Annotated in this window: 56 protein-coding genes and 1 pseudogene (1 of these 57 only partly in view); 25 read left to right on the plus strand and 32 right to left on the minus strand. The window is 72.2% G+C overall.

Going from position 1 to position 55278, the window contains the following annotated elements; genetic code table 11:
• Together ACZ56E_RS37135 and ACZ56E_RS37140 are read right to left on the minus strand one after the other, a co-directional pair.
• The coding region (locus tag ACZ56E_RS37135; protein WP_471221252.1) for an alpha-1,4-glucan--maltose-1-phosphate maltosyltransferase at positions 1–1993 on the minus strand (1993 nt) is incomplete at its 3' end.
• Positions 1994–2053: 60 nt separating this feature from the next.
• A complete protein-coding gene (locus ACZ56E_RS37140) occupies positions 2054–2296 on the minus strand; it encodes a DUF5133 domain-containing protein (RefSeq protein ID WP_471221526.1) in 243 nt (80 codons plus the stop codon).
• Between the two features lie 244 nt (positions 2297–2540).
• Between ACZ56E_RS37140 and ACZ56E_RS37145 the strand changes: the two genes are divergently transcribed.
• Positions 2541–3143, plus strand: coding sequence for a pep a2 (locus tag ACZ56E_RS37145; protein ID WP_471221254.1), 603 nt, complete (start codon positions 2541–2543; stop codon positions 3141–3143).
• Between the two features lie 119 nt (positions 3144–3262).
• The gene (gene glgX, locus ACZ56E_RS37150) at positions 3263–5398 is read left to right on the plus strand and encodes a glycogen debranching protein GlgX (RefSeq protein WP_471221256.1); all 2136 of its coding nucleotides are present in this window, start codon (positions 3263–3265) and stop codon (positions 5396–5398) included.
• On the opposite strand, the gene ACZ56E_RS37155 is transcribed toward glgX, so the two are convergent.
• Both ACZ56E_RS37155 and ACZ56E_RS37160 read right to left on the minus strand, forming a co-directional pair.
• Positions 5388–6542, minus strand: coding sequence for an endonuclease/exonuclease/phosphatase family protein (locus ACZ56E_RS37155; protein WP_471221258.1), 1155 nt, complete (start codon positions 6540–6542; stop codon positions 5388–5390). The two genes, glgX and ACZ56E_RS37155, sit on opposite strands and share 11 nt — an antisense overlap.
• Positions 6539–7147, minus strand: coding sequence for a M15 family metallopeptidase (locus ACZ56E_RS37160; protein WP_471221260.1), 609 nt, complete (start codon positions 7145–7147; stop codon positions 6539–6541). Before ACZ56E_RS37160 ends, ACZ56E_RS37155 begins: the two co-directional genes overlap by 4 nt.
• A gap of 86 nt (positions 7148–7233) precedes the next feature.
• Between ACZ56E_RS37160 and ACZ56E_RS37165 the strand changes: the two genes are divergently transcribed.
• From ACZ56E_RS37165 to ACZ56E_RS37175, 3 genes are all read left to right on the plus strand, one after another.
• A complete protein-coding gene (locus ACZ56E_RS37165; RefSeq protein WP_471221262.1) occupies positions 7234–7926 on the plus strand; it encodes a response regulator transcription factor in 693 nt (230 codons plus the stop codon).
• A 74-nt stretch (positions 7927–8000) separates the two neighbouring features.
• Entirely contained in the window at positions 8001–9095 is a 1095-nt protein-coding gene (locus tag ACZ56E_RS37170; RefSeq protein WP_471221528.1) for a sensor histidine kinase, read from the plus strand.
• 172 nt (positions 9096–9267) lie between these two features.
• Positions 9268–10761, plus strand: coding sequence for an FUSC family protein (locus ACZ56E_RS37175; RefSeq protein WP_471221264.1), 1494 nt, complete (start codon positions 9268–9270; stop codon positions 10759–10761).
• Positions 10762–10792: 31 nt separating this feature from the next.
• Here the strand turns inward: ACZ56E_RS37175 and ACZ56E_RS37180 are convergent, their stop codons facing one another.
• Positions 10793–11791 (minus strand): alpha/beta hydrolase family protein, encoded by a 999-nt coding sequence (locus ACZ56E_RS37180; RefSeq protein ID WP_471221266.1) that lies wholly within the window; start codon positions 11789–11791, stop codon positions 10793–10795.
• A 193-nt stretch (positions 11792–11984) separates the two neighbouring features.
• On the opposite strand from ACZ56E_RS37180, the gene ACZ56E_RS37185 reads away from it, so the two are divergent.
• Positions 11985–12629 (plus strand): TetR/AcrR family transcriptional regulator, encoded by a 645-nt coding sequence (locus ACZ56E_RS37185; protein ID WP_471221268.1) that lies wholly within the window; start codon positions 11985–11987, stop codon positions 12627–12629.
• Between the two features lie 27 nt (positions 12630–12656).
• The gene (locus tag ACZ56E_RS37190) at positions 12657–13514 is read left to right on the plus strand and encodes an endonuclease/exonuclease/phosphatase family protein (protein WP_471221270.1); all 858 of its coding nucleotides are present in this window, start codon (positions 12657–12659) and stop codon (positions 13512–13514) included.
• 32 nt (positions 13515–13546) lie between these two features.
• Here ACZ56E_RS37190 and ACZ56E_RS37195 read toward each other — a convergent pair whose 3' ends face one another.
• Together ACZ56E_RS37195 and ACZ56E_RS37200 are read right to left on the minus strand one after the other, a co-directional pair.
• Complete coding sequence (locus tag ACZ56E_RS37195; protein WP_471221272.1) at positions 13547–14053, minus strand: hypothetical protein; 507 nt, start codon at positions 14051–14053, stop codon at positions 13547–13549.
• The gene (locus ACZ56E_RS37200; protein WP_471221274.1) at positions 14050–14862 is read right to left on the minus strand and encodes an alpha/beta fold hydrolase; all 813 of its coding nucleotides are present in this window, start codon (positions 14860–14862) and stop codon (positions 14050–14052) included. The genes ACZ56E_RS37195 and ACZ56E_RS37200 overlap by 4 nt, the downstream gene beginning before the upstream one ends.
• Before the next feature lie 354 nt (positions 14863–15216).
• On the opposite strand from ACZ56E_RS37200, the gene ACZ56E_RS37205 reads away from it, so the two are divergent.
• On the plus strand, positions 15217–16257 hold the full coding sequence (locus ACZ56E_RS37205; RefSeq protein WP_471221276.1) for a lactonase family protein: 1041 nt from the start codon (positions 15217–15219) through the stop codon (positions 16255–16257).
• Between the two features lie 113 nt (positions 16258–16370).
• On the opposite strand, the gene ACZ56E_RS37210 is transcribed toward ACZ56E_RS37205, so the two are convergent.
• The 9 genes from ACZ56E_RS37210 to ACZ56E_RS37250 form a co-directional block, all read right to left on the minus strand.
• Entirely contained in the window at positions 16371–17324 is a 954-nt protein-coding gene (locus tag ACZ56E_RS37210) for a sirohydrochlorin chelatase (protein WP_468605794.1), read from the minus strand.
• Positions 17325–17429: 105 nt separating this feature from the next.
• Positions 17430–18491: an N-acetylglucosamine kinase gene (locus tag ACZ56E_RS37215; RefSeq protein ID WP_471221278.1), complete on the minus strand. Its 1062-nt coding sequence runs from the start codon at positions 18489–18491 to the stop codon at positions 17430–17432.
• Positions 18488–19165 carry a uracil-DNA glycosylase gene (locus ACZ56E_RS37220; RefSeq protein WP_471221280.1) on the minus strand — a complete coding sequence of 226 codons (678 nt, stop codon included), beginning with the start codon at positions 19163–19165 and terminating at the stop codon, positions 18488–18490. The genes ACZ56E_RS37215 and ACZ56E_RS37220 overlap by 4 nt, the downstream gene beginning before the upstream one ends.
• 33 nt (positions 19166–19198) lie before the next feature.
• Complete coding sequence (locus ACZ56E_RS37225) at positions 19199–20284, minus strand: WD40/YVTN/BNR-like repeat-containing protein (RefSeq protein WP_471221282.1); 1086 nt, start codon at positions 20282–20284, stop codon at positions 19199–19201.
• Positions 20285–20395: 111 nt separating this feature from the next.
• Positions 20396–21295, minus strand: a complete 900-nt coding sequence (gene mmuM / locus ACZ56E_RS37230) for a homocysteine S-methyltransferase (RefSeq protein ID WP_471221284.1) — start codon at positions 21293–21295, stop codon at positions 20396–20398.
• A complete protein-coding gene (locus tag ACZ56E_RS37235; protein ID WP_471221286.1) occupies positions 21292–23337 on the minus strand; it encodes an ABC transporter ATP-binding protein in 2046 nt (681 codons plus the stop codon). The genes mmuM and ACZ56E_RS37235 overlap by 4 nt, the downstream gene beginning before the upstream one ends.
• A 14-nt stretch (positions 23338–23351) precedes the next feature.
• The gene (locus tag ACZ56E_RS37240) at positions 23352–24257 is read right to left on the minus strand and encodes an ABC transporter permease (RefSeq protein WP_471221288.1); all 906 of its coding nucleotides are present in this window, start codon (positions 24255–24257) and stop codon (positions 23352–23354) included.
• Positions 24254–25231, minus strand: a complete 978-nt coding sequence (locus tag ACZ56E_RS37245; protein ID WP_471221291.1) for an ABC transporter permease — start codon at positions 25229–25231, stop codon at positions 24254–24256. The genes ACZ56E_RS37240 and ACZ56E_RS37245 overlap by 4 nt, the downstream gene beginning before the upstream one ends.
• Entirely contained in the window at positions 25228–27078 is a 1851-nt protein-coding gene (locus tag ACZ56E_RS37250; RefSeq protein WP_471221293.1) for a peptide ABC transporter substrate-binding protein, read from the minus strand. Before ACZ56E_RS37250 ends, ACZ56E_RS37245 begins: the two co-directional genes overlap by 4 nt.
• 205 nt (positions 27079–27283) lie before the next feature.
• On the opposite strand from ACZ56E_RS37250, the gene ACZ56E_RS37255 reads away from it, so the two are divergent.
• The 4 genes from ACZ56E_RS37255 to ACZ56E_RS37270 are packed head-to-tail and all read left to right on the plus strand — an operon-like array spanning position 27284 to position 31332.
• Positions 27284–28474, plus strand: a complete 1191-nt coding sequence (locus tag ACZ56E_RS37255) for an ROK family protein (protein ID WP_471221295.1) — start codon at positions 27284–27286, stop codon at positions 28472–28474.
• Positions 28471–30045: a M81 family metallopeptidase gene (locus ACZ56E_RS37260; protein WP_471221297.1), complete on the plus strand. Its 1575-nt coding sequence runs from the start codon at positions 28471–28473 to the stop codon at positions 30043–30045. Before ACZ56E_RS37255 ends, ACZ56E_RS37260 begins: the two co-directional genes overlap by 4 nt.
• Positions 30046–30078: 33 nt before the next feature.
• Positions 30079–30906, plus strand: coding sequence for a transporter substrate-binding domain-containing protein (locus ACZ56E_RS37265; RefSeq protein WP_471221299.1), 828 nt, complete (start codon positions 30079–30081; stop codon positions 30904–30906).
• A gap of 57 nt (positions 30907–30963) precedes the next feature.
• A complete protein-coding gene (locus ACZ56E_RS37270) occupies positions 30964–31332 on the plus strand; it encodes a DUF6479 family protein (RefSeq protein ID WP_471221302.1) in 369 nt (122 codons plus the stop codon).
• Positions 31333–31363: 31 nt separating this feature from the next.
• Here ACZ56E_RS37270 and ACZ56E_RS37275 read toward each other — a convergent pair whose 3' ends face one another.
• Together ACZ56E_RS37275 and ACZ56E_RS37280 are read right to left on the minus strand one after the other, a co-directional pair.
• Positions 31364–31489 (minus strand): hypothetical protein, encoded by a 126-nt coding sequence (locus ACZ56E_RS37275; protein WP_471221549.1) that lies wholly within the window; start codon positions 31487–31489, stop codon positions 31364–31366.
• Positions 31490–31515: 26 nt separating this feature from the next.
• A pseudogene (locus tag ACZ56E_RS37280) lies at positions 31516–31728 on the minus strand (WhiB family transcriptional regulator); the annotation flags it as partial.
• A 77-nt stretch (positions 31729–31805) separates the two neighbouring features.
• Between ACZ56E_RS37280 and ACZ56E_RS37285 the strand changes: the two are divergent.
• Positions 31806–32189 (plus strand): VOC family protein, encoded by a 384-nt coding sequence (locus ACZ56E_RS37285; protein WP_471221304.1) that lies wholly within the window; start codon positions 31806–31808, stop codon positions 32187–32189.
• 140 nt (positions 32190–32329) lie between these two features.
• Positions 32330–32593: a GlsB/YeaQ/YmgE family stress response membrane protein gene (locus ACZ56E_RS37290; RefSeq protein ID WP_468331379.1), complete on the plus strand. Its 264-nt coding sequence runs from the start codon at positions 32330–32332 to the stop codon at positions 32591–32593.
• Between the two features lie 19 nt (positions 32594–32612).
• Here ACZ56E_RS37290 and ACZ56E_RS37295 read toward each other — a convergent pair whose 3' ends face one another.
• The gene (locus ACZ56E_RS37295; protein ID WP_471221306.1) at positions 32613–32915 is read right to left on the minus strand and encodes a DUF3040 domain-containing protein; all 303 of its coding nucleotides are present in this window, start codon (positions 32913–32915) and stop codon (positions 32613–32615) included.
• Positions 32916–33053: 138 nt separating this feature from the next.
• On the opposite strand from ACZ56E_RS37295, the gene ACZ56E_RS37300 reads away from it, so the two are divergent.
• Together ACZ56E_RS37300 and ACZ56E_RS37305 are read left to right on the plus strand one after the other, a co-directional pair.
• Positions 33054–33755 (plus strand): hypothetical protein, encoded by a 702-nt coding sequence (locus ACZ56E_RS37300; RefSeq protein ID WP_471221307.1) that lies wholly within the window; start codon positions 33054–33056, stop codon positions 33753–33755.
• A 24-nt stretch (positions 33756–33779) separates the two neighbouring features.
• Positions 33780–34775, plus strand: coding sequence for a transporter substrate-binding domain-containing protein (locus tag ACZ56E_RS37305; protein ID WP_471221309.1), 996 nt, complete (start codon positions 33780–33782; stop codon positions 34773–34775).
• 34 nt (positions 34776–34809) lie between these two features.
• On the opposite strand, the gene ACZ56E_RS37310 is transcribed toward ACZ56E_RS37305, so the two are convergent.
• On the minus strand, positions 34810–35889 hold the full coding sequence (locus ACZ56E_RS37310; RefSeq protein ID WP_471221311.1) for an NADH:flavin oxidoreductase/NADH oxidase: 1080 nt from the start codon (positions 35887–35889) through the stop codon (positions 34810–34812).
• A gap of 152 nt (positions 35890–36041) precedes the next feature.
• Here ACZ56E_RS37310 and ACZ56E_RS37315 point away from each other — a divergent pair, with 152 nt between their 5' ends.
• Positions 36042–36416, plus strand: coding sequence for an ArsR/SmtB family transcription factor (locus ACZ56E_RS37315; protein ID WP_471221312.1), 375 nt, complete (start codon positions 36042–36044; stop codon positions 36414–36416).
• 55 nt (positions 36417–36471) lie between these two features.
• Here ACZ56E_RS37315 and ACZ56E_RS37320 read toward each other — a convergent pair whose 3' ends face one another.
• Positions 36472–37848, minus strand: coding sequence for an FAD-dependent oxidoreductase (locus ACZ56E_RS37320; protein ID WP_471221314.1), 1377 nt, complete (start codon positions 37846–37848; stop codon positions 36472–36474).
• Positions 37849–38061: 213 nt separating this feature from the next.
• Here ACZ56E_RS37320 and ACZ56E_RS37325 point away from each other — a divergent pair, with 213 nt between their 5' ends.
• From ACZ56E_RS37325 to ACZ56E_RS37335, 3 genes are read left to right on the plus strand one after another with little or no spacing between them, the layout of a single operon-like run.
• Positions 38062–38238, plus strand: a complete 177-nt coding sequence (locus ACZ56E_RS37325) for a hypothetical protein (protein ID WP_468605752.1) — start codon at positions 38062–38064, stop codon at positions 38236–38238.
• Positions 38239–38265: 27 nt separating this feature from the next.
• Positions 38266–39381, plus strand: coding sequence for a radical SAM protein (locus tag ACZ56E_RS37330; RefSeq protein WP_471221316.1), 1116 nt, complete (start codon positions 38266–38268; stop codon positions 39379–39381).
• Positions 39378–40589: a hypothetical protein gene (locus ACZ56E_RS37335; protein WP_471221318.1), complete on the plus strand. Its 1212-nt coding sequence runs from the start codon at positions 39378–39380 to the stop codon at positions 40587–40589. The genes ACZ56E_RS37330 and ACZ56E_RS37335 overlap by 4 nt, the downstream gene beginning before the upstream one ends.
• A gap of 17 nt (positions 40590–40606) precedes the next feature.
• Here the strand turns inward: ACZ56E_RS37335 and ACZ56E_RS37340 are convergent, their stop codons facing one another.
• A complete protein-coding gene (locus ACZ56E_RS37340; RefSeq protein ID WP_471221530.1) occupies positions 40607–41230 on the minus strand; it encodes a DUF305 domain-containing protein in 624 nt (207 codons plus the stop codon).
• Positions 41231–41403: 173 nt separating this feature from the next.
• On the opposite strand from ACZ56E_RS37340, the gene ACZ56E_RS37345 reads away from it, so the two are divergent.
• On the plus strand, positions 41404–42906 hold the full coding sequence (locus ACZ56E_RS37345; protein WP_471221320.1) for an LVIVD repeat-containing protein: 1503 nt from the start codon (positions 41404–41406) through the stop codon (positions 42904–42906).
• Here ACZ56E_RS37345 and ACZ56E_RS37350 read toward each other — a convergent pair.
• The 4 genes from ACZ56E_RS37350 to ACZ56E_RS37365 form a co-directional block, all read right to left on the minus strand.
• Complete coding sequence (locus ACZ56E_RS37350; protein WP_471221321.1) at positions 42903–43562, minus strand: TetR/AcrR family transcriptional regulator; 660 nt, start codon at positions 43560–43562, stop codon at positions 42903–42905. The two genes, ACZ56E_RS37345 and ACZ56E_RS37350, sit on opposite strands and share 4 nt — an antisense overlap.
• Positions 43563–43720: 158 nt before the next feature.
• A complete protein-coding gene (locus tag ACZ56E_RS37355; RefSeq protein WP_471221323.1) occupies positions 43721–44416 on the minus strand; it encodes an HAD family hydrolase in 696 nt (231 codons plus the stop codon).
• A gap of 52 nt (positions 44417–44468) precedes the next feature.
• The gene (locus ACZ56E_RS37360; protein ID WP_471221325.1) at positions 44469–45185 is read right to left on the minus strand and encodes a phosphatase PAP2 family protein; all 717 of its coding nucleotides are present in this window, start codon (positions 45183–45185) and stop codon (positions 44469–44471) included.
• Positions 45186–45266: 81 nt separating this feature from the next.
• On the minus strand, positions 45267–46202 hold the full coding sequence (locus tag ACZ56E_RS37365; RefSeq protein ID WP_471221327.1) for a M56 family metallopeptidase: 936 nt from the start codon (positions 46200–46202) through the stop codon (positions 45267–45269).
• A 144-nt stretch (positions 46203–46346) separates the two neighbouring features.
• On the opposite strand from ACZ56E_RS37365, the gene ACZ56E_RS37370 reads away from it, so the two are divergent.
• The gene (locus ACZ56E_RS37370; protein WP_468606074.1) at positions 46347–46985 is read left to right on the plus strand and encodes an HAD family hydrolase; all 639 of its coding nucleotides are present in this window, start codon (positions 46347–46349) and stop codon (positions 46983–46985) included.
• Positions 46986–47073: 88 nt separating this feature from the next.
• On the opposite strand, the gene ACZ56E_RS37375 is transcribed toward ACZ56E_RS37370, so the two are convergent.
• Positions 47074–47628: a DUF5134 domain-containing protein gene (locus ACZ56E_RS37375; protein ID WP_471221329.1), complete on the minus strand. Its 555-nt coding sequence runs from the start codon at positions 47626–47628 to the stop codon at positions 47074–47076.
• 199 nt (positions 47629–47827) lie between these two features.
• Between ACZ56E_RS37375 and ACZ56E_RS37380 the strand changes: the two genes are divergently transcribed.
• Both ACZ56E_RS37380 and ACZ56E_RS37385 read left to right on the plus strand, forming a co-directional pair.
• Positions 47828–49585 carry an FUSC family protein gene (locus ACZ56E_RS37380; RefSeq protein ID WP_471221331.1) on the plus strand — a complete coding sequence of 586 codons (1758 nt, stop codon included), beginning with the start codon at positions 47828–47830 and terminating at the stop codon, positions 49583–49585.
• On the plus strand, positions 49582–50118 hold the full coding sequence (locus ACZ56E_RS37385) for a MarR family winged helix-turn-helix transcriptional regulator (protein ID WP_471221333.1): 537 nt from the start codon (positions 49582–49584) through the stop codon (positions 50116–50118). The genes ACZ56E_RS37380 and ACZ56E_RS37385 overlap by 4 nt, the downstream gene beginning before the upstream one ends.
• Positions 50119–50154: 36 nt before the next feature.
• On the opposite strand, the gene ACZ56E_RS37390 is transcribed toward ACZ56E_RS37385, so the two are convergent.
• Positions 50155–51498, minus strand: coding sequence for an NAD(P)/FAD-dependent oxidoreductase (locus tag ACZ56E_RS37390; RefSeq protein WP_468605730.1), 1344 nt, complete (start codon positions 51496–51498; stop codon positions 50155–50157).
• 202 nt (positions 51499–51700) lie between these two features.
• The gene (locus ACZ56E_RS37395; RefSeq protein WP_471221335.1) at positions 51701–52093 is read right to left on the minus strand and encodes a VOC family protein; all 393 of its coding nucleotides are present in this window, start codon (positions 52091–52093) and stop codon (positions 51701–51703) included.
• Between the two features lie 83 nt (positions 52094–52176).
• Here ACZ56E_RS37395 and ACZ56E_RS37400 point away from each other — a divergent pair, with 83 nt between their 5' ends.
• Positions 52177–52728, plus strand: coding sequence for a GNAT family N-acetyltransferase (locus ACZ56E_RS37400; RefSeq protein ID WP_471221337.1), 552 nt, complete (start codon positions 52177–52179; stop codon positions 52726–52728).
• A 59-nt stretch (positions 52729–52787) separates the two neighbouring features.
• Here ACZ56E_RS37400 and ACZ56E_RS37405 read toward each other — a convergent pair whose 3' ends face one another.
• The 3 genes from ACZ56E_RS37405 to ACZ56E_RS37415 all read right to left on the minus strand — a co-directional run.
• Positions 52788–53471 (minus strand): glycerophosphodiester phosphodiesterase, encoded by a 684-nt coding sequence (locus ACZ56E_RS37405; RefSeq protein ID WP_471221339.1) that lies wholly within the window; start codon positions 53469–53471, stop codon positions 52788–52790.
• Positions 53472–53835: 364 nt separating this feature from the next.
• A complete protein-coding gene (locus ACZ56E_RS37410) occupies positions 53836–54420 on the minus strand; it encodes a helix-turn-helix transcriptional regulator (RefSeq protein ID WP_471221532.1) in 585 nt (194 codons plus the stop codon).
• 508 nt (positions 54421–54928) lie between these two features.
• On the minus strand, positions 54929–55278 hold the 3' portion of the coding sequence (locus tag ACZ56E_RS37415) for a phosphatase PAP2 family protein (RefSeq protein ID WP_471221341.1). Its footprint extends 1201 nt past the window's final position; the window shows 350 of its 1551 coding nt (coding positions 1202–1551); its start codon lies beyond the right edge, outside the window — the gene reads right to left on this strand; its stop codon occupies positions 54929–54931.

Raw genomic sequence — 55278 nt, forward strand, 5'->3', positions numbered from 1 at the left:
CCGTGAGGATGTGCGCGGGGGCGCGGCCCGGTTCGAGGCGCACGTAGTTGGCCCTGCCCCAGTGGTAGGTCTCGCCGGTGAGCTCGTCGCGCACCTGCACCGACCCGTCCGTTTCGAGGCCGAGTTGCGGCAGGTCCAGCGTGACCGTGGCCTCCTGGGTGTGGTGAGGGTCGAGGTTCACGACCACCAGAACGGTGTCCTGACCTGCACGCTTGCTGTAGACGAGCACCGCGTCGTTGTCGGCCTGGTGGAAACGCAGGTTCCGCAGCTGCCGCAGCGCGGGGTGTGCGCGCCTGATCCGGTTGAGCCGCGTGATCAGGGGCGCGATGGAGCGGCCCTCGCGGTCGGCCGCCGCCCAGTCGCGCGGGCGCAGTTCGTACTTCTCCGAGTGCAGGTAGTCCTCGCAGCCCGGCCGCGCCGGAGTGTTCTCGCACAGCTCGTACCCGGCGTACATGCCCCAGCTCGGCGAGAGCGTGGCGGCCAGCGCCGCCCGCACCTCGAAGGCGGGACGGCCGCCCTCCTGGAGATATCCCGGCAGGATGTCCGGGGTGTTCACGAAGAAATTCGGGCGCAGGAAGTGCCCGGTCTCGCCGGAGAGTTCGGTGAGGTAGTCGGTGAGCTCCTGCTTGGTGTTGCGCCAGGTGAAGTAGGTGTACGACTGCTGGAAGCCGATGGCGGCGAGGGTCCGCAGCATCGCGGGCCGGGTGAAGGCCTCGGCGAGGAAGACGACGTCCGGGTCGGTGGCGTTGACCTCGGCGAGCACCCGCTCCCAGAAGACGACGGGTTTGGTGTGCGGGTTGTCGACGCGGAAGATGCGGACGCCGTGGGCCATCCAGAACCGCAGCAGCCGCACGGTCTCGGCGATCAGCCCCGGCATGTCCTTGTCGAAGGCGATCGGGTAGATGTCCTGGTACTTCTTCGGCGGATTCTCGGCGTACGCGATGGAGCCGTCGGGCCGGTGCGCGAACCACTCGGGGTGTTTCTCCACCCATGGATGGTCCGGCGAGCACTGGAGCGCGAAGTCCAGGGCGACTTCGAGGCCGAGCTCGCCTGCCCTGCGTACGAACGCGTCGAAGTCGTCGAGCGTCCCGAGGTCCGGGTGGACGGCGTCGTGACCACCCTCCGGGGAGCCGATCGCCCAGGGCACGCCGACGTCGTCCGGGCCGGAGGACAGGGAGTTGTCGGGGCCCTTGCGGAAGGTGGAGCCGATGGGGTGGATCGGCGGGAGGTAGACGACGTCGAAGCCCATCTCGGCGACGGCGGGCAGCCGTTCGGCCGCGGTACGGAACGTCCCGGAGACGGGCGGGGCGCCCTCCTTGACGATGGCACCCTCCGAGCGCGGGAAGAACTCGTACCAGGACCCGAAGAGAGCCCGCTCCCGCTCCACCAGCAGAGGGAGGTCGTGCGAGCGGGAGACCCGCTCACGCAAGGGGTGACGTGCGAGGACCGCTTCCACCTCCGGGGCGAGCGCGGCCGCCAGACGGGCGGCCGGTGACCGTGCTTCGTCCTGCAGCGCGTCGGCCGCGGCCAGCAGGACCCGCTGTTCGGGACCCGCCGGAACCCCGGTCGCCGCACGCTCGTACAGCAGCGCGCCCTCTTCGAGCATCAGCCCGGCGTCGATACCGGCCGGGACCTTGATCTCGGCGGAGTGCCGCCAGTCCCGCACGGGATCCGTCCAGGCCTCCACGTGGTACGTCCAGTGCCCCTCGGCGTCCGGAGTGACGTCCGCGCCCCACCGGTCGCTGCCCGGGGACAGCTCCCGCATCGGCGTCCAGGGCCCGCGGCGACCGCCGGGTCCGAGCAGCACCACATTGGCGCCGACCGCTCCGTGGCCCTCGCCGAAGACAGTCGCCGTGACCTGGAAGGTCTCGCCGGGAACCGCCTTCGCGGGGCGCCGGCCGCAGTCGACGACCGGGTGGACGTCCAGGACGGGCACGCCGGGCGACATGGGCACAGGGGCGGAGACAGGGGTCGTCCGTGGAGCTGACGTCATCGGTCCCTCCTCCGCCGGGCTTGCGTGCAGTCGGTCTGTCCCGCAGGTGCCGCGCGTTCGTCACAGGCCCCGGGGAGCCGGGGGCGGCTTCGGCCTGCGCGTGGCGCGTGGACGCAGAAAGAGCTCGGCGGCGTCCGCGGCGACCCGCGCCTTGGACTCACCCATCAGCACACACAGCGTGTACGCCGTGTCCTCGAAGCGCATGCGCACGGCCAGGTCGGCGGGGTGGGCGAGCAACCGCCGCTCCCACGACCGGTACTGACGCAGATGCCGAGCGACCTCGGCTCTGGCAGGCAGCAGCATCACGCTCGTCACCTTCTTTCAAATCTTCTGACTCATGGTGCACGTACGAGCACAAAGCGTCCTGTTGGCCATTCAACTATCCGGTTCCGGGGCGTCTCGTGTTCCGTCTCGTGTTGCGCGGATGGAGTAGTGCTCTCACTCTGAGACTGACTCAGAAGCGATCAGTGCTCACGCTTCGTGTTCGGGGCTCGGTCGGACAGACCGGGGCGGGGCGATAAAGCTTCGCCGAGAGGAGCCAAGAGCAATGAAATCCGCGATCCCCTGCTACTACCACCTCGATGTCGAGGTCAGCCCGGAGAGGATCGACCAGGTCAGACGCATTCTGACCGCGCATCTCCGGCACTGGGGGCTGGAAGTTCTCGTCGAATCCGTCTGCCACTGCACCGGAGTGCTGCTCCGGGAGATCGATGAGTACGGAGCCGACAAGAAGACCGTCGTGGAGATGTGGTGGAGCGGCCAGCACCTCATCACCGCCGTGTCGGACAACAACCGCGACCTGGCCGAGCGGCACTACGGGCCGCAGGGCTGTCTCACGCAGATCGCCGCCCTGAGCGACGGCTGGGGCAGTTTCCCCGCGACCAACGGCAAGATCATCTGGTTCTCCCGCCGCGCCCGGGCGCCCGAACGCGCCCCGCTGGCCCCCGCGGCACCCGCCCCCAGCCTGCGCGAGGCGCTGGAACTGCCGCGCGAGGTACGCCACGCCGTCCTCGCGAACCCGAACGAAGCGGAGGCTCCGGTCCCGGCCGCCGTGGCCACATCGGCCGCCGCGAGCGCCCACGGACCGCGTCACGCGCTGCGGCCGGACGCATTCCGGACAAGGATGGCGGAGAAGGAACCCGCGGTGTGAACGCCGGACACGCGTGAACGCCGTATCCGTGGAGACGCGACGCGCCGGCCGCGGCCGCCCCAGTGAGCGGCCGCGGCCACGCGCTCCCGTCCGACCCCCTTCCGTACGGAGGCAGTTGCGTGCGCACCTGGACCGGCGCCCCCTTTCCCCTCGGAGCCACCTACGACGGCGAAGGCACCAACTTCGCCCTCTTCAGCGAGACAGCCGACCGGGTCGACCTCGTCCTCATCGACGACGACGGCACCCACCGGACCATCACCCTCACCGAAGTCGACGGCTTCGTCTGGCACTGCTACCTGCCGGGGATCGGCCCCGGCCGGCGCTACGGCTACCGGGTGCACGGCCCCTGGGACCCCGCCGCGGGCCACCGCTGCAACCCCGCCAAGCTGCTCCTCGACCCCTACGCCAGGGCCATCGAGGGGCAGACGGACAACCACCCGGCCCTCTTCGAGCGCGCGGCCGAGGGCCCGGACCCCGCCGACAGCGCCGGGCACACCCCGCTCTCGGTGGTCACCGACCCGTCCTTCTCCTGGGAGGACGACAGGCCACCCCGGCGCTCGTACGCCGAGACGGTCGTGTACGAGACGCATGTGCGCGGCCTCACCCGCACGCACCCCGAGGTCCCCGCCGAGCTGCGCGGCACCTACGCGGGCCTCGCCACCGACCCGGTCATCGACCACCTCACGTCCCTGGGCGTCACCGCGGTCGAGCTCATGCCGGTCCACCAGTACGTCCAGGACGGCTTCCTGCGCGACCGGGGCCTGTCCAACTACTGGGGCTACACCTCCATCGGCTTCTTCGCCCCGCACAACGCCTACGCGGCGCACGGCTCGCGCGGCGAGCAGGTCACCGAGTTCAAGTCCATGGTCAAGGCGCTCCACCGGGCCGGGCTCGAAGTGATCCTGGACGTGGTCTACAACCACACCGCGGAGGGCAACGAGAACGGCCCCACGCTCGCCTTCCGCGGCATCGACAACGCCTCGTACTACCGCCTGGCGGAAGACGATCCCGCGCACTACTTCGACACCACGGGCACCGGCAACAGCCTGCTGATGCGGCACCCCAACGTCCTGCAGCTCATCATGGACTCGCTGCGGTACTGGGTCACCGAGATGCACGTCGACGGATTCCGTTTCGACCTGGCGGCCACGCTGGCCCGGCAGTTCCACGACGTGGACCGTCTTTCGGCCTTCTTCGACCTGGTCCAGCAGGACCCCGTGGTCAGCCGCGTGAAACTCATCGCCGAGCCCTGGGACGTCGGCGACGGCGGCTACCAGGTCGGCAACTTCCCGCCCCTCTGGTCGGAGTGGAACGGCAAGTACCGCGACTCCGTACGGGACTTCTGGCGCGGCGCCGACCACTCGCTCGCCGAGTTCGCCTCCCGGCTCACCGGCTCCTCCGACCTGTACCAGCACGACCGCCGCCGCCCGCGCGCCAGCGTCAACTTCGTCACCGCGCACGACGGCTTCACCCTGCGCGACCTGGTGTCGTACGACGAGAAGCACAACGAGGCCAATCAGGAGGGCAACCAGGACGGTGAGAGCGTGAACCGCTCGTGGAACTGCGGGGTCGAGGGACCCACCACCGACGAGGCGGTCCTCGAACTCCGCGCGCGCCAGCAGCGCAACTTCCTGGCCACGCTCATGCTTTCGCAGGGCATACCGATGCTCGCCCACGGCGACGAACTCGGCCGCACCCAGCAGGGCAACAACAACGCCTACTGCCAGGACAGCGAGATCTCCTGGATCGACTGGGACCTCACCGACGCGCAGCGCGACCTGATCGGCTTCACCAGCCGCGCCATCCACCTGCGCCTGGCCCACCCCGTGCTGCGCAGGCGCCGCTTCTTCCGGGGCGACACCGCCACCCACGAGGACCAGCCGCTGCCGGACCTGGTGTGGCTGCGGCCCGACGCGCGCGAGATGACGGACAAGGACTGGCAGTGGCCCGACGCGCACGCCGTCGGCGTCTTCCTCAACGGCGACGCCATCGCGGAGCCCGACGCCCAGGGAAGGCCCGTCGTCGACGACTCCTTCCTCCTCCTGCTGAACAGCCACCGGGAGCCGATCCTCTTCCGGCTGCCGGACGCCACGTACGGCGAGCGCTGGACGACCCGCATCGACACCACCGACCCCGAGGGGATCGCGGACGAGGTCGAACACAAGGCGGGCGGGGAGATCTCCATGGGCCCCCACAGCCTGCTCCTGCTCTCCCGGCCCGCGCGCAGGCGCCCCGAACGAGTGGTCACCAGTTGATCCCGGCGGCCACCGGCAGATGGTCGCTGCCGGTGGCCGGCAACACCCACGAGCTCGCAGGATCCACACCCCGCACCAGGATCTGGTCGATCCGCACCACCGGGAACGCCGCGGGCCAGCTGAAGCCGAAGCCGCTCCCGACCGCGTCCTGGACGGGGCGCAGCTGTGCGGTGAGACCGTCGAACGCACGGTCGTCCATGGTGCCGTTCAGGTCGCCGACCAGCACCATCCGCTTGTTCCGTTCGGCGGCGACGGCCTTGCCGAGTGCCTGCGCGCCCCGGTCCCGGTCGGCCGTCCCGAAGCCCCCCCGGGGAGTGACCCGTACGGACCCCAGGTGGGCGACGTACACGGCGAGCGGCCCGTGGTCCGTGGCCACCGTGGTGCGCAGCGCCCGGGTGTCGGCCAGCCTCGCCGCGATCGGCTTGGTCTTCGCCAGCGGCCCGTAGTCCGTCGCGGTGTCGACCGGCCGGGTGCCGGTCAGCGGCAGCTTGCTCCACAGTCCGACCGTGCCCCGCACCACGTGGTGCGGATACGCCTTCGCCAGCTCCTTCTCGTACGTGCCCCGCGCCTGCGGGGTCAGTTCGAGCAGCGCCAGCAGGTCCGCATCGGAGGCGGCCAGGTCGCGTGCGGTGCCGGCCGGGTCGGGGTTGTCGGCGCCGACGTTGTGGCTGACGACGGTGAGATCACCGGCAGGCCGGGACGCGTCACCGAACAGCCCGCCCACCAGTCCGCCGAGCGGTCCGCCGAAGAGACTCAGCCACACCGTGACCGGCAGCAGCAGCGCGACCGCGGCGGAGGCCGAACGGCGCCACAGCGTCCCGGCCAGCAGCACCGGGACGAAGAGGCCGAACCACGGCAGGAAGGTCTCCAGCAGGCTGCCGAGGTTCCCGATCCGGTTGGGGACTTGCTCGTGCAGCAGCATGAGAAGGCCCAGCAGCAGCGCGAGCGCCGCGAGGACCGGGCCGCGCCTCCACGGCCCAGGCCGGGAGCTGACCTGGGGCTCCGGCCGGGAGCTGACCCGGGCGTCCGGCCGGGAGGTGGCCTGGGGCTCCGGCTCGGAGGTGATTTGGGGCCCAGGCCGGGAGCTGACCTGGGGCACCGGTCGGGAGGTGACCTGGGCGTCCGCCGCCCGCTGCCCGGTCACCGCCGCATCCTCGGGTCCTCGGTGGGGTCGGCGTACATCCGCGGGCACCGGGATCCGACCGCCTCGGTGCGCAGTTCGTAGTGCCAGGGTTCATTGCGGTAGATCTGGCACAGCCCGTACGCGGCGCCGTGCTCCGACAGCCATGCCGTCGCGTCGGAGCGCCCGAGGTCGACCGCGTCGCCCGACACATGAGGAGACGTCGCCGCGGTCGCCACCCAGCGGGCGGCCTCCTCCTCGGACCCGTACTCGGCGACCGCCTCGCGGAAGAGCCGGTCCTGCTCCTCCGGCGAACGCCGGCCGCTGTTGACGTGGAAGCGGACTCCGTCGTCCGCGGCGGCCGACGCGGCCCGGCGGAGGGCGTCACGCAGCTCCGGATCGAGCTCGGCCGGCGCCGGGCCCTTGAGGTCGAAGTCCGCCACGCCGGAGGGTGGCCCGGAGGAGAGCAAGGAACGCGAGGACTGTGACCCCGGGTGTCCGGTGCCTGCGATACGCACTGCCGTGACGACCAGTGCCGTGAGGGTGATGACGACCAGCAGGCCCACGCCGAGGAGCCGGCGCACTCCGCGGGGCGTTGTCGTCCGTGCCGAAGGCGGGGTTCGATTCATGCCGCCAGTCAAGGCAGCGCGGTGTTGCCGAGGCGTATGCGGTTTTCGATACGCCGACGATATGCGCGGGCTCGTAGCCTCGGACCATGCGTGTACTGATCGTGGAGGACGAGCCCTATCTGGCGGAGGCGATCCGCGACGGCCTCCGCCTCGAAGCGATCGCGGCCGACATCGCCGGGGACGGCGGCACCGCCCTGGAGCTGCTGAGCGTCAACACCTACGACATCGCCGTCCTCGACCGGGACATCCCCGGCCCCTCCGGCGACGAGGTCGCCACACGCATCGTCGCCTCCGGCAGCGGCATGCCGATCCTCATGCTCACCGCCGCCGACCGGCTCGACGACAAGGCGACCGGCTTCGGACTCGGCGCCGACGACTACCTCACGAAACCCTTCGAACTGCGGGAACTCGTGCTCAGACTCAGAGCACTCGACCGCAGGCGCGCGCACAGTAGACCGCCCGTGCGAGAGATCGCGGGCCTGCGCCTGGACCCGTTCCGTCGCGAGGTCCACCGGGACGGCCGCTATGTCGCCCTCACCCGGAAGCAGTTCGCCGTCCTCGAAGTCCTCGTCGCCGCGGAGGGTGGTGTCGTCAGCGCCGAAGCGCTCCTGGAGCGGGCGTGGGACGACAACGCCGACCCGTTCACCAACGCCGTACGCATCACCGTCTCGGCACTGCGCAAGCGGCTCGGCGAGCCCTGGGTCATCGCCACCGTGCCCGGGGTCGGCTACCGCATCGACGCGCGGCCGGAGACCGACCGGGAAAGGGGAACCCCGTGAGTACCGGAAAGGGGAACCCCGTGGTCAGCGGGAAGGGGAATCCCGTGGCTAGCGGCGCCAGGCGGCCGCCCGGGCTGAGCGTCCGCCTCAAACTCACCCTCAGCTACGCCGGTTTCACCATGCTCGCGGGAGCTTTGCTGCTCGCCGCCGTGTGGGTGTTCCTCCTGCAGTACGTGCCCGACGACTGGGACCGGCGCATGCTCCACGAGAATCCCAACCGGCAGCTCCTCGTGTACACCTTCGCCCCTGCGGCGGCCGTGGCGATGGCTTTGCTGCTGGTGTTCGGGCTCGTGGGAGGCTGGATCCTCGCCGGCCGCGTCCTCGCCCCGCTGACCCGCATCACCCACGCCACCCGCCTGGCCGCCGACGGATCACTCGCCCACCGCATCCGGCTGGAAGGCCGCCAGGACGAGTTCCGTGAACTCTCCGACGCCTTCGACGGCATGCTGGAACGACTCGAAGCGCACGTCGCCGAACAGCAGAGGTTCGCGGCCAACGCCTCGCACGAGCTGCGCACCCCGCTGGCGATCTCGAAGGCGCTGCTCGACGTGGCCCGCACCGATCCGCACCACGACACCGGCGAACTCGTCGGCCGCCTCCACGCCGTCAACACCCGGGCCATCGACCTCACCGAGGCACTGCTGCTGCTCAGCCGCGCCAACCAGCGGTCCTTCACCCGAGAACACGTCGACCTGTCCCTCATCGCTGAAGAGGCCACCGAGACACTGCTCCCGCTCGCGGAGAACCACGGCGTCACCATCGAGACGTCCGGCGACATCGCCCCCACGACCGGATCGCCGGAGCTCCTGCTGCAGCTGACCACGAACCTCGTGCAGAACGCGATCGTCCACAACCTGCCCGGCCGGGGCACCGTCCGGGTCCACACCGGCGTCCGCCCCACGACGGTGGTGCTCACCGTCGAGAACACCGGCGAGCAGCTCACCCCCCGGCTGGTCTCGACCTTCACGGAACCCTTCCAGCGCGGCACCGAGCGCACCCACAGCGACCACGCGGGCGTCGGCCTCGGCCTGGCCATCGTCAGCACCATCACCCGGGCACACGACGGAACCCTCACCCTCACCCCGCGCCCTACGGGCGGACTCCGCATCACGGTGGAGCTGCCCACGACAGCACCGGCGGCCTCACAGGTGGCCGCCCCCGCGGGGTGACCCGTTGGCCCGCCTCCGGCGCGACGGAGAGCGCCGAGACTAGGCCATTGGCCCACTCATGCCGGTTCCGGTTGAGCCGGAGGGCGACAAGATGGTCTGATGGTCATGTCGATGGCGCTGCGGACTCCGTGGCGCCTTCTTTGTGTCTGTTTGCCGAGAGGGGCGGGAAGCTGTGCTGAAGAGGGTGTTCGTGGCTCCGGATCCGGGGCGGCTGCGCTTGCGCAGCGCCACACGCGCGGTCATCGGCATCTCCCTGGCCGTGGCCGTGTGCGGGCTGGCCGGACACTCCCTCTCCGCGGCCATCGTCGGAGGGCTCGCGGCGCTGCTCGCGCTCTTCACCGTGACCGACCCGACCGTGCGCGGCCAGACGGTGACGACCGCCCTGCTGCCCGTGGTGGGCCTCCCCGTCCTCGCCGTGGCCGCCGGACTGCACAGCTACCCCCTCGCGAGGGACGCGGCCTTCCTCGCCGTGGTCGGCGCGGGCGTCTACGCGCGGCGCTGGGGACCCCGCGGCCACTCCCTCGGGGTCTTCGCCTTCATGACCTTCTTCGCGGCCCAGTTCCTGCACACGGTCCCGGCCCAGCTCCCCGAGCTGTACGCGGCGGTACTCCTCTCCTTGTGCGCCTCTTCGGCGGTGCGGTTCGGCCTGTGGTGTTACGAGCGGGGCGGCGTGCCGGCGGCCGTGCCCGCGCTGTCGCAGGCGCGAGGCCTCGCCCGGGTGACCACACGGCAGGCCGTGCAGGCCGTCGCGGGCGTGGCGTTCGCGCTCGGGGTAGGACAGGCATTGTCCGACCAGCGGTGGTACTGGGCGGTGGGCGCCACGTGGTGGGTGTTCGTGAACACCGTGTCGCGCGGCGAGACCCTGGTGCGGGGCTTCCGCCGGGTCCTCGGCACGGTCCTGGGCATCGTGGTCGGCTTCGTCGTCGCCCTGCCGGTGCAGGGGGCGGCCGTGCCGACCGCCCTGGTCGTGGCGGTGAGCATCTTCGGGATCTTCTACACGGCGGCCGTCTCCTACAGCTGGATGATGTTCTTCGTGACCGCGATGGCCTCCATGTTGTACGGGCTGCTCGGCGTCCTCGACGCGTCGCTGCTGGTGCTGCGCGTCGCGGAGACCGCCGTCGGCGCGCTCGGAGCCGTGCTCGCCGTCCTGCTCGTGCTGCCGGTGACCACCCACGCGGTCACCGACGAGTGGATCCGCCGCGCTCTGCGCTGTGTGCACGCCTGCGCGGCCGAGACCGCCGCCCGCCTCGCCGGAACCCCGGACGCGGACCCCGGGCCGCGCGTGGCCGAGCTGGAGGTGCTGCTCGCCCGCGTGCGTCTCGCGGTTTCCCCGCTGGTGCATCCGCTGCACTTCAGCAGGGAGAGGAAGGCGCGGGCCCGCGAGGTGCTTGCGCTGCTCGACACCTGCGCGCAGGAGGTACGTTCGCTCGCCGCGGCGGCCTCGGACCCCGTCGCCTCCCACGACGACCGTCTCTCGGCCGCGTGCTGGCGAGTCGAAGTGGCCGTGGAAGCGCTGACGTCCCCCACCGGCTCCCGCCGGGCGGGCGAGCCCCAGCCGCCCCTCGCGCAGGCCGCGGGCCACCATCCGGCCCTCACCCACCTGCACGGCCTGGAGCGGGCCCTCGCGGCGATGGCTGTACCGCTGCAGCGGCAGGAACCGGCGTAGCGGACCGCAGGGGTTACCCGGACCGCCGGGGCTACTTGGATTCGATGCGTCCCACCGGGTCGGGGCTGGTCGTCAGTGCCTCGACCGCGGTCTGCCAGGCATCGCTGCCGGAGTGAAGGCGGGTGTGGAGGTAGGCCGCGGTGAGCCGGGCGAGTGCGGCCACTCGCTCGGGGTTCTCGTCGGTGGTCTCGGCGGCGTCGTATCCGGCCACCCCGCCGAGTCCGTGCTCCGCGCCGAACAGGGTGAGCAGGGTCTTGGGGCCGGGGGAGAGGGTGTAGGGCTCGGCGTGCCAGTCCGGCCCCGTGTCCGTGAAGTGCGAGGGGTCGTCCTTGTCGCCGGCGACGACCAGCGTGGGTGTGGTCATGGTGGAGAAGTCGACGGCCCCGATGACCGGCCACTGCTCCGCCATGGGGCCGTTGAAGGAGTCGCCGCCCCCGCCGGGCGCCGCGAGCAGCACGCCCGCCTTGAACCGGGGCTCGACGAGGTGCACCACCTTGCCCGTGTCGGGGTCCGTGAGCCCCGCGCCGAGCAGGAGCGCGGCGGTGAAGCCGCCGAATGAGTGCCCTGCGATGGCGGCCTTGCTGGGGTCGATCCGTCCCGCGAGCTGCGGCACGGCGCTCTCGATCACGTCGAGCCGGTCGAGGATGTGCGTCATGTCCTCGGCACGGGACCGCCAGAAGTCGGGTGCGCCCGGGGCGTCGGCGACCAGGTGGCTCAGTGTCCTGGACGTGAGGTGGGTGGGCTGGATGACGACGAAACCGTGGGCCGCCCAGAAGTCGGCGAGCGGCGCGTAGCCGTTGAGGGAGGAGAGATGGTGGGAGGGGCCGTGGCCGTGGGAGAGGAGGACGACGGGGAGGCCGGTTCCGGTTCCCGTTCCGGCGCTCGTCCCGGCGGCGGGGGCGGAGACGCGCACCTGGAGGTCCACGGGGCGCCCGGGCACGGGCAGGGTGACGGGGCTGAAGGACAGGACGGGGGCGGGTGTGGGCGTAAGTGTGGATGTGGAGGCGGCTGTGGCTGTGGCTGTGCTCACGGTGTGGGTTCCCCTTCGGTGGCACCTGGTGTCCGTCGTCTCGGGTGATCGACGGACGAACAGGCTGATGAGGAGCGGCCCGCTTCGGCTAACCTGAAGCGGAACACTGCTCCATTTACTATCCGGATCACTGATCCGTTTTGTCAACCGGTTCGAACCACCGGTGTCGAACCGTCGGTCGAAGGAGAACGTGATGCCCACCGAGCAACCTGCCGACCACAGCGCCGACCGCCCCGCCGGGGAGCCGCCTTCCCGAAGCACCGGGGAGCCCCCCTCCCGAAGCAAGCGGGCCGACGCCCAGCGCAACCGGCAGACGCTGCTCACCGCCGCCGCCGAGGTCTTCGCCACCTCCGGCGTCGACGCGCCCATCCGTCAGATCGCGGCCCGGGCGGGCGTCGGGATGGCCACGATCTACCGCCACTTCCCGACCCGCGCCGACCTCGTCACCGCCGTCTACCGCCACCAGATCGAGGCATGCGCCGAGGCCGGTCCGCAGCTGCTCGCCAGTGCCGACTCACCGCTCGACGCGCTGCGGCAATGGATCGACCTCTTCGTCGACTTCCTGGTCACCAAGCACGGACTCGCCGACGCCCTGCAGTCCGACAGCGACCGATTCGCCGCTCTGCACGCCTACTTCCTCGACCGGCTGCTGCCCGTCTGCGCCCAACTGCTCGACGCCGCGGTCGAGGCCGGTGAGATCAGGCCCGGCACGCAGCCCTACGAGTTGATGCGCGGCATCGGCAATCTCTGCGTCGGACGCGACAACGACCCCCGCTACGACCCCCGACGCCTGATCGCCCTCCTCCTCCAGGGACTTCAGCAGCGGCCCCAGAAGTAGGGTGCGGATCACACGTCCTACGTACGCATGCACGACGAGGAGGCGATGGTGCTCGGAAAGGGCACGTGGTTGCTCGTGGCCGCGATGAGCGTGGCCTGTCTGGTGTTCGTCGGTCCCAGCGCGCCGAGAGGTGTTCCCTTCGGCAGGCCGCTGCCCGTGCACGCCGTCAAGGACATCGTGCCGAACCGGGTCATGACGTGGAACATCTGCAATCCCTGCGAGGAGAGCAACGTCGACCGGGCCGCGGAGATCGCCACGTACGCGCCCCAGGTCATCGGCCTGCAAGAAGCGTGCACGCGTGACGTCGAACAGATCCGGGACTACCTGAAGCGCTTCTACGGGCTGGTCTACCACGTGAAGTACGGCATGGTTCTCCGGGACTGGGGCCGCTGCGGGGGAGTGCCGTGGAGCCCGGGCGCCTTCGGTCAGGCGCTGCTCTCGGCGGCGCCGATGGCGGACGCCGTCAGCGTGGAGTACCCGGACGGCGGTTCGGAGGACCGCGGATACATGGCCGTCACCACGATGGTGGGCGGCCGGCCCGTCCGGGTCTTCAACACCCACCTCGCCCAACGCCGTCAGGAAGAGGTCAGGGCGAAACAGGTCGGCGTACTCGCCGGAGCCGTCGCCCGGCACGACCACGCCATCGCGCTCGGCGACTTCAACGCCGTCCCGGACGCGCCCGAACTCGCCCGGATGTGGTCACTGGCCGACGGCACGGGCTCCCGCTGCCGTCCCTCGACCGCCGCCACCTGCGAGCCGACCACCGACTGGCTCAGCAAGTTCGACTACGTCTTCCTGCGGGGCGTCGCCCCCATCACCCACGACGTCCGCCCCAGCCCGCACTCCGACCACCACATGCTGTACGCCGACGTGGACCCCGGTTAGGAAAAGGCAGCCGCCGCCCGTGCGCGCGGGCGTCAGCCGCTGTCGTCGTCCGGATCGTTCTTCGAGGCGCGCCGCCCCCGCGTGACCGCGAGGACGCTGCCGGCGACGGCGATGACGGCGATGGCCAGGGCGATGCTGACCCCGCCCTCCGTGTCCCAGTACACGTCTTCCAGGCTGATCAGGAGCGCCGCCTCGTCGACGACGAGGGCCAGCCCCACACCGTAGGCGAGACCCATCCACGCGCGTGCCCGCGCCGAGCGTTCGGCCAGGCCCGCCGCGCCCACCACCACGAGCAGCAGGATCCCCCACACGTAGTGGTGGATGTGCACCCCGCCGGCCTGCATGTCACCGATGCCTGCCACGTCGATGTGGATGAGCCAGGTGAGCAGCCGCATACCGCCGAAGGTGAGGGCGAAACCCCACCAGGCCAGGACGAAGCCCCGGCGTTTCGGGGAGATGCCGGGCAGCAGACGCAGCCAGGGGGAGGGGCGTTCCTGATGTCCGGACGGTGCGTGGTCGGACTTCTCCGAGGACTTCATCCGCGTTCTCCCACCTCTCCCGTCCCTCCCGCCACAGTCGCTCCCGTCACTCCCGCCTCTACAGACACTCCCGTCGCTCCCGCCGTGAACTTCCCGATCAGTGCGGCCATCGCGTCCGGCGCGCTGTAATGGACCGCGTGCGCCGCGCCGGGAAGGTCCGCCGCGCGCCCGTCGGCGACCAGCTCCGCCACGCGCCGGGTCCATGCGCCGGAGGCGATGGTGTCACCCGCTCCCCGTACGACGAGCGTGGGCGCGCGCACCCGGGACAGGTTCACCTCGAATGACTCTGCCGCGTCCCGCAGCGCGTGCCGGAAGGACGCGGCGCAGCGCAGCGGACCGGTCACCAGATAGTCGAACGCGGCCAGCGACAGCAGGCCCAGCGGCTCCCTGGGGGCATCCGCGACGAGCCGCCCGAACTGGCGCGCGCCGGAGACCCCCGGTTCGAGCGCAGGACCGATCAGCACCAGATGGCTCACCAGATGGGGGTGGCGGGCGGCCAGGGCGGCGGCGACCTGGCAGCCGACCGAGTTGGCCACGAGCGGCCCCGGGGCCGAGGACAGCCGCTGGTACTGGCGGGCCAGCGCGTCGGCCTGCCGTCCGACATCGGGTGCGCGGCGTACGGCGGCCCGCGAGCGGGCGTTGCCCGGCAGGTCCGGCACCAGCACGGTCGCCCCGCCCGCGGCCAGCCGCCGCGCCAGCGGCACGAAGTACCGCCCCGAGAGCCCGAGTCCGTGCACGAGCACCGTGGCCGGCCGGTCCTCGCGCGGCGGAGGCCCGTAGCCGCGGACGTGAAAGCCGAGGTCAGTCATGTGATCCACCTGCCCACCATCGCCTCCTGCATGACCCGCGGCCAGCCCGGCGCGGCCGCCGGCCGCCGAGGCCGCGACGTCTCGCGGCCGGATCGAGCATGTGCATCGGGCACATACACGGTGGATCAGCCTGTCCGCGGGGTAACCCCGCGGGCAACGGGCGCGGGCCGTGCGGGAGCGGTCCGCGCCCCGTCCACGACTGCCCTTGCCGAGGCCCCCGCCGAGGTCCCCGCCGGGGTTCCAGGGGGAGGCTCCGGCAGGACCTCCGGTCGCCATCTGGTCCAGACCTGCTGCTAGCGTCGGCCGCACGAGCGGCGCCTCGGATGCGGCGCCCCGGCGAGAGGGGAACTGGCAGTGGTCGTCGGCAGGCAGGCGGAGCGGGCGTACATCGGATCTTTCACCGGGGCCGGGGGGCCAGGCGTAGTCACCGCGGCCGTCGCCCCTGACACCGGCGCGCTGACCGTCCTCGGCGCCACGGACGCGGTCGCCGACCCTTCCTATCTGGCCCTGTCCCCGTCCGGCGACACGCTCTACGCGGTCAGCGAGACCCCGGACGGCGCCCTCGCGGCCTTCAGGACCGGGCAGGACACGGCCGAGCTCGCGGGGCCGCCCGTGCCCGTCGGTTCGGCGCCCACCCACCTGGCCCTGTACGACGGGCACGTACTCGCCGCCAACTACGGCTCCGGCAGCGTCACCGCCGTGCCGTTGAGCGGCGACGGAACCCTCGCCGCCGCCGCGGTGGGCGAACTCCGGCACACTGGCTCCGGTCCGCACCCGCAGCGCCAGCAGGGCCCGCACGCCCACCAGGTCCTCGCGGACCCGAGCGGCCGCTGGGCGGTCAGTGTCGACCTCGGCACGGACTCCGTGCGCGTCTGCGCGTTCGGGGACGACGGTCTCGCCCTGCACCGCGAGGTCGCGCTGCGCCCGGGCTCAGGGCCGCGGCACCTCGTCTTCCATCCGCGCGGCGACCGCGCGTACGTCCTGAACGAGCTCAGCCCCACCCTCACCGTCTGCACGTGGGACGCCGCCGACGGCGTGCTCGCGCCGCTCGGTGAGCTGCCCGTCCTCGCGGAGAACCCGGAAGGGGACGCGTATCCCTCGGAGGTCGTCGTCGCTCCCGACGGGCGGTTCCTGTGGACCGCCACGCGCGGCACGGACGTCATCTCGGTCATCGCGCTGGACGAGGAGGGCGACGCGCCGCGGCTGACGGCGACCGTGCCGTGCGGCGGGCACTGGCCGCGCGACCTCGCCGTCGACCCGACGGGACGACACCTCTACGCGGCGAACGAGCGCTCCGGAGACGTCACCTGGTTCACCATCGACCAGGAGACGGGCATCCCGAGCCGGGCGGGCTCCGTCGAGGTGCCAGCCGCCTCCTGCGTGATCTTCGGCTGAGGCGGGTACACACGCGGCCGACGTACGTCGATACACGACCGACGTACGTCGATGTACGCCGATGGGCCCGCCCCCACATCGGGGCGGGCCCATCGGCGTACAGGTGCAACGGCTCAGTGCACGGGCGCGCCCGAAGGCTGCTGCGGCGTGATGCCGAGCGTCGTCGTGTACTTGGCGAGCGCCAGCTTGCCGATCGCCGGGTAGGCGCCGACCGGCTCGGCGACGGAGCAGCCCGCCTCCTTCGCGGCCGCGTCGAGCAGTGCGCCGTCGAGCTCGGGGCCGATCAGATACGGCGCGAGCGCCAGCTGGGCGGAGCCCGAGCCGCGCAGCTGCTCGGCGGTCGCCGCGATGGCGCCCTCCTCGTCGAGCGCGGCGGCCATCACCGGCACCGCGAGGCGCGCGGCGAGCAGCATGCCGGTGATCCCGGCGGCCTGCACGGCCTCCTCGCCGCCGACCGTGGCAAGGACGATGCCGTCCGCGGCGGTCGCCACGGTGAACAGGCGGGCGCGGTCGGCGCGGGCGAGGCCGGCCTCCGACAGCCGTACGTGCAGCGCCTCGGCGAGCAGCGGGTGGGGGCCGAGGACATCCGTCAGCTCGGCCGGGGCACGGCTGTCCATGACGGCCTGCCGGATGCGGCGCATCAGCGCGCTGTCGGGGCCGGCGAGCAGCGGGACGACGACCGCGACGGGCCCGTCCGCCTGGGCGGCCTCGGCCACCTCGGCACCGGCCTCGCGCGCGCGCTCGAGGCGGGCGGCGCGCTCGGCGGCCGCGCGCGCGAGCACGGACTGCAGCGAGGGGAACTCGGGGAAGGAGGTGACGGTGGCGTCTTCCTCACCGTCGACGTAACCGATTCTGGCGTCGAGACCGGGCAGCTCGGAGCGGGCGATGCTCACGACTTCCTCGGCGAGGCTGCGCGTGGACGTGCTGGGGGCGCCCGGCACGGCGAGAACAAGTGCGGGCGCGCCCTCAGGAGCCGCGACGGGCTCCGGACGGCGGTGCCGGCCCGGCTGACGGGGGCGCGGCATTCGTACAGGCAGGCCGGATGCGGGCCCAGTGGGGGAGCTCATGCGCCCGCATGCTACTGGCTTGCGGGCCATCCCTGTTCGGGGAGGGTGCAGGTGGGCGGTATAAGTCCGTTTTTGTCTGATGAATTACGTAGAGGTCAACAGAGGTCAACTGTCGTCTTCGTTGTGGACGGTGAGCATGCGCGCGTCGCGCGGCAGTCGCAGCCGGTCCGCGGCGATATCGGCCGCTATGCGAAGGGCCCCGTCCAGCGGGTCACCGGCCGCGGGAACGTGCCGCGCGTGCGGCAGTTGGTCCGCCAGTTCGTCGCGCAGAGGTGCGAGCAGTGGCTCGCCCAGCTTGAACAGGCCGCCGGTGAGGGCGACTTTGCTCTCCCCGGGAGCCGACCCGGAAGGCGCCCCGGGGTTCATCTCGGGACACGGGCAGACGGCCGCCGCCGCCTCGGCGATATGGCGGGCCGCGGCCCGCAGGATGCCGCCCGCCACCGGGTCGTCCGCCGCGCAGTCGGCCACCTCGGGCGCGAAGGAGGCGAGCATCGCGGGCCGGTCGGTACGGGGATAGAGCAGGGCCGGCAACTCGGCGGCCGGGCCGAACATCTCTTCGGCGCGAGCGAGCAGCGCCTTCGAACCGCCGCGTCTGCCGTCGTGCGCCCGCAGCGCCGCGTCGAGTCCGGCGCGGCCGATCCAGGCACCACCGCCGCAGTCGCCGAGCAGATGCCCCCAGCCGTCGGCGCGGTGCCAGGCGGTCAGGTCCGTGCCGATCGCGACCAGGCCGGTGCCCGCCGCGACCACCGCGCCGGGGCGGTCGCCGAGCGCGCCCGCGTACGCCGTGACGGCGTCCGCGGCGAGCGCCGTGCGGCGTACCCCCAGGGCCTGTCCGAGCGCCGACGGCAGTTCGGCGCGGAGGTCGTCACCGAGGCTCGCCATGCCTGCCGCGCCGATGGCGACGGCCGCGATCCGCCCGCCGCCCGCCCGCTCCAGCAAGCCCCGCGCCATGGGCAGGAGCTGCTCCATGAGGTGCCCGGCGTCGATACCGCGCGGTCCGGTGCGCACGGGTTCCGCCGAACGCACCGGGCCCCAGAGGGACGAGTCGGAGAGGGACGGGCCGGAGAGGCGGGGGCCGCCCCGCGGCACGTACAGGGCGGCCCGCAGGCCGGAGCCGCCCGAATCCACGCCGAGTACGCAGTACTCGGCGGGATGCTCGTCCGTCATGGCAGCCGCCAGTCCACCGGCTGCGCCCCCTGCTGGACCAGCAGGTCGTTGGCCCGGCTGAAGGGGCGTGAGCCGAAGAAGCCGCGGTCCGCCGACATGGGGGACGGGTGCGCGGACTCCACCGAGGGCAACTGCCCGAGCAGCGGCCGCAGATTGCGCGCGTCCCGCCCCCACAGGATCGACACCAGCGGCTTCCCGCGCGCGGCCAGTGCTCGTATCGCCTGCTCGGTGACCTCTTCCCAGCCCTTGCCGCGGTGGGCCGCAGGCTTGCGCGGGGCGGTGGTGAGCGCCCTGTTGAGCAGCAGGACTCCCTGCTGGGTCCAGGGTGTGAGGTCGCCGTTCGACGGTGGGGGCAGGCCCAGGTCGCTGTTCATCTCGCGGTAGATGTTGATGAGACTGCCCGGCAGCGGCCGCACCTCGGGGGCGACCGAGAACGACAGGCCCACCGCGTGACCGGGCGTGGGGTAGGGGTCCTGGCCGACGATCAGGACGCGGACGTCGTCGAAGGGCTGCTGGAAGGCGCGCAGGACGTTCGCCCCCGAGGGGAGATAGGTGCGTCCCGCGGCGATCTCCGCGCGCAGGAAGTCCCCCATGGAGGCGATCCGTTCGGCCACCGGCTCCAGGGCCTTGGCCCAGCCGGACTCGACGATTTCATGCAAGGGTCGTGGTGCCACGGCGTCACCCTACTGCCGTAACGGCGGGGTCGATCAACCGATGGCCGCGGCCCGTACACAGAGCACGTCCGGCAGGTGCGAGGCGAGCTGCCGCCAGCTGTCGCCGTCGTCCGCCGACGCGAACACCTCTCCGTTGCGATTGCCGAAGTAGAGGCCCGCCGGGTCGCAGTCGTCGCTGGACATGGCGTCGCGCAGCACGGTGCCGTAGTGGTCCTCCTCGGGGAGGCCCGCGCTCAGCGGCTCCCAGGTGCTGCCCGCGTCCGCCGTGCGGTAGACGCGACATCGGTGGTCGGCGGGGACGCGGTCGCTGTCCGCGGTGATCGGGAAGACGTACGCCGTGCCGCCGCGGTGCGGGTGGGCGACGACCGCGAAGCCGAAGGTGGACGGGAGCCCTGCGCCGATGTCCGTCCAGTGCGCGCCCGCGTCGTCGCTGCGGTACACACCCCAGTGGTTCTGCAGATACAGCCGGTCCGGGTCGGCCGCGTCCCGCGCGACCTTGTGCACGCACTGGCCGAACTCCGGGTTCGGCTCGGGCAGGAACACCGCGGACACGCCGCTGTTCGACGGGGCCCAGCTCGCGCCGCCGTCCAGGGTGCGGAACACCCCGGCGGTCGACACCGCGACGGTCACCGCGGCGGCGTCTCGGGCGTCGGTCAGCACGGTGTGCAGGCCCTCCCCGCCGCCGCCCGGCACCCACTTGGAGCGGGTGGGGTGCTCCCACAGCGGACGGACGAGCGAGAAGGACTCGCCGCGGTCCTCCGAGCGGTACAGCGCTGCGGGCTCCGTGCCCGCGAACACCACGTCCGGCTCGGCGGCCGACGGGTGCAGCTGCCAGACCCGCTCCAGCGAGGCCCCGGTGTCCTTGGGGAACTTCACGGCGGGCTTGGCAGGCTCGGTCCAGGTGCGGCCGAGGTCGTCGGAGTGGAAGACGGAGGGGCCCCAGTGCGCGCTGTCACCGCCGACGAGGAGCCGGGGGGTGGAGCCGCGGGTGTCGATGGCGACGGAGTACACCGCCTGCGCGTTGAAGTACGGGCTGTCGTCGAACTCCCAGACGCCCTGGCGCCTGCGGCCGATGAAGAGGCCCTTGCGTGTGCCTACGGTCAGAAGTACATCGGCCATCGTGGCCACCTCCGCGACGTCGTTGTCTCAGGTATCCGTCAGTCTGCACCCCACCACTGACAGTCACCCTCCGACGCCACGTTCCCGCAGGTCAACGCCGTGTCCTCAGCCCTATGACCCCGCCCCCGCGAGCGCCTCCGCCACCTCCGCGATCGCCGCGGGCCCCACCCGGCAGCACCCGCCGACCAGCCGCGCCCCCGCCGACCGCCACCCCGCGACCTGCCCGGCCGCGAACCGGGCCGGACCCCGCCAGGCCCTGGCCTCCGCGTCCCACGTCTCACCGCTGTTCGGATAGACGACCACCGGTTTCCCGGTGACCCGCGCGGCGAGCGCCACCGCGGCGTCGGCGTCCCGCGGATCGCAGCAGTTCACGCCGACCGCGACCACCTCGTCCACGTCGGCGGCGAGCGCGAAGGCCTCCTCCAGGGGCTGCCCCGCACGCGTGCGCGTGCCCGCGACGCTGTACGACAGCCAGGCCGGTACCCCGAGGCCGCGGACCGCCCGCAGCAGGGCACGCGCCTCGTCGGCGTCCGGAACCGTCTCCAGGGCGAGGACGTCGGGTCCCGCTGCGGCGAGGGTTTCGAGGCGCGGCCGGTGGAAGCGTTCCAGCGCGTCCGCGGAGAGGCCGTACCGCCCCCGGTACTCGGAGCCGTCGGCGAGCATCGCCCCATAGGGCCCCACCGACGCGGCCACCCACACCTCACGGCCGAGCCCCGCCCCGGCGCGTCGGGCCAACTCGACACTCAGACCCATGAGTTCGCCCGTGCGCCCCGCGTCGATGCCGTGCCGCGCGAACCCCTCGTACGTCGCCTGATAGCTCGCCGTGATCGCGACCTCTGCGCCCGCCTCGTAGTACGCGCGGTGGGCGGCCTCGACGGCGTCCGGCTCGTCGGCGAGCAGCCGCGCGGACCACAGGGCGTCGCTCAGGTCGTGCCCCGCTGCCTCCAACTGGTTGGAGAGGCCCCCGTCGAGCACGATCGGGCGCTGGGCGAGGGCGTCGGCGAGTCTCATACCGGCGACGCTAGCCGAGGCGCCGCCAGAGGGAAGTGGCAGGCCACCTCGTGTCCCGCTCCGTTCGGCGTACTGACCTGCGGTTCCTTCGTGGCGCACACCTCCTGGGCGACGGGGCAGCGGGTGCGGAAGCGGCAGCCCGACGGGGGCCGCGCCGCCGAGGGGGTCTCGCCTTCCAGGGGTGTGCGGTGGGTGCCGGACGCGGCCTCCGGGTCGGGCAGGTTGACCGTGTCCAGGAGGCCACGCGTGTAGGGGTGCAGCGGATGCGCGTACACCTGCTCGGCCGGGCCCGACTCCACGAGCTTGCCGAGATACATCACGCCGACGGTGTCCGCCAGATGGCGTACGACGGCCAGGTCGTGCGAGATGAACAGATAGGTCAGGCCGCGCTCGCGCTGCAGCTCCCGCATCAGGTTGAGGATCTGCGCCTGCACGGACACGTCGAGCGCGGACACCGGTTCGTCGGCGACCACCAAATCGGGGGAGAGGGTCAACGCCCGCGCCAGACCGAGGCGTTGGCGCTGGCCCCCGGAGAACTCGTGCGGGTAGCGGTGTACGGCTCCGCGCGGCAGGCCGACGGCGTCGAGGAGTCCGGCGATCAGCTCCTCCTGCTCGGCGCGGTCGCCGACCCCCTGGATGACGAGCGGTTCGCGCAGGATCTCCCCGACCCGCATGCGCGGGTCCATGGCCGCGGTGGAGTCCTGGAACATCAGCTGGACGCGGCGCCGGTGCGCGCGCCGCTCCGCCCGCGACATCCGCGCCGGGTCGGCGCCCTCGAAGCGCACCGCGCCGCCCGTCGGCTCCTCCAGGCCCGCGACGATCCGCCCGAGTGTCGTCTTCCCGCAGCCCGACTCGCCGACCATGCCGTACGTCTCGCCCTTGCGGATCGCCAGCGACACCCCGCCGACCGCGCTGACCGTCCCCCGGCTGCGCGAGAACGCGCCGCCCTTCAAAGGGAACTCCTTCACCAGCGCGTCGACTTCGAGGAGCACGGCACCCGGGGCCGCCGCGGCGGGCACGGTCGCCGGAGTCACGACGTCGTCCTCGGAGACGGCCTCGTCCGGCACCGGGTGGAAGCACGCGAACCGGTGCGCCGCACCGCGCACACCGTCGTCCGCGAGCGGCGGTTCAACGGCCCGGCACTCGGCCGTGGCGAAGGTGCAGCGCGGGGCGAAGCGGCAGCCCGTGGGGCGCACCGCCAGGTTCGGCGGCAGGCCGGGGATCGTGTGCAGCTCGGTGCCGCGGTCGGCGGTCCGCTCGGGCAGCGCCGCGAACAGCGCCTCGGTGTAGCGGTGGCGCGGGTGCGCGAACAGGTCGCGTACGTCGGCCTGTTCAGCGATCCGGCCCGCGTACATCACCGCCACCCGGTCCACACGGTTGGCGATCACGCCCAGGTCGTGCGTGACCAGGATCAGCGCCATGCCGAGGCGGGTGCGGAGATCGTCGACGAGCTCCAGGATCTGGTGCTGCGTCGTCACGTCGAGGGCCGTGGTCGGCTCGTCGGCGATCAGCAGTTTCGGTTCGCAGACCAGCGCCATGGCGATCGCCACCCGCTGCCGCATACCGCCCGACAGCTGGTGCGGGTAGGCCTTCATGCGCTCGGCGGGCTGCGGCATGCCGACGAGGCGCAGCATCTCCTGGGCGCGCGCCCAGGCCTCCTTCCTGCCGATGCCGGGGCGGTGCAGGAGCAGTGGCTCCGCCACCTGCGCGCCGATGGTCATCGTCGGGTTGAGGGACGTCAGCGGGTCCTGGAAGACCATCCCGACGGTGTTGCCGCGGACGTCCTGGAGGACGGGCGCGGGAGCGGTGGCCAGGTCCCGCCCGTCGAACAGGACGCGGCCGCCGGTGATCTGGCCGCCGGGCGGCAGCAGGCCGAGGACGCCGAGGGCGGTCATCGTCTTGCCACAGCCGGACTCGCCGACGATGCCCAGGGCCTCGCCGGGGTCGAGGGTCAGGGAGACACCGTCGAGGGCGTGGACGGTGCGGTCGCGTGAGGTGATGTCGACGCTCAGGTCGTCGATGGTGAGCAGCGGCTCGGTCATGTCCGGTTCTCCCTCTACTTCCGCAGCCGTACTTCGAACGCGTCCCGCAGCCCGTCGCCGATGAAGTTGAACGCGGCGACGACCAGCACGATCGCGATGCCCGGCGGGAAGATCAGCCACCAGTAGCCGTTCTGGGTGTAGGTGATGCCGGCCGACAGCATCGATCCCCAGTCCGCCGAGGGCGGCGGGATGCTCAGGCCGAGGAACGCGAGGTAGCTGACGTAGAGGATCGCGTCGGCGATCTGGAACGTGCAGTTGACGATGACCGTGCCGATCGCGTTCGGCACGATGTGTTTGAAGACGGCCCGCGTGCCGCCGCCGCCCATCATCCGCATGGCCTGTACGTACTCGCGGTCGCGCAGCGACAGCGCCTCGCCGCGCACCAGGCGGGCGGGGGACAGCCACGCCACAGCCGCGATGATCATGACGAGGACGCCCTTGCTGGGGGTGACGATCGCGGCGACCACGACGAGCAGGAACATCGCGGGGATGGCGAGCGCCGCGTCCGTGATCCGCATCAGCACGGCGTCGACCCAGCCGCCGAAGTAGCCGGAGACCGCGCCGTAGACGGTGCCGAAGAGCGTGGCGAGGAGACCTGCCGCCAGGCCGATCTCCAGTGAGGTCTGTCCGGCGACCATCAGGCGGCCGATCATGTCGTAGCCGAGGTCGGTGGTGCCGAGGAGGTGGCCGGGGCTGCCGGGCGGGAGGTTCGCCTGCGACAGGTCGGTGTGCACCTGCTCGGTGTCGTGCACGAGGGGGCCGAGGTAACTGAACGCGAGCAGCAGGACCAGCACCACCACGCCCGTCAGGGCGAGCTTGTTGCCGGTGAAGACCCGCAGCGTGCGGCGGGCCAGCGAGGGCGTGGCCCGCTCGGCGTCCTCGTGGCCCGGCGCGGTCGCGGGGGCAGCGGTGGTGGTCATGCCACGCTCCGTATCCGGGGGTCGAGGACGGCGTACAGGACATCGGTGAGCAGCGAGCCGACGACGGTGGCGACACCGACGACGAGCGTCACGCCGAGCAGGACGGGGAAGTCCGAGCCCTGCGCGGCGTTCCAGAACAGCAGCCCCATACCGGGGTAGTTGAACATCGACTCGACGACGAGGGCGCCGCTGAACAGCGTCGGCAGGTAGAGGCCGAGGAGCGTCGCGAGGGGGATCAGCGCGTTGCGCAGGACGTGCCTGACCATGATCCGGCGGCTCGACTGGCCCTTGGCCATCGCCGTACGGACGTATTCCTCGGTGAGGTTGTCGAGCACCGCCGAGCGCATGTAGCGGCTGAACATCGCGACGATGCCGAACGCCATGGTGACAACAGGGAGCACCAACCCCGTGAAGTCGCCGAGGAGTTCACCGATCGTCACGCCCTGCGGGGCCTCCGCCGGAAGGATGGGCATGACCTGCGCGAACAGGATGATCATGATGAGGCCGAGGAAGAACACCGGCGTCGCGTACAGCAGGAAGGCGAGGCCCGTCAGCGCGTAGTCCGACGCCTTGCCGCGTCGTACGGCCTGCAGCAGCCCGAGCGGGACCGCGATGACCACGGCGAGCACGGTGGACAGGACGGTCAGGAGCAGCGTCTTCGGCAGCCGCTGCTTCAGCAGGTCGAAGACGGGCGAGTTGAGCTTGAAGGACTCGCCGAGATCACCCGTGAGGAGCCGCTTCAGGTACATCGCGTACTGCATGGGCAGCGAACGGTCGTACCCCTGCTGGTGGTTGAAGTGCTCGATCTGCTGCGGTGTGCCCTTCGGGCCGAGGATGGCGCGGGCGGGGCCGCCCGGCAGCAGGTGCAGGAGCACGAAGACGATGACCGACACCAGGAAGAGGACGACGACCGCCTGGAGGAAGCGCTTGACCAGGAACCCGGTGAAGCCGGTGGGGCCGGCGGATCTTGTCACTTCTCGGCTCCCTTCTTCTTGACGTAGTACCAGTGCTGGGGAGCGAAGGTGACGGTCGGGTTCTGCTCGACCCCGCGCAGGTCGTTGCGGATCACCGAGACCTGGTACGCCGGATTCGGCATCCACATGACGGGCAGCTGCTCGGCGAGGTACTCGCCGTACTCGTGCACGGGCTTCATGTCGGGGGAGTACTGCATGCCCCGCAGGATGCGGTCCGCCTTCTTGTCGCTGTAGTTGCCGAAGTTGGCGGACGCGCCCGTCGAGAAGAGCTGCTCGCCGCTGGGGTTGAGCGGGTAGTACCAGCTGCCTGCCGTCCCGAAGAACGACATGTCCCAGTCGCAGCCGGGGTCCTTCTCCTTGCATGGGACAGAGTTGCCGAGCACCGAGTTCAACGGCTGCTGGCGGACGGTCAGCTGGATGCCGGCCTTGGACAGGGACGACTTCAGTTCCTGCATCATGTTCGTCGTCTCGGTCGACCCCGACTGGGAGAGCAGGGTCAGTTCGAGCGGGGCGTCCTTCTCGATGTCCTTGCCGCACCGGCCCTCGCCCGTTCCGGGGCGTACGCAGCGTGCCGTGCCGTCCTTCGTGCGCCAGCCGTGGGCTTCGAGCAGCCGCCGGGCCTTGTCGACGGAGAACGGGTACTTGTTCTTCTCCATCTCGGGGGAGAGGTACTGGCTCTTCGGTGTCACCGGCACCGGGCCGAGCGTCGGTGTGGCGCTGCCCTGCCAGATGACGTCGCTCATCGCCTTCTGGTCGACGAGGTGCTGCATGGCCTGCCGGATGTAGAGCTGGTCCATCATCGGGCCGCCGTGCGTGGAGTTGAAGTTGTAGACGATGTACGTCGCCGCCCAGCCCTCCCACGGATCGACCCGGTAGCCCTTGTCCTGGAACTTCTCCTTCTGCGCCAGCACCGACGGCGGGATGTAGCCGTAGTCGACGCCGCCCGAACGCAGCACGTTGTACTCGGAGTCGGCCGTCGTGAACGGTTTGAAGACCACCTTGTCCAGGTGCGGGCGCTCCGACTCCGGGCCGGTGTACTTCTCGTTCGGCACGATGGTGACCTGTCCGCTGTCGCGCCATCCGGCGAGCTTCCAGGGCCCGTTGACCGTCTTCCAGAGCGGGTCGGAGCCGTACGAGCCGAGGCTCTTGGCGTGCTTCGTCAGGCGTGCGAATACGGCCTTGGCGCCGGCGGGCGTGCGGTCCCAGTCGCCGATGGGCCCGCCGTCGGTCTTCGCGTCCCAGGCGTGCTGGGGGAGCGCGCGCAGCAGGGTCAGCTGGTTGGCCGTGAACCAGTCCGGGTTGTACGCACGCGTCAGGTGCAGCCGCACGGTGTGGTCGTCGAGCGTCTCGAACCGCTTGACGTTGTCCGGCATCGTACCGACCGAATAGCTGCCCCACTCCGCCTTGTTGGCCCTCACCAGGTGGAACCAGAACTCCAGGTCACGTGCGGTGACGGGCTTCCCGTCGGACCACTCGACGCCCTCACGAAGCGGCACCGTCACGGTCCTGTTGCCGTCGCTGTACCGCGGCTCCAGGCCCAGCGTGCCCGGCCCGTGCGTGGTCAGCTCGCCGCCCGCCTCGTCCAGCACGGCGTCGTACACCGGTGTGAACAGCAGCGAATTGATCCCGTAGTTGTACGAGGCGCCATAGCCCGGCGCGCCGATCGGGAAGATCCAGTTGGGCGTCGCGGCGGGCGGCAGCGCCATCGTCGCCGTGCCGCCCTCCACGGGCGTGCCGCCGGTGGGACCCATGTCGATGCGGCCGCCCTCGCGGGTGCATCCGGTGAGGACCGCCGCGAGGGCGAGCAGCGCGGCCGCCGCGGACCTGGCGGACCTGAATGAGCGCATGGCGATACGCCTCCAAGGGGTACGGCGCCGGCCCGTGCCGGGAAACGACGGGGCGGCGCCCGAACGCTAGGCCGGGCGTGAAAACCAAGTCAATAGCTTCATTCGGCAAGAAGTGGAAAACCCGGGGGGGCTGGCCAACTTGCTTTGATCGAACCTAGAGTTCGTGTCGGTCTCGAACGAAGGCTCCGAAACAACTGGGGGTGGCATGACCGAAGGACCACGCGGCGAGCCCGGCTCGGCGCAGCACATCGTGCATCTGGTCTCCTCGGGCGCGGCCACGTCCCGGGCCGACCTCGTGCGCGAGCTGGGCCTCGCCCCCTCGACGGTGTCCCTGCGCGTGCAGGAACTCGTCGACGCGGGACTGCTCAGCGAGTCCGGCGAGGGCGCCTCGCGCGGCGGCCGCAGACCCCGGCTGCTGCGCGTCGCCGCACACGGAGGCGTCGCCCTCGCCGCGGACCTCGGCAGCCACCACGCGCGGCTCGGCGCGGTCGACCTCGGCGGCACCGTCACCGACGCCGTCGACCTGCCGCACGACATCACCGCGGGCCCGGAGTCCGCGGTGGACTGGCTCTGCGGCCAGGCCGAGGCGCTGATCGCCCGCCAGCGGGAGGAGGGCCGGACGGTGCGCGCGTTCGGCGTGGCCTTCCCCGGCCCCGTGCAGCCCGCCACCGGTCTCGTCCTCAGCCCGTCCCGCATGCCCGGCTGGCACCGCTACCCCCTGCGCGACGTCCTCGCCGAGCGGCTCGGCATCCCCGTCACCGTCGACAACGACGCCACGATGATGGCCGTCGGCGAGCACCGCGTCGCACGCCCCGACCTCGACCACCTCGTCGTCGTCAAGGCAGGCCGCGGCATCGGCAGCGGCGTCATCTCCGCGGGCCGGCCGCACGACGGCGCCAACGGCAGCGCGGGCGACATCAGCCACGTCCGCGTCGACGCCGCGGGCGACCGCCCGTGCAGCTGCGGCAACATCGGCTGCCTGGAGACCGTCGCGAGCGGCGCGGCCCTGATCCGCGAACTCGCCCGGCAGGGCGCCGAAGTGACCGACACCGCAGGACTGCTGCGGCTCGTCGCGGACGGCGACCCGCAGGCCACCACCCTCGTCCGCACCGCCGGACGGCACATCGGCACGGTCCTGTCCGTCGTCGTCAACTTCTTCAACCCGCAGGCCGTGGCCCTCGGCGGCGTCCTCGCCACGGCGGAACCCCTGGTCGCCGCCGTGCGCGGGGTGCTCTACGAACGCTGCCTGCCCCTCGCCACGGCCGACCTGGAGATCACCACGACCGTGACGGGCGTCGACGCGGGCCTCCTCGGCGCCGGCCTCACCGCCCTGCGCCGCCACCTCCCGACCACCCCGGCGGCCCCCGCCCCCCAGGAAGAGAGCGCACCCGCATGACCCCCTCCGCGCACCGTCGCCGCCTGCGCATCGGCATCGGCGGCATCGGCATCGAGTCGTCCACCTTCTGCCCGCACCGCTCCACCACCGACGACTTCCGCCAGACCCGCGGACAGGAGCTCCTCGACCGCTACACCTGGACGCGGGCGGACTCCGACCTCGCGGACACCGTCGAATGGGTGCCCCTGCTGCACGCCACCTCACTGCCCGGCGGACCGGTGGAAGCGGAGTCGTACCTGTCACTGAAGGACGAACTGGTCACGCGCATACGGGCGGCGGGCCCGCTCGACGGCCTCGTGTACGACATCCACGGCGCGATGAGCGTCATGGGCCTCACCGACGCCGAGGCCGACCTCACCGAAGCGGTCCGCGCGGCCCTCGACTCCGTCGGCACCCCGGACGGCACGGGACGGCCGATGATCTCCGCCGCCATGGACCTGCACGGCAACGTCTCGCGCCGCTTCGCCGAGCCCGTCGACCTGCTCACCGCCCACCGCCTCGCCCCGCACGAGGACGCCTGGGAGACCCGCGAACGCGCGGCCCGCAACCTCGTGCGCTGCCTCCTCGACGGCACCCGCCCGCACCGCGCCTGGGTCCAGGTCCCGGTCCTCCTGCCCGGCGAGAAGACCAGCACCCGCCTGGAGCCCGCCAGGTCCCTCTACGCCTCCCTCGCCGAGATCGAGCGACTGCCCGGTATCCTCGACGCCGCGCTGTGGGTCGGCTACGCCTGGGCCGACGAACCGCGCTGCCAAGCCGCCGTCGTCGTCACCGGCGAAGACGCCGAACTCGCCGCCGCGGAGGCCGAGAAGCTGGCCCGCCGCTACTGGGACGCGCGCCGCGACTTCGTCTTCGTCGGCCCGACGGGCTCCGCCGAGGAGTGCATCGAGAAGGCGGTGGCCTCACCCCGGCGCCCCTTCCTGATCAGCGACTCGGGCGACAACCCGACGGCGGGCGGCGCCGGCGACCTCGCGTACATGCTCGGCAAGCTGCTCGAGAACGACGCGATCCGCGACGGCCGGGTCACCGCGGTCCACCCCGGCATCACCGACCCGGTCGCCGTCGCCCACTGCTTCGACGCGGGCGTGGGCGCGCAGGTCACGCTGAGCGTCGGCGGCAAGGTCGACCCGCATCACGGCGGACCGTACGAACTCACCGGAACCGTCGTCGCGTTGCAGCGCGCCACCGACCGGAAGGACCGCGCGGAGGGCGGCGCGTACGACCGCGGCGTCGACATGGCGGCCGTGCGCAGCGGCGGCCTCACCGTCGTCCTCGTCGAGCGCCGCAAGCCGTTCCACACACTCGCCGACTTCCTGGGCCCGGCGGAGGGCGGCCTCGGCATCGACCCCCGTACGTACGATCTCGTGGTCGTGAAGATCGGCTACCTGGAGCCCGAACTCCACGACATGGCGGCCGACTGGCTCCTCGCCCTCACACCGGGCGGCGTCGACCAGGACCTGCCGCGCCTCGGCCACCACCGGGTGGAGCGGCCGCTGTACCCGTTCGACGAGGACGCCCACGACGGCGGGACGCCCGACCTGACCCCGGCCCTGCTCACCCCGCTCGCTCCCTGAAAAGGGAGGACCACCGACGCAAAGGAGCTCTCTGTGAAGCGTGTCGCCACCTTGTCCGCGCTGGTCTGTCTGCTGGCCGCCACGGCCGCCGCGCCCGCCGTACCCGCCGCTCCCGAAGCGGGCCGTCGGCCGGACGGCCACCACGCGCGCAGCCTCCTGGACACCGTGCCGAAGAAGGGTGTCCTCAGGGTCTGCACGACCGGTGACTACGCCCCCTTCACGAAGCTCGACCCCGCCGAAGGAACGTACAGCGGCGTCGACATCAAGATGGCGCGGGACCTCGCGAAGAGCCTCGACGCCAAGCCGAAGTTCACCGCCACGACCTGGGCGGACCTGACCAAGGACGTGGTGGCGAGGCGCTGCGACATCGGCGTCGGCGGCGTCTCCATCACCCTGCCGCGCGCCCGTCAGGTCTACTTCAGCGAGCCCACGCGCGAGGACGGCAAGACCCCGATCGTGCGCTGCGCCGACAAGGAGAAGTTCGGGGCGGGCGCGCTCGCGGACATCGACAGGCCGGGCACGACCGTCGTCGTCAACCCCGGTGGTACGAACGAGCAGTTCGCCCGGGCGAACATCAAGCGGGCCACGATCAAGCTGCACCCGGAGAACACCACGATCTTCCAGGAGATCATCGACGGCCGGGCGGACGTGATGATGACGGACGCGAGCGAGACGCTGTACCAGTCGAAGATCCACCCCGAACTGTGCGCCCTCCACCCCGACAGGCCCTTCACCTTCTCCGAGAAGGCGTACGCGATGCCGCGCGGCGACGACGAGTTCAAGGCGTACGTCGACCAGTTCGTGCACCTCGCGACGCACGACGGGACGTATGCGAAGTACGAGGCCGAGTGGATGGGGTGAGCGGGTCCGGACGGGCGCTTCCCGGATGGTGACGGACGGCGGGGGTACTCGGCGCCCATGACCTATCTCAGCGTGGAACAACTGGCAGCCGTGCCCGGGGGCGGACTCGCGCCGTTCCTGACCGGACTGGGGATCGCCGTCCTGCTGGTCTGGGCCGTGTGGTTCGGGATCCGGGTCCGCGGCAGGGAACAGCGTCCGCCGAAGCCGCAGGAGCAGCCGAAGCTGCCTGCCGAAGGGCCCGTCGGGTCGGTCGTGGAGCACCGCGAGCCCGACGAAGTCCCGCAGGACGGCGGCAGGCTGACGCCCCACCAGCTCAAGGGGTCGGGCAACGTCGCCTCCAAGCGGAGCGACGACCAGCGGCCCCGGCGCTGGAACCGGGGGAGCAGCGGCGCCTTCGGCAGCGGCGGCCCGGGCACGCGCGGATAAGGCCACGGCCGGCCCTGCGGGCACATCCCCGTCAGGGCGCGGCGTGCGGCCGCGCGGCCCGCGGCAGCGTCACACCGCCGCGGACCGCGCCGACCGGGCGGGGCGCGACGACCGCGTCGACCGGGCGGACCGTGCCGACCGGGCCGAGTGCGCCCACTGAGCCCTTCTCCGCAGGTCCGCCCGCTCCTCCGTGCAGGTCCCGCCCCACACGCCGGACTCCCCGGCCTCAAGGGCCCAGGCCAGGCACTGCACCCGCACTTCGCACTGGGCGCAGACCTCCTTGGCGGCGGCGGTGTCCCGTGCGGCGGGTCCCGTCGTGCCGACGGGGAAGAACAGATCGGGATCCTCTTCGGTGCAGGCGGCTTTCTTCAGCCACTCCATGCTCAACAACTCCATGTCCGCGCGGGTTCCCAGGGCCAAAGCCCGGAAACCGGGGCCCGTTTGGGCGGAAGGGCGCGGGGGACCCGGCCACCATGACCGTCCACAAGAACACCGTGCTCGTACTGGACTGCTCGGAGCCCGAGAGGCTCGCCGAGTTCTACGCCGGACTCCTGGGCGCCGAGGTGCAGTTGAGCAAGGACCCCGACTATGTAGAGGTCACCAACGAGAACGGCGTCTGCCTGGCCGTGCACAGGGAGCGCGACTACATCCCGCCGAGCTGGCCCCGTCCGGAGGACTCGCAGCAGGCACACCTGAGGATCATGGTGGCCCGGTACGACATGGACGAGGCCGAGCGCGAGGCGGTCGGCCTCGGCGCGCGCCCGGTCGACACGAAGGACAACAACGGGCCGCGCGACACCCGCACCTACTCCGACCCGGCCGGGCACTCCTTCACGCTGGCCGCGATCCCCGAGTGAGCGCCGAACGCCCCGAGCCGCCCGGGGCGTGAGCCCCGCCGTATCGCGGAGCCCGCGTCCGGAGCCGGATTGCGGGGCCCGTCCACGGGCACCCGGTGGGTCCGAACACAGTGACGAATGGACCCGACCAAGGGGCAGTGATGGAGATTTCGGGACTCATCAGCGCGATTCTGATCGGCGCCCTCATCGGCATCCTGGGCAGGCTCGTCCTGCCCGGGCGGCAGCGCATCGGTCTGCTGTGGACGATCGTCGTCGGCATCGTCGCCGCGCTCATCGGCACGGCCGTGGCGGCGGGCCTCGGCGTGGCCGACACCGACGGCGTGGACTGGGTCGAGTGGCTCATCCAGATCGCGCTCGCGGCCCTCGGCGTCGCGGCCCTCGACCGGGTGAAGCTGCGCCGCTGACCCTCCCGGCCGGTCCGCCTCACGGCTCCGTCCACCGGCACAGCAGCCGCAGGAACCCGATCAGCGTGAGCGGCCACAGGAAGGCGAAGGCCCAGATCGCGCCGGGGTTCGGGGTGCGGATGCCGATGACGAGGAGCGTGCAGGACACGGTGGCGAGGAAGGCCACGGTGAGCGGGCGCGGCGTATGCGTGAGGACGGCGCGTACGCGGCGCCCGGCGCGCAGGAACCACATGCGGGTCTTGAGCCGACGGTCGTTCCGCAGGGCCGCTTCCATCTCGTCGAGGATGCGCTGCTCGTGCTCCGGAAGCCGGTCTGTCGTCATCGTCACCCCTCTCAGGCCTCACAACTCCCTCCGAGTATGCGCGTCTTGACGTCCATTGGCGTCTATTGATGCCTCTCGCATCACTCTCTGTGGCATCCTTGCCGTCCGCATGTAGCTCGCTCGGGGGAGGGGTTCCACATGGTCGCGCAGTCGAAGCCCGTGCCGCCGGGCGGCGGGGCCGCCCAGGAGGGCGCGGGCGGGCCGGGCGGAGACGGCGGGCCGGCGCCGGACCCCGAGGGCAGGCGTTATTTCACGGTGCTGTTCACCGTCCACCTCGTCCTGATGCTCATCCTCGTCGCCATCGCGGTGATCGGCGACTCGGCCACCGCCCTGACGGTCGCGGGCGGCGGCTTCATCGCGTACGTGTCGGCGATGACGCTCTACGCGCGCAGGGACGAGCGCAAGGAGGTCACGCAGCATCTGCTGGCGTTCCTCGCGGCGTTCACCGCGGCGGCCGTCATCGGCGGCGTCCTGTGGTGGGTCCTCGCGGCGCGGCCCGACGACGTCACGGGCGACGCGCACCTGACGGGCAGCGCGCTGGCCGCGGGCGCGACGGTGCGGCTCGACGTCAAGGCGCAGCCGGGCGGCAACGACGAGTTGAGGCTCTCGTTCACGGCACGGGACAGTGCGGCGGGCGCATCGCCGTGCCTGCGCATGGGCAAGCTGAGGTTCCAGGGAGAGGACGTCGCGGCCGAGGCGCCCGTCGACCTGGAGGAGACGTTCAGCACGACCCTCACGCTCGACGACCCCGGCCCCGAGGTGTCGGTCGACATCCAGCTGGTCGGCGCCGCGGCCTGCCGGGTCGAGCTGACGCTGGAGAAGGCGGAGTACCGCCGGTAGCCCAAGGAGAGTGCCACCGTGCCCATGCCCGGCAGAACATCGTCGTCCCGTCGCGTGCCGCGCCCTCGACGGCCCACCACATGCCTGCTGGCTCTCTCCCTGGCCACCCTGGTCGCCGCGTGCAGCGGTGGCGGCGGCACCGACGACGGCCCCGGCACCGCGTCGCCCTCCCGCACCGGCGGCTCCGCCGGGGGCGGCCACGCGTCCCTCTTCGACAAGGAGACGCTCAACATCGCCGTCAAGAAGGGGCAGCCGGGCTTCAGCACCCGCAGCGAGGAGGAGGACGACTTCGCCGGTTTCGAGGCGCAGTTGGTGCAGTTCCTCGGCTCCGACCTGGACTTCAAGGCCGCGGACTGGGACGTCCAGTCCCGCAACCGCGAGAAGGTGCTGCGCGAGCGCAGCATGGACCTGGTGGTGGCCACGTACTCGATCACGGAACCCCGCGACAAGAAGATCGACTTCACCGCCCCCTACCTGAAGACCTACCAGGGCGTGCTCGTCCGTGAGAAGGAGCGGGGCATCGACAGGCTGGCCGACGTCGACGGCAAGCGGGTGTGCAGCGTGCGCGGGTCCACCGGTGACCCCGAGAGCGAGCAGGACGACAAGGCGAAGAAGTCCGTGCGCGACGCCCTGGGCCCGAACGTGGTGGCCGAGCTGCGCAACAGCTACAAGACGTGCGTGAGGGAGCTGACGCGCGGCAACTTCGACGCCGTCTGGACCGACAAGATCATCCTTGAGGGCTTCGCGCAGGACCCGCGGTACAAGAACGACGTGAAGGTGGTCCGCAACATCACCGTCAAGAAGCTGCAGTTCTACGGAATCGGCCTGCGCGAGGGCCACGAGGCCGACTGCCGCAAACTGAACGGCGCCATCAAGCGCTTCCTCGACACCCAGTGGACGCTCGCCTTCCGAGCCCACTTCTCCGACATCACCGACCGCCTGGCCGACTACGAGCAGCAGTACAAGCCCACCGACGACGAGTTCGAGGCGCTCGCCGAGACGTCGTGCGGGGACAACTAGGCACACCCAGGCCCCCGCCGACGCGCTCGTGTTCTCAGACGGAGCGGTGGTACTGGTCCGGCACGTGCACCTCGGCGCCCAGTTCACGCGCCGCGCGCCGCGCCCACGAGGGGTCGCGCAGCAGTTCGCGGCCCAGCAGGACGGCGTCCGCCTCGCCGTTGGCCAGGATCTTCTCGGCCTGTGCGACATCGGTGATCAGACCGACCGCGGCGACCGGCAGCTCCGTCTCGGCCTTCACCCGCGTGGCGAACGGGACCTGGTAGCCGGGCTCGACGGGGATCCTGACGCCTGCCGCGTTGCCGCCCGTGGAGACGTCGAGCAGGTCGATGCCGTGCTCCTTGAGGTCGGTGGCGAAGCGGACCGTGTCGTCCGCCGTCCAGCCCGCCTCGTCCAGCCAGTCGGTGGCGGAGATGCGGAAGAACAGCGGCTTGTCCTCGGGCCACACGGCCCGCACGGCGTCGACGACCTCCAGCGCGAAGCGCGTGCGGTTCTCGTACGAGCCGCCGTACGCGTCGGTGCGCTTGTTGCTGTGCGGGGAGAGGAACTCGCCGATCAGATAGCCGTGGGCGCCGTGGATCTCGGCGATGTCGAAGCCCGCGTCGAGCGCGCGCCGCGCGGCGGCGGCGAACTGCTCCACGACCTCGTGGATCTCCTCGACGGTGAGCTCCGTCGGCACGGGGTGCCGCTCGTCGAAGGCGACCGCGCTGGGCGCGACCGGCTGCCAGCCGTACTGGTCCGCGCCGACCGGGGCGCCGCCCTTCCACGGCCGGTCGGTGGACGCCTTGCGGCCCGCGTGGGCGAGCTGGATCGCCGGGACGGTGCCCTGGCTGCGCAGGAAGTCCGTGACGCGGCGGAAGGCCTCGGCCTGGGTGTCGTTCCAGATGCCCAGGTCGTACGGGCTGATGCGGCCCTCGGCGCTGACCGCGGTGGCCTCGACGATGATCAGGCCGGTGCCGCCGGTGGCGCGCGCCGCGTAGTGCGCGAAGTGCCAGTCCTGCGGGACTCCCGCCCCGGGACCCTCGGGCGCCGCCGAGTACTGGCACATCGGGGGCATCCATACCCGGTTCGGGACGGTCAGCGATCGCAGGGTGTAGGGCTCGAACAGCGCGCTCACGGCGGGCTCCCATTCGTCGGGGCTGATGTGCTCCTCGTACGATAGACCTCGTAGTACGGCGGATGTCAAACTACGATGAGTCTCGTACGATGGTGCGCATGGATCGCCCGGGGACCAAGCGCTCGGGGCGCACAGGACGAAGTGGAGCCGCCATGACGACCGCCGCCGCGACCGGCAGCGCGAGCAGCAGGACGCTCGCCCACCCCGCGCCCGAGGAGATCCGCCTCGAAGCCGTGCTGCACGCCCTCGCCGATCCGATGCGGATGCGGGTGGTCCGGGCGCTGGCCCGGGAGGAGGGCGCGGCCGGACTCTCCTGTTCCTACTTCGAGCTGCCCGTCACCAAGTCGACGTGCACGCACCACTTCCGGGTGCTGCGCGAGAGCGGCGTCATCCGGCAGCTCTACCGCGGCACGGCCAAGCTGAACGTGCTGCGCCGCGACGACCTCGACGTGCTCTTTCCCGGCCTGCTCGACAGCGTCCTGGCCGCGGCGGCCCGCCAGGCCGACCGCCTCGGCGAAGAGGGCTGACCGGCCCCGGCCCCGGTCCACCGGCCGGTCCGGTCCACCGCACGGGGGTTCGTCCCTAGCTCTGCGGTCCCGGCACCCCCCGCGCCGCCTCCCGCAGCCCCTCCCAGTCCGGGATCTTCACCACGCCCCGGCCGAGGGAGTGGCCGAGGCGAGCCTCCGCACGTTCGATGGCCAGCCAGCCCGGCCACTCGACCGGACACAGGCCCGCGGCCCGCAGCGCCGTCAGCGGATCCTCCGGGAGCCGGCGCAGGGCGAGGGCGGGGGCGTCGTCCAGCAGGGACTGGACCGTCTCCTTGGAACACGGGCGGTTCGTGCCGATCACGCCGGTCGGGCCGCGCTTGATCCACCCCGCCACGTACTCGCCGGGCGACGGCACGCCGTCGCGCAGCACCCGCCCCGCCGCGTGCGGCACCGTGCCCCGCCCCGCGTCGAACGGCAGCCCTTCCAGGGGCACTCCGCGGTAGCCGACCGAGCGGAGCACCAGCTGCGCGGGGATGTCCTCGTACTGCCCGGAGCCCGTCACCCCGCCCCGGCCGTCCGGCAGCGTGCGCTCGAACCGGGTCAGCGCGACCCGGCCCGCCGCCCCCGCCGTCAGGGAGACCGGCCGCAGGAAGAAGCGGAGCCTGATCCGCCGCGCCAGGCCCCGCACCGGGCGCTCGGCCCAGCCACGCAGCACCTCCACGTTCCGGCGGCTCGCGGCGGGCAGTCCCGAAGGGTCGGTGTACGCGGGGTCCAGCGCCAGCTCCGCCGGATCCAACACGATCTCGGTGTCTGGGAGCGAGCCGAGCTCCCGCAGCTCCTTGGTGGTGAACCGCGCCTGCGAGGGCCCGCGCCGCCCCACCATGGACACCTCGCGCACCCCGCTGCCCGCGAGCACGCCGAGCGGCGCGTCCGGCATGTCGGTGGGGAGCAGTTCGGCGGCGCCGCGGACCAGCATGCGGGCCACGTCCACCGCGACGTTGCCGACGCCGATCACGACGGCGGAGTCCACACCCTGCACGAACCCGTCCTGCGCGTATCCGTCCGTGAGCGCGTCCGGATGCGCGCTGTACCAGGAGACGAACTCGGTCGCCGAATAGCTGCCCGGAAGATCCTCGCCGGGCACCCCGAGCCTGCGGTCCGCCGCCGCGCCGACGCAGTAGACCACCGCGTGGTAGAGGTCGAGCAGCCGAGCAGGGGTGAGGGCGCCGGAGCCGATCTCCAAGGAGCCGAGAAAGCGGACGCGCTCGTGTTCGAGGACGGTCCGCAGATTGTTCTGCAGCGACTTGATCTTCTCGTGGTCCGGCGCCACCCCGTAACGCACCAGGCCGTACGGACAGGGAAGCCGGTCGAGCACGTCGACCCGCACGTCCGGCACGCGGTCCTGCTGGACGAGGGACTGTGCGGCGTACACCCCGCTGGGGCCGGAACCGACGACGGCGACCTGCAGCACTGTGGTGCTCCTTCCGCGAGACGCGCCCGGGACGATTTCAGGATCGCACCGAGAGCCGCGCGATGTCAGGGGTGTGCGACCGTCCGTGCGCGCGCTGTCAGGGCCGCACGCAATGCCCCGATAAATGTCCAATTACCTGTGTGGACGGGTTCTATTGCTCGCGGGAGCATGGAACTCCGGGTTACCGCGGGGTGCAGAAGAAAGGGGAGTTGCGTGAGTGACAAACTTTCCGAAATCCTTTCCGGGCTGACGCCGTCCGATGTCGTGGTCGATTCCTTCGGGCGCATCGTGATCACGGATCCGGAGGTGGCGAAGCAGCTCCGTGAGCTGTCGGACGGCACGGCCATGCTCGTGCCCAACCAGTCCTGCAACCACGGCTGCGGCGGCTGACCGGCGACCACGGCGGAGGTGTCCTCGATGGGGGCAGGGTCGGAGAAGAACGACGGAGGCTCGGTCCTCCAGCGGGAGCGCATCCACTCCCTGCGAAATGACGTCTTCCATCTCATCCTGCTCCCTACGGAGCAGTGCAATTTCCGCTGCACCTATTGCTACGAGGATTTCTCGGTGGGCCGGATGCGTCCGGAGATCGTGCAGGGCGTGAAGAAGCTCATCGAAAACCGGCTCACCGATCTCAGGGTTCTCAACATCTCCTGGTTCGGTGGCGAACCGCTGCTCGCGGTGGACATCATCGAGGACGTCTCCCGCCTGGCCGCGGGGGCCGGCGCGGATACCGGCGCGGGCGGCGGTGCTGCCGCGGGCGCGGACCGGAGCGGCGGGCCGCGATTCTCCGGCGATGTGACCACCAACGGCTATCTGCTCAACACGGCCGTGGCGGAACGGCTCGCCGCGGTAGGGGTGACCTCCTACCAGATCTCCCTGGACGGTCCGGAGCGGCTGCACGACACGACCCGTGTGAGGGCGGACGGCCGGGGCTCGTTCCGCAGGCTGTGGCAGAACCTGCTGGCCATCCGGCGGGGCGACCTGCCCGTCACGGTGACGCTGCGGGTGCACCTGACGCCGGCCAACCTGCCGGCGATGCCGGAGTTCCTGGTGCTGCTCAGGGACACCTTCCTGGACGACCCCCGCTTCTCCGTGCACCTCAAGACCGTCGAGCGGCTGGGAGGCCCGGGCGACGACCGGATGGACGTCGTCGACAAATCCACCCGGCCCCGTACGATCGCGGACCTCACCGCCCTGCTGCGAACGGGCGGCCGCACCCCGACCGTGCCGGACGCGCCGGTCTGCTACGCGGCCCGCCCGAACTCCCTCGTGATCCGGGCCAACGGCCGGCTCGGCAAATGCACGGTGTCGCTCGACGACCCGGCCAACAACCTGGGCGAGCTGCGTCCCGACGGCACCCTGCGGTTCCGTGACGGACTCCTCGCCCCGTGGCTGCGCGGCTGGCAGAGCGGCGACCGGCAGGCTCTCGCGTGTCCCGCCGACGGATTCACCCTGCGGGACGCCGACGCGCCCGCCCCGCCGGAACCCGTACTCCTGCAGATCACCCCGGCGCCCCACAGGGAGCGCCGATGACGCGGCCGCCCGGCACGGACACCGCCGTTCCGGCGCTGCCCGCCAGGGAGTTCCTGCGCCACCACGAAAGGCTGCTGAGGCCACCGCTGGACCTCTGGGCCACCGAGCTGTACGAGCAACTGACCGCGCTCGACGCGGCGAGCGCCGAAGAGCCGGGCGTCATGGACACCGTCTCGTCCCTCATGAACAAGGCGGGCTTCGTGCTGGCCGCCACGGGAGACACGTACTTTGCACAGCACGCGTGCGAGTGCCAGCTCCGCTGGGTGGCGCAGCGCCACAGCGACTGCGGTGACGCCGGAATGCTCGCGCACGCGTTCCAGCCGTGGATCAACACGGGGCGCCTGCACGGCCTGCGAGGCGACCTGGAGCGGGCGCTGCCGCACTTCACCGTCGCGGAAGAGGCGGCGGCGCGGCGCCCCGTCTCCCTGGGACCCTGCCACGTACCGGAGGACGCCTGGCCGGACATCTTCGACGCCGCACCGGCACTGCACGACGTGCTCTGGAACGCGCAAACGCTGGAAACGGCCAGGTGCTACCTCAGGCGGCGGGACTTCCCCGGCATGGCAGCCGCCCTGGCCCGGCTACGGAGCACCGTGCCGACCGCGTGGCACTCCTTCCTCACCGAGGGGGAGATCCTGTGCCTCCTGCACCAGGGCAGAGCGGACGAGGCCGTGGCACGGGCCGGCTCGGGAGACCCCGCCTCCGCCTACGACGAGGCTGCCTTCCGGCTGCACGCGGCGACAGGTCTCGTCCTGCGCGGGGACGTCGACGAGGCACGCCGACAGACGGTGGAACTGGCCGCCTTCCTCACGCAGGCCCTGCCGAGCCGCCCCAAGGACGCGCCCACGCTGCTGCGCCAACTCCGGCAGCTGGCAGCTCTGTTGGAGCACGTGGAGGAACCACGTTACGCACTGGCCGTCAGCATCCACGGACTCGACGTGTGCGACACCCACGAGGACGAGCCGCTCCGTCTGCGCTTCCTGGAGAGTGCTCTGCGCCTGGCACCGGGGCACCCTCGAGCGGGTGCCTGGGAGCGCGCCCGGCGTCACCTCATCGGCCACAGCCTCTACCGGGAGGTCCGCAGCGGCTCAGGCCGCACGGTGGACGTCCGCCCGGTGGACGTGCGGAACACTCCGGTGTTCTCGCGTCTGGTCCGGGCCATGGAACAAGCCGCCGCGGGCCGCTCCGGCCTGCTCCACGTCGACTGACCCCTGCACGCCCCGCGTCACCCCATCTCCCGCATCCTGCCGATCTCGCTCGACTGCTGCGCCACGACGTCGTTCGCCATCTCCTCGACCTGGATGTTGTTGCCCTCGGAGAGCACATCCGAGGCCATCGTGACCGCCCCGCTGTGGTGCGTGATCATCAGCTTCAGGAAGAGCTGGTCGAACGCCCTGCCCTTCGCGGCGCGCAGCTGCTTCAGCTGCACTGCGCTGGCCATGCCCGGCATCGTCGAGTGATCGTGCCCCGCCTGTCCGCGCGGGCCGCCGTGCTTCTTGAGCCAGCCCTTCATCGCGTCGATCTCCGGGCGCTGGGCCGCGCCGATGCGGGACGCCAGCCGCTTGATCCGGCTCGACTCGGCCCGTTTCGAGGCCAGTTCGGTCATCCGCAGGGCCTGGCCGTGGTGGACGATCATCATCTGTGCGTAGGTGAAGTCGGCCGTGTTGGGGGAGTCGTCATCGGATCTCTGCCGTGCGGCGTCCTTCGCGGACATCGTCGCCGCGGTCTCGCCCGGCTTGCCCGGCACGATCACCGAAGGCCCCGAGGGCGCCTCGCGCCCGGCGTCGGACTTGCCCCCGCCGCCCGTGCCGGAGTCGCACCCCGCGAGGACGAGGGCCGCGGCGGCCATGAGCGCGGTGGCGGCGGACGTACGACGGTTGAGCACAGCGGCCTCCTGTCGGTTCGCGGGTCCGTTTCCGAGTTCGGTCAAGCGCCTGCCCCCTGTTGATATGTGCATGATGAGCACGATACTGCGGGTGTCCGTGACCCGTTCCCCTGCGAACGGCGACAAGGGAGGACGCAGTGACCCTGTTGAGCAACCCCCGAACCCGGCGCAGACGGCTGACCGTCGGCGCGGCGGCAGCCGGACTGCTGGCCGCGCTGCTGACCGCGGCGCCCGCGGGAGCCATCCCCGACCCCGGTGACACTCCCACCGCCCCGAAGAGCGTCTCCAAGAGCGACGCCGACCGGACCAGGAAGGCCATCGAGCGCGGAGAGATACCCGCGCCCGACGAGATCGCCCACTCCGCCAACATCGAGCACCTGGCCAACATCCCCAAGGACGCGCTGCCCGGCAACAACACGGACCTCGCGTTCCAGGGCAAGTACGCCTTCGCCGGCAACTACGACGGCTTCCGGATCTACGACATCAGCAACCCGAAGGCCCCCAGGACGGTGTCCCAGGTCCTGTGCCCCGGTTCGCAGAACGACGTCTCCGTCTCCGGCGACCTCCTCTTCCTCTCCACGGACTCCTCGCGCAGCGACGACTCCTGCAACAGCACCACGCAGCCCGCGACGGAGAAGTCCTCCTGGGAGGGCATGAAGATCTTCGACATCAGCGACAAGGCGAACCCCAAGTACGTCTCCGCCGTCGAGACCGCCTGCGGCTCGCACACGCACACGCTGGTGCCGGAGCGCAGGAACGTCTACGTGTACGTCTCCTCGTACTCCCCGGACGCAGCGTTCCCCGACTGCCAACCGCCGCACGACGGCATCTCCGTCATCAAGGTGCCGCGCAAGGCCCCGGAGCGGGCCGCGGTCGTGAACTTCCCCGTGCTCTTCCCCGGTGAGGGCCCCGACGGCGGCGGCAACCCGGGCGGGCCCACCAACCCGGGCGTCCGCAAGACCACCGGCTGCCACGACCTCACCGTGCTGCCCTCCGAGGACCTCGCGGCGGGCGCCTGCCTGGGCGACGGCATCCTCTTCTCCATCAAGGACCCGGAGAACCCGAAGATCATCGACCAGGTCCAGGACAACAAGAACTTCGCGTTCTGGCACTCGGCGACCTTCAACCAGAAGGCGAACAAGATCGTCTTCACCGACGAGCTCGGCGGCGGCTCCGGCGCCACCTGCAACGCGGCCACCGGCCCCGAGCGCGGCGCCAACGGCATCTACGACATCCAGGGCAAGGGCGACAAGCGCAAGCTGGTCTTCAAGAGCTACTTCAAGATCCCCCGCCACCAGGCGGACACCGAGAACTGCGTGGCCCACAACGGCTCGCTGATCCCGGTCAGGGGCAAGGACCTCATGGTGCAGGCCTGGTACCAGGGAGGCGTCTCCGTCTGGGACTTCACCGACTCGAGCAAGCCCAAGGAGATCGGCTACTTCGAGCGCGGCCCGCTCTCCACCGACAAGATCACGACAGGCGGTTCCTGGTCGGCGTACTACTACAACGGCCGCGTCTACTCCAACGACATGGCCAAGGGCCTCGACGTCCTGAAGATCAACGACAAGCGGACCGACCCCGCGCAGCGGGTCCGCCTGCACGAGCTCAACGTCCAGACGCAGCCCGACTACTTCGACTAGCCGGGCCGCACCGACGGCAGCGGCCCCAGCGGCCGACTCGTGGAGGTCCCGTCGGGCGGTGCGCCGCCCGGCGGGACACCGAGCCCCCAGTCGAGCTCGTACCGCTGGAACAGCTCGGCCCGCAGCGTCACCAGCGGCATCGGCGCCCCGGGAATGAGCAGCGCGAAGACCGCGCCCATCAGGAGCGCCCGCAGCAGCGGATAGTCCCGGTCCACGTCGTGCGATCCGTACCGCACGACCGTGTCGCGCAGCAGCTCCGCGAGCCGCTGCTGCTCCGGGCACTGCACGAAGCCCTCCGCCTGGAGGATGCCCGCCATGTGCGTCCGCATCAGGAGCGGCTCGTCGCGGGCAAGCCCCAGGATCGCGTCGACGGCCCGCGCCATCCGCTCACGCCCGTCATCGGTGCGCGGCTCCCGCTCCAGCGCCGCCTCCAGCGTGCGGTGCATCAGCCGGTGCACCGCGGACTGCAGCAGCTGGCGCTTGCCGGGGAAGTAGTACGACACCAGCCCGCGGGCGGCGCCCGCCCGGTCCGCGATGTGGCCGAGCGTCGTGGCCTCGTAACCCCGCTCGCCCACCAGCTCCACCGTCGCCTGCAGCAGCCGCTCCCGGGAACGTCTGCGCAATTCTTCATTGACCGATGGGCTACGCGGGGACATTCTGTAACTCCTGCGTTGACTGGCTCCGAGCCAATATACTCAGTGCGTCCCGAGGCGGCGTCTCGACAGAGACCTCGCGCGGGTCGCTGGAGCCTGGGGCAGGCAGCACCGCGGGGGAGTGTTGCCTGCCCACAGGCGTGCGTCCGTGCGGCCGTCCGTCATCCGACGAGGTCGAGCACGGGGCGCAGGGCGCCCGGGCGCCGGTCCACCGGCAGGTGGTCGACGAAGTGCACCACACACCCCAGGCCGGCCGCGCCCCCGTCGGCTCTCCGGTCGTCACCGACCATGAGGGTGTCCCGCGGGTCGACGCCGAGCGCGTCACAGGCCAGCGCGAAGAGACGCGTGTCGGGCTTCTGGATCTCGTGTTCGTACGACAGGACGTACGCGTCGACGTACGGATCGAGCCCATGGGCGCGGAAGACGGGCCGCAGGTCCCAGCCGATGTTGCTGACCACCGCGACACCGATGCCCCGCTCCCGCAGCCCCGTCAGGACCTCGGCGGCGTCGGCGTAGGGCTGCCACGCGGGCGGCGTCATGTGCCGGTCGTACAGCGCGTCGTACAGCCGCGGATCGGGCAGCGGCACCTCGCGGGCGAGGCCGGTGTACGCGGCGCGGTGCAGCTCCGCGCTCCGGTCGCGGACGGCCCAGAGCTCGTCGAGATGCCCGGGCACGGCGACGGGGTGGGCCCCGCCGGGCAGCGCGCCCGCCCGCTCCAGCGCCGCGGCGGCCGGCCCCGACTCCTCGGCGGGCCACGCGACTTCGAGCTCACCGAGCACGGCCCGCAGCCAGGAATCGGCCGACTCGATCCGGAACAGCGTCCCGGAGAAGTCGAAGAGCACGCCTTTGATCGTCATGTGCGGAGTCCTCCGAAGCGTCGTCGAGGGAAGAGCCGAGGGGGGAGAGGGGTCAGTCCGTGCTGCCCGTGCTGTCCGTGTCGTGCGTGTTCTCCGTGGTGTGCCTGCCGGGGCCGTACGCGTACGTCGCCACCGTCAGCGCCACCGTCAGGGCCCCGAGCAGCCAACCGCCCACGACGTCCGTAGGCCAGTGCACGCCGAGCCAGATCCGGGTCAGACCGACCCCGGCGACAGAAACGGCGGCGAGACCCAGGCCGGTCCGCCACAGGGCGGGGCCCGCGCCGTGCACGCGCAGCAACCACAGGAGCAGTCCGCAGACGAGCGCAGCCGTCATCGCGTGCCCCGAGGGGAACGCCGCGTAGTGCGCGGAGTCCACCGGGTCCGGCCACACCGGGCGCGGCCGGTCGACCGCCGCCTTGAGCCCCTGCTGCACGACCGACCCGGTCAGGCAGGCGCCGGCGACCCAGAGCGCGAGCAACCGCGCCCCCCGCACCACGAGCCAGATCACCACCACCGCGGTCAGCGCGCGCATCGTCCACGGGTCCCACACCCAGTCGGTGAGGATCCGGCTGACCCGTGTGGTGCCGGGGTCGTCCACCGCCCAGCGGTGAGTGGTGCGCGCGATGTCGTCGTCGAGCGAGAGCAGGGGCCGCCACTCCAGTGCGACGAGGAGGAGCAGCAGGAGCGACGGCACGGCGAGGGCCGCCGCGGTGACGGCGGCGCGGGAGCCGGGCGGTCGGGTCGGGGAGTCGGGGGGCGCGGGGTACATGCATTGATCCTCGCCGACGGGGCGGGGCGGAGGCCATCCCGGGGGGCGGAGCCGGGCGCGTCGGCCCGCGGGGGCGACTGCCTAGCCCAGCGCGCGCAGGCCCGGTACGAACGTGACCAGGACGGGGATCACCGGCACGAGCGCCGCCGTCGCCGTCAGGCGCAGCCTGCGCCCCGCCGTGAGGCGCGGGCGGGCCGCGAGCAGCCGGTGCACGCGCTGCGGGACGTGCGCCTGATGGGCCGGGCAGGGGCCGAACACACCGCGGTCCTCGTTGAGTTCGACCAGGGCGAGGGCGATCGTCAGTCGGCCGAAGCGGCGCGACGCCACGTCGTCGGCGGCGAGCTCCACCAGGCGGTGCATCTCCGCGCGGAACGCCGCGAACACCCGCACCTGCGGGAACCCGACCGCCAGCGCGCCCGAGCAGTGCAGCAGCCAGTCGTGCCTGGCCTGGGCGTGCCCCTGCTCGTGCGCGAGGACGGCATCGAGCTGACGGCCCTTCAGGCGCCGCAACGCGGCGGTGGTGACGACCAGTTGAGGCGCCTGGCCCGGCAGCCACCAGGCGTCGGGGCGCTCACCCTCGAGGACCACGAGACGGTTGCTCCCCGGCTCCTCGCCGGGCAGCAGCGGCGAACGTACGAGCAGTTCGGACCGCCGGCCGGACCGCCGGGCCCGCGCCCGGGCGATCTCCCGGGTCAGCATGACCGCTGTCCACACGCCTCCGCAGGCCAGCACCACGGCGGTCGCCGCGGCCCAAGGGCCGGGTGCCTGCAGGGCGTACGCCTCGACCACGGCGTGCGGAGCGGGAGCGAAGACGTGTCCGCGCACGGCCTGCCACGCGGCGGCGGCGCTCAGCGTCATCGAGAGCGCGCAGCAGACGAGGACACCCGCCACGACGCACTGCCAAGCCCACAGCGCGACCACGGGTTCGCGCTCCGGCCAGTCGGCCCGCGCGAGCATCCGGGGGGCGACGACGGCGGTCAGGGCGCCCAGCAGCAACAGCGCGACGGGGACCATCATGCCGCCCAGCCTATGAGGGTCGGGCTGCCCGAGGGTATGGGCTGCCGTCCCAAGTGACGCACGCCACGGCCGACACGGGCGCATCTCACGTACGAGTGACGACCGCGGCCCGCGGGCCGGGACGGCGTTAGTGTGCGGACGGTGATCGAGACCATCGTGTTCGACGTGGGGGAGACCCTCACCAAAGACGACCGCTACTGGGCAGCCTGGGCGGACTGGCTGCAGGTGCCGCGCCACACCCTCTCCGCGCTCGTGGGCGCCGCCGTCGCGCAGGGCGGCGACGGCGCCGACGCGCTGCGGTTCGTCAGCCCGGACATGGACATCGCCTCCGCCCACCACGCGCGCGAGGCCGCGGGCCGGGGCGAGCATCTGGGCGAGGCCGACCTCTACGCGGACGTGCGGCCCGCCCTCGGCGGTCTCCAGAAGCTGGGCGTCCGCGTCGTCGTCGCCGGCAACGGAACGCCACGCGCGGCCGAACTCCTGCGCGACCTCGACCTGCCCGCCGACCTCGTCGTCACGTCGGGCGACTGGGGCGTGGCCAAGCCGGACCCCGCCTTCTTCACCAGGGTGCTCGAAGTGGCCCAGGCCGGACCGCAGGAGACCCTGTACGTCGGCGACCACCCCGCGCACGACGTGTTCCCCGCCAAGCGGGCGGGCCTGCTCGCGGCACACATCCGGCGCGGCCCGTGGGGGCACTACTGGGCGAACGACCCAGCCGTCGCCGACGCGGTGGACTGGCGCATCGACAGCCTCACCGCGCTGGCCGGGCTGATCGAGCACTGACACCGCGCTGGCGGGGCTGATCGCGCACTGACACCGCCCTGGCCGGGCTGATCGACCATTGAAACCGCGCCGACGCGCGGGCGGCCGTCTACAGCGTGAGCAGCATCGCCACCATCCCGATCCCCATCGACAACCGGCACGCCGACGCCACCTCCGGCCGGTCCGCCCACCCCGGCATCGGGGGACCGCCCGCCGCCGAGGCGACCGCACGGGGCGCCAGGCGCGCGCCCGACCACAGGACGTACCCGGCGAAGTAGAGCAGGAGGGCGCCGGTGAGCAGCGGGACGCCGGTGCCGCCGTGCCCGGTGTGTGCGCCGGGCGCCGTGGCCATCGCCACCGACATGTAGACCATGGCGGACGCGCCGACCAGGTGGTGGAGGTGGTGGCGGTGCGCGCGGGCGGCCCACACCGTGTGCAGCGCGGCGGCGCCGAACACCGCGGCGTAGACCAGCCAGGCCCAGCGCGGCGGCGCGACCACGGCCGCGGGCACCGCCATCACCGCCATCCCGAACCCCATGAGCGCCTCGCCGCCGGCCGTGCGGCGCTGTTCCTCGATCCGGCTGCGCATCCGCAGCAGACAGTAGGCCCCGGTCGCCGCGCACAGCGCGACGAGCAGCCAGGCGGCCTGTGCAGGTCCGTGCACCGCACCCTCCCCCTGTAGACGGTGTCGTCGGGTCGATGCCCGGGTCCGCGGGGCCGTACGCGAGCGCACAGGGGTGCAAGGGAGCGCAGGGGGAGCGGCCGGGTGGGCGCGCGCGTCTCGGCACACCTCACGCGGACCTCGCGGCGCGCCTCTCGGACCCAGATCGTTTGCGAGTAAAACACTTGCTAATCTTTTGGGTATGAGCAGTACGCCGCCGTCCCTGAACCCGTCCCCGCACCCGTCCCCCCGCCCCGCCCGCGTCCGTCGGCTCCCGCTCGCCGGTGTGCTGCGCCCCGGCAAGCCGTCCGACATCTGGTTCAAGCCTGCGACCAGCGTGGTCGTGGCCAACGCGGCACCGAACCTGACGCTGCTCGCCCTCGGTCGGCTCGACCTGGTGATGTACACGATGGCCGGGTCCTTCTGCGCCCTGTACGCCCACAACCTCCCCTACGCCGCCCGCGCCCGCGTCCTGGCCGGTGTCGTCGCGGGGATGACCGCGAGCGTCGCCGTCGCCCTGGTCACCGCCTCGCTGACGAGCTCGGCGGCAATCCTCGTCGCGGTCGGCGCGCTGCTCGCCGCCGCGCAGAAGACGCTCTGCGACGCCACCCGCATCGGCCCGCCCGGGCACCTGATCTTCACCTTCATCAGCTCCGCGAGCCTCTTCGCGCCGCAGACCCTGGGCCAGGTCCCCGGCCACCTCGCCCTGACCCTCACCGGCGGCGCCCTCGCCTGGCTCGTCGGCATGGCACCGGCCCTGATCCGCCCGCACGGGCCCGAGCGCCGGGCCACCGCGCGCGCCCTGAACGCCGCCGCCGCGTACGCCGAGGCCGCGCGCGCCGACGCCGACGGGCCCGCGGCCGAAGGACCCGGCACCGCGCGGGCCCGCGCCGCCGCGGCCGGCGCCGTGCACGCCGCCTGGCAGTCCCTGCTCGCCACCGGCGCCCGCACCACGGCGGCCCGGCGTGCCCTGTGCCGGCTCGTCGTCCGCGCCGAGGAAGCCCTCGCCGCGCCCGCCGGGGCGGACCCGGCCGCGCTGCGCTCCTGGGCGGCGGGACTGCGTGGCACGGGCGCCGTCCCGCGCCCCGGCGGCGTACACCCGGGGGAGGAGGACGAACTCCTCGGCCTGGACGCCGAACTCGCCGCTCCGAAGGTCCCGCTGTGGCGGCGGCTCGCTCCCGGCTCCCCGCTGCTGCCCATCGCGCTGCGCACCGCCGTCGGCTGCGCCCTCGCCGGTTACGCCTCGCTCGCGCTCGGCATCGGCCGCCCCTACTGGGCGCTGGTCACCGCGGCCTCCCTCTACCAGGCCAACCTCGCCCTCACCTGGAGCCGGGGCGTGCAGCGCGTGGTCGGGAACCTCGTCGGGGTGTGCGCCTTCGCCGCCATCGCGCCGTTCGCCCACCTGGGCCACGCCGAGCTCATCGTCAGCTGCCTGGTCCTCGCCTTTGGGGCGGAGGCGCTGATCACCCGCAACTACTGGCTCGGCAGTGTGTGCGTGACGCCGATGGCGCTGCTCGTCACGGAGTTCGCACGCCTCCAGCAGCCCGGCGAACTGATCCTCGACCGCGTCGTGGACACCCTCGTCGGCGCCGTGCTCGGCGTCGCGGCCGCCGTCCTTGTCACCAACCGGCGCGCCGCCGACCACATCGAGCGGGCCATCGAGACCACCGAACGGGCCAGGGAGCGGGCCGAGGCCGGGCTCGCCGGGGCGGGCGCGGTCGAACCCGCGCGGCGCCGCCTCACCGAAGCCCTCGTCGAACTGCGCGCCGCCGCCGACGCGGCGGCCGGCGAATGGTGGCAGCGCGCCCTGCCCGAACAGCGGGTGCTCGACGCCGAGCGCGCCGGACACCGTACGCTCGCGGCGATGGTCCGCCGACCCACTGGTCAGCGCGGTGAGAACGGTCAGGGGACGCGGCCCCGCGCGGGAGCCGCCGACGCCTGGGAGGGCGCACGAGCATGACGACGGAGAACGGCCCGGCGGCAGGCCCCGGTGGGGACACCGTGGCCGCGGTGGTGCGGCAGTGGCGGGCGGTGCGGCCCGACATCGACACCGGGCCCATGGAGGTCATCGGCCGCATCAACCGCTGCGCGGCCCTCCTCCAGCAGGCCGAGGACGCCCCGCTGCGCCGCGCGGGCCTGACCCGCGCCGAGTTCGACCTGCTCGGGGCGTTGCGCCGCACGGGGCACGAGCTGACGCCCGGCGAGCTGGCCCGCGAGACCTTCTCCTCCGGCGCCGCCGTCACCAAGCGCCTCAAACTGCTCCAGGAGAGGGAGCTGGTCGACCGGCGCGCCGACGCGCGGGACCGCAGGGTCGCCCACGTCGGCCTGACCGAGGCCGGGCGCGACCTCGTCGACGCGATCCTGCCCGAACAGCTCGCGTACGAGACCGTGGTGCTGTCGGTCCTCGACGGGGCCGGGCAGGGCCAACTGAGCGGGCTCCTCGGGGAGCTGCTCGCCCAGCTGGAGGGCCGCCTCGGGGTGCGCAGGGGCTGAGGGCGTGCCGGCGCCGAGGCCCGGTGGCGCCGGGGCTCAGGCCGCCACGCGCTTGCTGATCTCGTCCGGCGTCAGATACGCGTCGGTCATCTCGAAGTCCTTGAGCGTGGCGGGGCGCTGGGCCTGGAAGCCGGTGCGTACGTAGTCGTCGCCCGCGAGCGCGTTGAGCCCCCAGTTGGCGGCCGTGCGGAAGCGGGCGGTGACGGTGCGCAGGGCGCCCAGGTGGTAGCCGCGCGCCACGACCTGGGCGGGCAGCCCCGTCAGTTGCACGCCCATGGGCTTGGACACCGCCTGGATGCCGCCGAGGTCGACGACGAGGCCCATGTCCTTGTGCCGGTAGTCGGCGAGCGGGAAGCCGCGCAGCGCCGCGAGGACGTTCTTCGCCGCGGCCCAGCCCTGGCGCATGGCGTGCTGCGCGGTCGGCGGGCAGATCGCGTCGCCGCCCTTGACCACGTCCGGCACGGCCGCGGCGTCGCCGAGCGCGAAGACGCCGTCGAGCCCGGGAACCGTCAGGTCGGGTCGGACGACGAGCCGCCCCCGGTTCGTCTCGGCGCCCAGCGTCGCGATGAGCGGACTGGGCGCGACCCCCGCGGTCCAGATCAGCGTGCGGCACGGCAGGACCCGGTCGTCGGTGAGCGTGACGGTGTCCTCGGTCGCCTTCGCCACGGACACGCCGAGCGAGACGTTCACACCCCGGCGCTGGAGGATCTCCATCGCCTTGTCGCCGAGCCGCGCGCCCAGTTCGGGCATCAGCTTCGGAGCGACGTCCACCACGTGCCACTTGATCTGCGACACGTCGAGGCCCGGGTAGCGCTTGACGGCGGCACACGTCAGACGCTGGAGGTACGCGGCCGTCTCCACGCCCGCGTACCCGCCGCCGACCACCACGAACTGCAGCCGCTGCTCGCGCTCCTCGCGGCTCGTGCTCGCCGCCGCGAGGTCCAGCTGGGAGATGACGTGGTCGCGGATCCAGGCGGCCTCCGCGAGCGTCTTGACGCCCACCGCGTGCTTGTCGACGCCGGGGATGTCGAACTGCCGCGTGACGCTGCCGGGGGTCAGGACCAGGTAGTCGTAGCGCTCCACGACCTCCTCGCCGTTGATCTTCCGTACGACCACGGCCTTGGCCTTGGGGTCGACGCCGATGGCGCCGCCGGGCACGATCCTGGTGCGGCGCAGCATCCGGCGCAGGGGCACCGCGACCGACTGCGGAGTGAGGACTCCGGAGGCGACGTGCGGCAGCAGAGGCAGATACAGCTGGTGGTCCATTGGGCTGATCAGCCGCAGCTCCGCCTCGTGCGGCGAGAGCTTCTTCTCCAGCTTGTGAGCGCACTCCATGCCGGCGAAACCGCCGCCGACGATGAGGATCCGGGGAGCTGCCATGTGATGTCTCTCCTGGGCTGTTGGAGATCGACTTCAGGGCTGTCGGGCCTGTCCGGTGCTGGGCCGTCGGGCCTGTCAGGGCTGTGGAAGATCTTCTGCGGACCGTACCCGTGGCCATGTACCCCTGCATCCCGGATGGATTGCTCGTGTGATGTGCTTCACATCTGCGAGCCGTCCCGCCCATGGGAACTCATGGTCCGTCTCAGATCCCGGGGCGGTAGCGCAGCGGATGGTCGCGCGGGATCTCGACGAGGACGATCCGGACGCCGTCCGGGTCCGCGATCCACATCTCGATCAGGCCCCACGGCTCCCGGACCGGCGGGCGCAGCACCTCGACGCCGCGCTCCGCCAGTTCCGCCTGGGCCGCCCCGACATCCGCCACCTGGAGCCACAGCTGCATCCCGGGCGCGGGCGGGGCGTCGGAGCGGCCGGAGAGTTCCAGGAAGCCGCCGCCGAGGAAGTAGACGGTGCCGCGCTCGGGGCCCGTGCCGAACTCCCGGTGGACGGCGAGTCCCAGCGCCTCGCCGTAGAAGGCGCGGGAGCGCTCCGGATCCGTGGGGCGCAGCAGCGTCCTGCCGCTCAGTACGTGCACCATGCGGCCGCACCCTAGCCGTCCCCGCCGGGCGTTAGGCTCGACGGCGCCCGATATCGCGCCAAGAATTCCGGAGAGTCAGCTCCATGGACACCGCCCCGCGCCCCACTTCCGGCGAACTCACCTTCCGCGACGCCGACACCGCCGACGTCGACGCGCTCGTCGCGCTGATCGAATCGGCGTACCGAGGGGACGCGAGCAGGGCCGGATGGACCACCGAGGCCGACCTCCTGGAGGGGCAGCGCACCGACCCCCAGGGCGTCGTCGAGGTCATAGAGTCGCCCACGAGCCGGCTGCTCGCCGTCGAGCGGGACGGCCTCCTCGTCGCCTGCTGCCAGCTCGCCCACCGCGGCGACCACGCCTACTTCGGGATGTTCGCGGTGAGCCCGGCGCTGCAGGGCGCGGGTCTCGGCAAGGAGATCATCGCCGAGGCCGAGCGGGCGGCGCGCGAGACGTGGGGCGTCCGCGAGATGCACATGACCGTGATCTCCGCCCGCGAGGACCTCATCGCCTGGTACGAGCGGCGCGGCTACCGCCGTACGGGAAAGATGACCCCCTTCCCGTACGGCGACGAGCGCTTCGGCATCCCGCAGCGCGACGACCTGCAGTTCGAGCTGCTGGTCAAGGATCTCGGCTGAGGCTGAGGCTGAGGTTGGGCTGAGACCGGGGTCGGGGCCGGGGCCTCGCCGAGCCGCCCCTAGGCCGTGAAGCGGCCCGTCCGCTTGATCTCGGGGTAGTCGGTGGTCGCCCCGTCCAGCTGGAGCGCCCGGACCAGCCGCAGGTCGTCCTGCGTGTTCACGACCCAGCCGATGATCCGCAGGTCGGCCTTCCTGGCGTGCTCGACGATCTCCAGGGTCAGGCGCCGGATGTTGAGGACGAGCGTGGTGGCGCCGACGGCGGTGGCGCGCTGCACGACGTCGGTGCCGTAGCGGCTGGCGACGAGCGCGGTGCGCACGCCGGGGACCAGGCGCGCGATCTCGGCGATCGCCTCGTCGTGGAAGGAGATCACCTCTACCCGGGAGACCAGGTCGCGGCGGTGCATGACCTCGGCGACGGCGCGCGCGGCCGCGACGTCCTTGATCTCGGCCTGCAGCGGCGCCTTCACCGCGTCCAGGACCTCTTCGAAGACGGGGACGCGCTCGCCGCGTCCCGCGTCGAGCTCGCGCAGTTCGGCGAGGGTCTTCTCGGCGATCGGCCCCTTGCCGTCGGTCGTACGGGCCACGTCGGCGTCGTGCATGACGACGAGGGCGCCGTCCTTGCTCAGATGCAGATCGAGCTCGATGAGATCGAGGCCCGCCGCCTGCGCGGCGACGAACGAACGGAGGGTGTTCTCGGGTTCGACACCCATGACCCCGCGATGACCGATGGTGAGGAAGTTCAAGATCCACTCGCTTCCGTCGACGGAGGCTCGGCTACCGCGCGGCGAGGACGGATGAAGCCGTGCGGCAATGTCGCAGCCTAATGGCCCGCCTCTGCGTGGGAACCGGGTGGACGCGAGTGAGTGGAGCTGTCCGCTCTGGTTCCCGAGATGCCGAGCAGGAGCCCGGTGATCAGGGCGGCGACAAGGACGGCGCGGGTGCTCACGGGTACGCGGCTCCGTACGGCGGGGGACGGCTGGCCCGTCCGTCCTACCGCCGGGAGCGCCACGGGGGCGAGTCGCTTCACCCGGGCGTGGGCGAGTCCTCCAGACGTTGACCGGGGGTGCTTTCGCGGTCGGTTCGTCGGGGGGCGAGGTGGTCGCGCGCTCAGCCCGTCGAGCCTGTCGAACCCGCCGAGCCGGTCGAGCCCGTCGAGCCTGTGGAGGTCGTCGCTGTGTCCAACTCGTCGAGGTCGTCGAGCATCGCCTCCGCCAGCTCCACCTCCGCCGCCAGGCGCCGCTCGCTCCACCGCAGCGCGACCTGGGGGTGGGACCAGGCCGGCGCGCCGTCCGCCCGCGCGAGCGCGGCCCTGACCTCCCGCAGCTCGGCCTCGGTCCGCGCGATGTGCCCGGCGACCAGCGCCCGCAACTGCTCGGGGGCGGTGAGGTGACCGAGCCAGATCCGCAGCAGCAGCGGGTGCTTGAGGACGGGCGGGCCGACGTCCTGGCCGCCGCCCGCCCAGGCGGTCAGCGCGGCGCGGCCCTCTTCGGTGATGGTGTACGCGCGCTTGGTGCGGGGCGCCTCCGGCCCCGAGCGCCGTGATGTGGCGTACCCGAGCGCTTCGAGGCGGCGCAGCTCGGCGTAGATCTGACTGATGGCGGGCGACCAGTAGAAGAAGCGGAGCGAGGCGTCGGCCCACTTCTTGAGCTCGTACCCGGTCCGCTCCCCGGGGAAGGAGAGCAGTCCGAGCACGGCCCACGCGGTCGGCGGCAGCCCGCCGCCGTCAGGGGTTCCGGCGGGGTCAGCGGCCACCTGCTGCTGCGGGGTCGTTCGACGGGCTGCCATACGCCGCATTGAAGTGAACGGCACGCTCCCGGCGCAAGGGCGTGCCCGACCGGCGTCTGCCCGCGCAGCGCGCGGCGGCCCCCGCACCCTCTCCTGCTCCTGCTCCTGCTCCTGCACGACGTCGCCGCGGCGCGCGAGGGCGGCACGGGCGGTGACCGCGGTCGCCCGGTCGGCGACGCCGAAGTGGCGGCGGGCGCTCCGGACGGGTGCGGTCGGGCACGGCCCGCATCCAGTCGCTCACCGCTACCGCCGGGCCGGGTGCGCCCGCCAGGGCCCGCGTGGCCCGGGACGCGGCCGCGAGGTTCGCGGCGTCGCAGGCCGGCGCGTCACGGTGCGGCTCGGCGCAGGGCGGCGCCGACCCACACATCGGCCCGAACACCCCACTCCTCGCGCGGGAGTTGGCGGGCCGGAGAGATCAGGCCGGATCGTGGCGCGGGCGGTGGTTGGCCGCCCGCGTCATGGTGCGGGCCCGCTGCGCGATCTCGTCCAGGCGCGCGGCCGGGCTGTAGACCGTCAGCGCGGCGTGCCGCTTGTCGAGGTGCAGGGAGTCCGGCGCGGGCGCGGTCTCGCCGTCGTACGCCAGGGCGGCCACGTCCTCCAGGCCGCTGAGCCCGAGCTGTTCGACCCGTTCGGCGCGGAAGACCCGGGAGCGCCGCAGCGCGCCGCCCAGGGCGGAGAGGGCGACGCGGGTGCGGGCAAGCGGCGCCTCGGCGTCGACGGTACGGATGTCGAGCAGACCGTCGTCCATGCGGGGCCGGTGCGTGG

The organism is Streptomyces sp. NPDC039480 (assembly GCF_055597165.1).

Coding starts and splice junctions, on each gene's coding strand:
- ACZ56E_RS37140 (WP_471221526.1), bottom strand. CDS start 2,296: ATGCTGCTGCCTGCCAGAGCCGAGGTCGCTCGGCATCTGCGTCAGTAC.
- ACZ56E_RS37145 (WP_471221254.1), top strand. CDS start 2,541: ATGAAATCCGCGATCCCCTGCTACTACCACCTCGATGTCGAGGTCAGC.
- ACZ56E_RS37160 (WP_471221260.1), bottom strand. CDS start 7,147: ATGAATCGAACCCCGCCTTCGGCACGGACGACAACGCCCCGCGGAGTG.
- ACZ56E_RS37165 (WP_471221262.1), top strand. CDS start 7,234: ATGCGTGTACTGATCGTGGAGGACGAGCCCTATCTGGCGGAGGCGATC.
- ACZ56E_RS37185 (WP_471221268.1), top strand. CDS start 11,985: ATGCCCACCGAGCAACCTGCCGACCACAGCGCCGACCGCCCCGCCGGG.
- ACZ56E_RS37190 (WP_471221270.1), top strand. CDS start 12,657: ATGCACGACGAGGAGGCGATGGTGCTCGGAAAGGGCACGTGGTTGCTC.
- ACZ56E_RS37195 (WP_471221272.1), bottom strand. CDS start 14,053: ATGAAGTCCTCGGAGAAGTCCGACCACGCACCGTCCGGACATCAGGAA.
- ACZ56E_RS37200 (WP_471221274.1), bottom strand. CDS start 14,862: ATGACTGACCTCGGCTTTCACGTCCGCGGCTACGGGCCTCCGCCGCGC.
- ACZ56E_RS37210 (WP_468605794.1), bottom strand. CDS start 17,324: ATGAGCTCCCCCACTGGGCCCGCATCCGGCCTGCCTGTACGAATGCCG.
- ACZ56E_RS37215 (WP_471221278.1), bottom strand. CDS start 18,491: ATGACGGACGAGCATCCCGCCGAGTACTGCGTACTCGGCGTGGATTCG.
- ACZ56E_RS37225 (WP_471221282.1), bottom strand. CDS start 20,284: ATGGCCGATGTACTTCTGACCGTAGGCACACGCAAGGGCCTCTTCATC.
- mmuM (WP_471221284.1), bottom strand. CDS start 21,295: ATGAGACTCGCCGACGCCCTCGCCCAGCGCCCGATCGTGCTCGACGGG.
- ACZ56E_RS37235 (WP_471221286.1), bottom strand. CDS start 23,337: ATGACCGAGCCGCTGCTCACCATCGACGACCTGAGCGTCGACATCACC.
- ACZ56E_RS37240 (WP_471221288.1), bottom strand. CDS start 24,257: ATGACCACCACCGCTGCCCCCGCGACCGCGCCGGGCCACGAGGACGCC.
- ACZ56E_RS37250 (WP_471221293.1), bottom strand. CDS start 27,078: ATGCGCTCATTCAGGTCCGCCAGGTCCGCGGCGGCCGCGCTGCTCGCC.
- ACZ56E_RS37255 (WP_471221295.1), top strand. CDS start 27,284: ATGACCGAAGGACCACGCGGCGAGCCCGGCTCGGCGCAGCACATCGTG.
- ACZ56E_RS37260 (WP_471221297.1), top strand. CDS start 28,471: ATGACCCCCTCCGCGCACCGTCGCCGCCTGCGCATCGGCATCGGCGGC.
- ACZ56E_RS37270 (WP_471221302.1), top strand. CDS start 30,964: ATGACCTATCTCAGCGTGGAACAACTGGCAGCCGTGCCCGGGGGCGGA.
- ACZ56E_RS37285 (WP_471221304.1), top strand. CDS start 31,806: ATGACCGTCCACAAGAACACCGTGCTCGTACTGGACTGCTCGGAGCCC.
- ACZ56E_RS37290 (WP_468331379.1), top strand. CDS start 32,330: ATGGAGATTTCGGGACTCATCAGCGCGATTCTGATCGGCGCCCTCATC.
- ACZ56E_RS37295 (WP_471221306.1), bottom strand. CDS start 32,915: ATGACGACAGACCGGCTTCCGGAGCACGAGCAGCGCATCCTCGACGAG.
- ACZ56E_RS37300 (WP_471221307.1), top strand. CDS start 33,054: ATGGTCGCGCAGTCGAAGCCCGTGCCGCCGGGCGGCGGGGCCGCCCAG.
- ACZ56E_RS37305 (WP_471221309.1), top strand. CDS start 33,780: ATGCCCGGCAGAACATCGTCGTCCCGTCGCGTGCCGCGCCCTCGACGG.
- ACZ56E_RS37315 (WP_471221312.1), top strand. CDS start 36,042: ATGACGACCGCCGCCGCGACCGGCAGCGCGAGCAGCAGGACGCTCGCC.
- ACZ56E_RS37330 (WP_471221316.1), top strand. CDS start 38,266: ATGGGGGCAGGGTCGGAGAAGAACGACGGAGGCTCGGTCCTCCAGCGG.
- ACZ56E_RS37335 (WP_471221318.1), top strand. CDS start 39,378: ATGACGCGGCCGCCCGGCACGGACACCGCCGTTCCGGCGCTGCCCGCC.
- ACZ56E_RS37340 (WP_471221530.1), bottom strand. CDS start 41,230: ATGGCCGCCGCGGCCCTCGTCCTCGCGGGGTGCGACTCCGGCACGGGC.
- ACZ56E_RS37350 (WP_471221321.1), bottom strand. CDS start 43,562: ATGTCCCCGCGTAGCCCATCGGTCAATGAAGAATTGCGCAGACGTTCC.
- ACZ56E_RS37355 (WP_471221323.1), bottom strand. CDS start 44,416: ATGACGATCAAAGGCGTGCTCTTCGACTTCTCCGGGACGCTGTTCCGG.
- ACZ56E_RS37360 (WP_471221325.1), bottom strand. CDS start 45,185: ATGTACCCCGCGCCCCCCGACTCCCCGACCCGACCGCCCGGCTCCCGC.
- ACZ56E_RS37365 (WP_471221327.1), bottom strand. CDS start 46,202: ATGATGGTCCCCGTCGCGCTGTTGCTGCTGGGCGCCCTGACCGCCGTC.
- ACZ56E_RS37380 (WP_471221331.1), top strand. CDS start 47,828: ATGAGCAGTACGCCGCCGTCCCTGAACCCGTCCCCGCACCCGTCCCCC.
- ACZ56E_RS37385 (WP_471221333.1), top strand. CDS start 49,582: ATGACGACGGAGAACGGCCCGGCGGCAGGCCCCGGTGGGGACACCGTG.
- ACZ56E_RS37390 (WP_468605730.1), bottom strand. CDS start 51,498: ATGGCAGCTCCCCGGATCCTCATCGTCGGCGGCGGTTTCGCCGGCATG.
- ACZ56E_RS37395 (WP_471221335.1), bottom strand. CDS start 52,093: ATGGTGCACGTACTGAGCGGCAGGACGCTGCTGCGCCCCACGGATCCG.
- ACZ56E_RS37400 (WP_471221337.1), top strand. CDS start 52,177: ATGGACACCGCCCCGCGCCCCACTTCCGGCGAACTCACCTTCCGCGAC.